The organism is Frigoribacterium sp. R86507, from assembly GCF_044597695.1.
Classification (GTDB): Bacteria; Actinomycetota; Actinomycetes; order Actinomycetales; family Microbacteriaceae; genus Frigoribacterium.
Map to the genome: position 1 here is coordinate 3296538 of NZ_CP139002.1, position 57671 is coordinate 3354208.

The following is a 57671-nucleotide window of genomic DNA, read 5'->3' on the forward strand; positions in this document are numbered from 1 at the left end:
ACCCGATGCGTTCACCCGTGCCGGGTTCGATGCGCAGGGCCGGCGGGGCCGTGGCGGTGAACCCGGGGCGACCGTGCTCCTTGCCGAGGAAGTGGTCGATCCCGTCGTGCCGTGGCCCCGAGGAGGCGCGGGTCGACTCCCCGACGGAGGCGCCGACCCCCGAGCCGGTCACGTCGCCACTCATGCGTCGTGCCGTTCGGAGTCGGTGGCGGGGGTGGACGCGACCGCGGAGTCGTCCGCGCCCTGCCCGAGGGTCGGCGCCGCGCCTCCTCGGCTGCGGTAGTAGAGGAACACGCCCGCACCGAGCACCAGCCAGATCACGCCGCCGATCTTGGCCTCGGGCGCGGCGTTGACCAGCACGTAGCCGATGATCAGGAACCCGACCACGGGCACGACGAGGTGCAGCAGCCAGTTGCGCGACTTCTTCTTCACGACGTAGTGCACGACGACCGAGACGTGCAGCAGCATGAAGCCGAAGAGGGCCCCGAAGTTGACCAGCGAGGCGATCACGTTGATCTGTCCGACGAAGAACAGCACGAGCACGGCCGAGAGCGCCGACACGACGAGGATCGCGGCCTGCGGCACCTGACGCGTGTTGATCTTCGACAGGAACGCCGGCAGCTGCTTGTCGCGGCTCATCGAGAACAGCAGGCGCGAGGTCGCGGCCTGGGCGGCCATCGCGTTGGCGATGCCGACGGCGAGCACGTTGACGACGAAGAACGCCGTCGCCCACCCGCTGTTCGACGCCTCGCGCACGAGGTCGAAGAAGGCGTTGCCGGCCTCGCCCTCGGGGAACGACTCGCGGCCGCCGGCGAGCGCGCTGGCCAGCCAGGTCTGCAGGATGAAGCAGAACGCCACGATGAACAGGGCGATGATCATGGCCTTGCCCGCTCCGCCGCGCTTGCCGGTGCTCTCTTCGGACAGGGTCGAGATGCCGTCGAAGCCGAGGAAGCTCAGCACGGCGATCGACAGGGCCGAGGCGATCAGCGGGGCCGTGACCTTGCTCGAGTCCCAGATGGGGTCGGTCGTGAACTCGGCACCGGGGATCGTGCCGCCGTTCAGCGCCGTCACGGCGATGATGACGAAGATCACGATGAAGACGACCTCGATGGCGAGGAACACCCGGTTCATCAGCTTGATCGAGCTGATGCCGAGCAGGTTCACGGCGGTGTTGATCGCGACGAAGATCAGGGCCCACATCCAGCGGGCGGTGCCCGGGAAGATGCCGATCATCGACTCGGCGGCGAAGACGTAGAGCAGCGTCGGCACGAGCAGGTAGTCGAGCAGGATGGCCCAGCCGGCGAAGAACCCGGCCACGGGGTGGATGCCCCGCCCGACGTACGAGAAGACCGATCCGGCGAGCGGGATCGACTTCGCCATCTGCGCGTAGGCGAGGGCGGTGAAGATCATCGCGACGAGGCCGACCAGGTAGACCAGCGGCACCATGCCCGACGAGGCGTTGTAGACGGTGCCGAAGATGGCCCAGGGCGCGATCGGCACCATGAAGATCAGGCCGTAGATCAACAGGTCGACGGTCGAGACCGACCGCTTGAGTTCTTGCTTGTAGCCGTACTGCTCGAGCTGCTGCTGGTTGCTCAGCTCACCGCCGGAGGCGGCCTTCGTGGGCAGGGACATGGTGTGCTCTCTCGCTCGGGTGGGGATCGGGTCGGTGCGGTGGGGGTGCGGCGGGGTGGGGATCGGGAGGCGCGGGTCGCGCCGGTTCAGGAGGCGCGGCCCGCGCCGGTCAGGAGGCGCTCGCGGCGTCGCTCACCTCGTCGTGCGCCGCCAGGAACGGTGCGACGACGGCCCGGAACTCCTCGGGCTGCTCGAGGTGTGAGCAGTGGCTGGCGCCGGCGAACACGTGCGAGCGGACGTCGGCGATGCCGTCGACGAACGGCTGCCAGGTGGCGGGCGTCGCCTCGTCGAACTCGCCCGCGACGACGAGGGTCGGCGCGGTGATCGACGGCAGCCGGTCGACGATCGTCCAGTCGCGCATCGTGCCGATGACGTGGAACTCGTTCGGCCCGTTCATCGTGTGGTAGACGGTCGGCTCGGCCTCCATCTGCTCCTCGCTGTCGACGAAGTCCTGCGGCATGGGCACCACGCGGCAGACGTGACGCTCGTAGAAGACCTGCGTGGCGGCGAGGTACTCGGGGTCGGTGGTCGTGCCGTCCGCCTCGTGGCGGGCCAGCGCCTCCTGGGTGTCGGTCGGCAGCTGGTCGCGCAGCTCGCCGGCGCCCTCCACCCAGAGCTGCATGGACGCGGGCGAGTTGCAGATCGCCAGGCTCGCCAGCCCGTCCGGTGCGGTCACGGCGATCTCGGCGCCGAGCATCCCGCCCCACGACTGGCCGAGCAGGTGGTACCGCTCGAGACCGAGGTGCGCGACGAGGGCCTCGAACTCGGCGACGAACAGGTTCGGCTGCCAGAAGTCGACCGGGGCGTCGGGCAGGTGGGTGCTGCGACCGCAGCCGAGCTGGTCGTAGTGCACGACGGTGCGGCCGGTCTCGTCGGCCAGGGCCTCGAGGTTGCGCAGGTAGTCGTGGGCCATCCCCGGGCCGCCGTGCACCACGACGAGGGGCAGCGCACCCTCGCGCGGCTCGTCGGGCGTGGTGACCCGGTACCAGGTCTCGGCGTCGTGGAAGGGGGCGGTGCCGGTGGTGATCGTGGACATGCGGGTGAGCATGCACCCGGCTAAGGTCTCGCGACAAGACCTTTCGCGATGCCTTAATCTGCTCGTAACACGACGAGACCTCGACGGCTCCGCGCACGATGGGTCGGCGAATCGGGACGGGGACGCGATGGGCCAGGACGACAGCCGAGGAGGCGCGGGCGGCGCGCGCTCGGACGTCGCGGTCGACGGCGCCCTCGGTGGCGCGCTCGGGGCCCCTCTCGCCCCCACGACCCGGGTCGACGACCTCACCGACCGCCTCGTCACGGCCATCACGATCGGCGAGTACCTGCCCGGCTCACGCCTCCCCGCGGAGCGCGACCTCGCCGCCTCGCTGCGGGTCGGCCGCATGACGGTCCGAGCAGCCCTGGCCCGCCTCGTCGAGCAGGGGTTGATCGTGACGCAGCGCGGGCGCGGTGGCGGCTCGTTCGTCCAGGCGCCGGCCCCGGGGTCGGGCACCGACGTCGTGCGCCGCACGCTCGCCGCGCGGTGGTCCGACCTGCGCGACACGAGCGAGGCGATCAGCCGCCTGCACGGCGTCGTCGCCGAGGCCGCGGCCGAGAACCGCACCGAGACCGACGTCGACCGGCTGCACGACCGACTCGAGGGCTACCGCGACGCCGCGTCGGGGCTCGCGTCGCAGAAGGCCGACGAGGCCCTGCACGTCGCGATCGCCGAAGCCGCCGGCAACGCGACGCTGCGCGGCGTGCTGTTCGACCTCGAGGCCCGGGTGAGCATCTCGGCACCGGCGCACCTCTGGGGCGGGCCGGACGGCATGCGCGAGATGGAGCTTCGCGCCCTCGCCGACCACGAGGCGCTCGTCGCCGCGATCTGTGACGGGCGGGCGGCGGACGCCGCGGCCGTCGCGCGCGAGCACGTCAAGATCGACCTCGAGCTGCTCGAGCGCGAACTCGGCCGCTCCGACGCGACCGGCTGAAGCCTGCCCTGGCGGCCGACCCGCGCCTCCTGAGCCCCCGGACCCCAGGAAGTCGCCGAGACCCCCACGCGCGCACGGGGGCCTCGGCGAGTTCCCGGGGTCTCGGCGTCACGGCGCGGCCGTGACAGGCTGGGCGGGTGAGCGACTCGACGACGAACGACACCGGCCCCACGACCGCCCCGCCCGCCTGGTGGACGACCGCGACGGTCTACCAGATCTACCCGCGCAGCTTCGCGGACTCGAACGGCGACGGGGTGGGCGACCTCGGCGGCATCCGGCAGCGACTCGGTCACCTGCACGACCTCGGGGTCGACGTGATCTGGCTGTCGCCGATCTACCGGTCGCCGCAGGCGGACAACGGCTACGACATCAGCGACTACGACGACGTCGACCCGCTCTTCGGCACGCTCGACGAGTTCGACGCCCTGACGGACGAGGTGCACGCGCTCGGCATGAAGCTGGTCATGGACCTCGTCGTCAACCACACGAGCGACGAGCACCCGTGGTTCGTCGAGGCCCGGTCGTCGCGCGACGTCCCGAAGCGCGACTGGTACCTCTGGCGCGATCCGCTGCCGTCGGGCGAGGGGGCGGACGCCGCGGGCACACCGGGCGCCGGCACCCATCCGACCGCGTGGCGCAGCGCCTTCAGCGGCCCGGCCTGGACCCTCGACGAGCGCACCGGCCAGTACTACCTGCACATGTTCGCGTCGAAGCAGCCCGACCTCAACTGGGAGAACCCCGACCTGCGCCGGGCGGTGTTCGACATGATGAACCGCTGGCTCGACCGGGGTGTCGACGGCTTCCGCATGGACGTGATCAACCACATCGCGAAGGAGCCCTCGTCGCTGGAGCCCGGTGCGTCGCACTTCGTCATGGGCGGGCAGATCCACGACCACCTGCGCGAGATGCACCGCGAGGTCTTCGCGCACCGCACCGACCGCGAGCTGATCACGGTGGGCGAGATGCCCGGCGTGACCGTCGACGACGCCCGGCTGTTCACGGCCGCCGACCGGCACGAGCTCGACATGGTGTTCCAGTTCGAGCACGTCGGCCTCGACCACGGGCCGGCCTCGAAGTTCGACAACCTCCCGTTCGACCTCGTGGCACTGAAGCGCTCGCTGTCGCGCTGGCAGGACGGTCTCGCCGATCAGGGCTGGAACAGCCTCTACCTCGGCAACCACGACCAGCCGCGGTCGGTGTCGCGCTTCGGCGACGACGGCCGGTACCGGTTCGAGTCGGCGACGTTGCTCGCCACCGTGCTGCACCTGCACCGGGGTACGCCGTACGTCTACCAGGGTGACGAGATCGGCATGACGAACGCCGGGTTCACCTCGATCGAGCAGTACCGCGACATCGAGTCGGTCAACTGGTTCGACGAGTCGGTCGCGGCGGGGGCCGACCGCGAGGCCCTGCTCGAGGCGTTGCGCTTCCGCAGCCGCGACAACGCGCGCACCCCGGTGCAGTGGTCAGGAGGCGCGGCGGCGGGCTTCAGCACCGGCACCCCGTGGATCGAGGTGGTCGCGAACCACGACACCGTGAACGTCGAGGCCGACCGTGCGGCGGGCGACCGCTCGGTGTTCGAGCACTACCGCCGCCTCATCGCGTTGCGGCACGAGTCGCCGGTGGTGGCGCTCGGGTCGTTCGAGCTGCTGGCACCGGAGGACGAGCGGCTGTACGCGTTCACCCGCACGCTCGGTGACGAGCAACTGCTCGTGCTGGCGAACTGGTCGGGCGAGCCGTACGAGCTCGACCCCGCCCTGCACCCGGCGCTGCGGCGTCGCTCGGTGCCGCAGGTCGTCATCGGCAACGTGCCCGGCGGGGCCGGGCTGACGCTCGCGCCCTGGGAGGTGCGCGTCCTGCAGGCCTGACCCGCGCCTCGCCGCCCCTCCCCTCGCCCCTCTCACGTGTGCAAATCGCGACAGCGGAGGCGCGGCGCGCCGCTCAGGTCGGAAGATGAGCGGCGCGCCGCGCTCCCCTCGTCGGGTTCGGCACGCCGCACGGGGCGCGGGCGGTCGGGTTCGGCACGCCGCACGGGGCCCGAGCCCCCGACGCGAGCACGCGTCGCACCGTCGACTGAACGTCGCACCGCCCCTGTGCACGGTGCGACGTTCATCCGACGGTGCGACGCCCACCCCCGGACCTCACACCGCGGACCCCGGTAGCGTCGGCGAGGTGAGCGATCCCGACGACGCGCCCGCGCCTCCTGACGGCCCGACCGAGCCCGACCCGACCGACCCGGCACCCGCCGACCCGAGCGACCCCGACCCCGCAACCGCCGAGCTCCCGCACGGCTGGGTGCGCATCGGCGAGCGCCGCTGGTGGTCGACGTGGGTCGGGGCGACGACGTTCTTCGTCACCTTCTCGGCGCTCCAGGGCGTCAACTTCGTCGCGGGCATTGCCGGGGCGACCGTCCGTTGGGACCTCGCGCTGCTCCTGGGCGTCGGCGTCACGGTCGGGATCTTCGCCGTCATCACGCTGATCCGCAACGCCCGCTCGCCGCAGCCCTGGGTCGACCTCGAATCCGGGCAGCTACGGGCCGGCACCCGCCGACCGATCCCTCTGGCCCAGGTCGATCGCGCCGTCCTCACGACGGCGCCCGTCGGCAACGGCGGCCGGGTGGTCGTGCTCCGGCTGACCGCCAAGGAGGCGCGGGTCGAGTTCATCCTGCGCGACCGGCAGGACGCGACCCTCGACCCGACCTCGACCGCCGTGTTGGCGGAGGCGCTGCGCCGCACCTCCGTCGCCATGCCGACCTCGATCCACGATCCGACCGGCCGGTTCGCCCGCTACAACTTCCCCGGCCACATCGGCCGCGACGACGCCGTCGCCCTCGTCGAGCACCCGCCCGCCGCCGGCGAGCCGTTGCCAGCCGCCTGGTGACCGCGGCCTGGTGACCGGTTCGTCCTCGATCACCCTCGTCCGCGACCACGTCGCACCACGGTCGTGTCGTCGAACCACGCCGGACGGTGGTTCGACGACACGACCGTGGTGCGACCTCCGGGCAGGTGGCGGCCCTCAGCGCTTCCAGTACCCCGAGAACGTGATGCGGTTCTTCGGCAGTCCCGCTGCGTGCAGGTGCCGCCGCCCTCCGGTCGCCAGCGCGGACTCGCCCACGACGTAGGCGTAGGCCCGGGGGTCGGCCGCCGACCGCGAGAGCAGTGCGGCGAGCGCCCCCTCCCCCGGCGCGGCACCCCCGGCACCGCCGAGAGCCGCGCCGTCCCCGCCGTCGACCGCCCGGCCGCCGGCCGCCCGGCCGCCGAGCTCCCGGGCATGGAGCTCCCGGGCATCGAGTTCGTCCCGCACCACCCACGTCACCTCGACGCCGTCGGGCGCGTCGAGCGGACGCACGTCGCCCCGGGTCGGCACCTCCTGGATCACCGATCCCATGGAGGCGCGGTGCAGCGACCGCACGATCCCTTCCGTCCCCGGCAGCCCGGTCTCGTCGGCGACCAGGTGGATCTCGGTCGCGTCGTCGGGGGCGTTGAACAGCACGCCCTGGTCGAGCAGGCCGAGGGCGTCGCCGGGGCGGGCGGCGCAGGCCCAGATCGCCGCGCCTCCTTCGAGTTCGCCGGACTCGCCGCGGTGCAGCACGAAGTCGATGTCGAGCTCGGCGCGAGAGAACCCGACCGCGCCGGCCGCACCTGCACCCAGACCCGCACCCGCCGAACCCGCCGGCCGGAACTCGCGCACCGTGTAGTTCGCGCAGTGCGGCCGCTCGGCCTCGGGGATCGCAAGGTACTGCGCGTACCAGAGCGACGTCGTCGCCCGCGGCAGCCGCAACGAGTCGCTGCCGGGCAGCGGCAGGAACAGCCGGAACCACTGGTCGAAGCCCATGTCGCCGAACTCGTGCAGGTCGTCGCCGACGACGGTGACGCGCTGGAAGCTCGGCGAGACGCGCTCCGAGCGCAGCACCTCGAGACGGTGCACTCGGGGGTCGGCGGGCTTGACGGGCGGGCGGCGGGTCGACATAAGGTAAGGCTAACCTAACGAACTGCGGGCCGCATCCGACGTCGCCGACCACGCCTCCGACGGGCACGCCGACGTCGAGCCACCCGCCCGACCTGTACGACCGCACGACCGCACGACCGCACGACCCGCGAAACCGCGCCCTGCCCCACCGCTCCACCACGATCCGAAGGAGACCCGTGTCCGAACAACACGCGTCCGCACTGCTCACCACCGCGACCGCCGACGAGTACGAGCGCCTCACCGGCGCCACCGTCGCCCGCGTCGCCGACCGCTTCCGCACCACGCGCCAGCCCTTCTCGGGCGAGAGTCGTGCGGACCTGCAGCACCTCGTCGACGCCGTCGACCTCGACGCGCCGGGCACCGGCACCGACGACGCCCTGCGCGAGGTCGACGAGCTCTTCACGGCGAACGCCGTCTGGTTCCACGACCCCGCCTACCAGTCGCACCTCAACTGCCCGGTCGCCCTGCCCGCGGTCGCGGCCGAGGCCGTGCTCGCCGCGGTCAACCCGTCGGTGGACACGTACGACCAGTCGGCCGTCGGCACCCTGATCGAGCGTCGACTCGTCGACTGGACCGCCGGGCGCATCGGCTTCGACCCGGCCACCCGTGACGGGATCTTCACCTCGGGCGGCACGCAGTCGAACCTGCACGCCCTGCTCCTCGCCCGAGAGCACGCCACGGCGCGCGCCCGCGACGAGGCGGAGGACGAGGAGGCGCGGTTGCGGAACGCGGCCGCCCCCGGTCACCGTCCCGTCCCGCGAGCCACGGCGTTGCACGACCTGCTCGGCCGCATGGTCGTGGTCGCCACCGCCGAGAGCCACTTCAGCGTGCAGAAGTCGGCCCGGCTGCTCGGGCTCGGCGAGGACGCCGTCGTGACCGTCCCCACCGACGACGCCGGCCGGATGCTGCCCGAGGCCCTCGCCGTCACCCTGGACGCCCTCGTGCAGGCAGGTCACCTGCCGGTCGCCGTGGTGGCGACCGCCGGCACGACCGACCGCGGCTGCCTCGACCCGCTCGCCGCGATCGCCGAGGTCTGCGACCGCACCGGCGTCTGGCTGCACGTCGACGCGGCCTACGGCGGCGGCCTGCTCGTGTCTCCGACGCGTCGGCACCTGCTCGACGGCATCGAGCACGCCCGGTCGGTCACGGTCGACTTCCACAAGACGTTCTTCCAGCCGGTGTCGTCGAGCGCGTTGATCGTGCGTGACGGGCACGACCTCGACCCGGTCGCCTGGCACGCGGACTACCTCAACCCGCTCTCCGACCCCGAACCGAACCAGGTGTCGAAGTCGCTGCAGACCACCCGCCGGTTCGACGCGCTCAAGCTCTGGGCGACGCTGCGCGCCCTCGGTCCCGACGGCGTCGGCGAGCTGTTCGACCGGGTGGTCGACCTCGCGGCCGAGGCACACGACCTGCTGCGCGACGACGACGAGTTCGTCCTGGTCGCCGAGACGCAGCTCAGCACGGCGCTGTTCCGCTGGCAGCCGGTCGGCGTCGACGACGCCACCGCCGACCGGCTCGTCCCGCTCGTCCGACGCGTGCTCTTCGAGTCCGGGAGGGCGATCGTCGCGAAGACCGTGGTCGACGGGCGCCCCTGCCTCAAGCTGACGCTGCTCAACCCCGACGCGGGTCTCGACGACGTGAGGGGCGTGCTCGAGCTGGTCCGCGCCTCCTCGTGGGCCCTGCTCGAGAGCGACGCCCCCACCCTCGTCGCCGCCGGGACGGAGGCCGCCCGATGACCGCCGCCACGGCGGCACCCGCCGCCACCGCGCACCGAACCGAACCGCACCTCCTCGACCTCGTCGGCATCGGCCTCGGCCCGTTCAACCTCGGCCTGGCCGCCCTGACCGACCCACTCGACGACGTCGACGCGGTGTTCCTCGACGAGAACGACGGCTTCGCCTGGCACCCCGGCATGATGATCGAGGGCGCGACGATCCAGGTGCCGTTCCTGGCCGACCTCGTGACGATGGCCGACCCGACCTCGCGCTTCGGCTTCCTGAACTGGCTGAAGGCCACCGGGCGGCTCTACCCGTTCTACATCCGCGAGGACTTCTCCCCGCTCCGGGCGGAGTACGACGCCTACTGCCGCTGGGTCGCGGACCAGCTCGACACCCTGCGATGGGGCCGCCGCGTCACGGGCGTCGAGGAGCAGCCCGACGGAACGTACCTCGTGACCTCGCGACGGGGCGCCGACGGGGCCGTCGAGACCTGGCACACCCGTCACGTCGTGCTGGGGGTGGGCACCGAGCCGCGCCTCCCCGAGGCGTTGCAGCACCTCGCCGGCCGGGGCGGCGCCCACGGTCCGGTCGTGCACAGCGCCGACTACCTGACGGCCCGCGACCGCCTGCGCGCCGCCGACTCGGTGACGATCGTCGGCAGCGGGCAGTCGGCGGCCGAGATCTACCGCGACCTGCTCGACACGACCCGCGTCGGCGACCGCCCGGGGCACCGGCTCGACTGGGTCACCCGCTCGCCACGGTTCTTCCCGATGGAGTACACGAAGCTCACGCTCGAGCTCACCAGCCCCGAGTACACCGACCACTTCCACTCGCTGCCGCGCGAGACCCGCGACCGGCTGGGCCGCGAGCAGCGCAGCCTCTACAAGGGCATCAGCGGAGACCTCGTCGACGACGTGTACGACACGCTCTACCGGCTGAGCGTCGACGGGCCGGTCGACTCGACCCTGCTGACCGAGACCGAGCTCGTCGACGCCCGGTGGGTCGACGCCGACGAGCAGATCGAGCTGACGGTGCGGCACGCGCAGCTCGGGACCACGGCCACCCGACGCACGGACGCGCTCGTCGTCGCGACGGGCTACGTCGCTCGGGTGCCGTCCTTCCTCGACGCGCTCGGCGACCGCGTCGACCGCGACGACCTCGGCCGCCTGGCCGTGGCGCGGGACTACTCGATCGACGGCGGCCGGGGGCGGCTGTTCGTCCAGAACGCCGAGGAGCACACCCACGGCCTCACCGCCCCCGACCTCGGCTTCGGCGCCTGGCGGAACTCGAGCATCATCGCCTCGATCACCGGCCGCGAGCCCTACCCGCTCGAGCGCCGCATCGCCTTCCAGACCTTCGGCCACCCCTCGCCCGCCCCCACACCGGCACCGACACCGATACCGACCGAGGAGGCGCGGGTCACCCGATGAGCACCACCCACGACACCGAGGCGCTCGCGCCCGCAGCCCCGTCCCACACCGACGACCGGGCGACGGGCGTCGCGTTCTCGCGCCGCGCCTCCTGCGGTCTCGTCACGATCGAGCCGTTCGCCGCCGACCCCTACGCCGTCTGCCTGCGCCGCTGGCTGGCGCACCCGGCGTCGGCCGCCTGGCAGATGGCGGGCCTGAGCACCGACGAGGTGCGCGCCTACCTGGCCGCGATCGACGCCGACCCGCACCAGCAGGCCTGGCTCGGGCGGGTCGACGGCGAACCGACGTTCTTCGTCGAGACCTACGACCCGGCCGAGGTGCTGCTCACCGAGGTGCACGACGCCGAGCCGGGCGACGTGGGCATGCACCTGCTCGTCGCCCCGCCGCGGGGCCAGCGCGTGCACGGGCTGACCAGCGCGGTGATGGCGAGCGTCGTCGACTTCGTCTTCGAGATCGAGCAGGCCCGGCGGATCGTCGTCGAGCCCGACGTGGCGAACGACCGCATCGCGGCGAAGAACGACGAGGTGGGGTTCCGGGCGCTCGGCGAGGTCGAGCTGCCCGACAAGACGGCCCGACTCTCGGTGCTGACCCGACACGACCGGGCCGCGTCGCACCTCGCCCCCGGCCCGATGGAGTGGGCGCATCGCCACCTCGTGGCCAAGGCGCTCGGCGAGTTCGCCCACGAGCGGCTGATCGCCCCGGTGGCCGACGGCACCGCTCCCGCAGCCGCAGCCGCAGCCGCAGCCGCGACCGCAGCCGACGCGTCCTGCACCGTCGACGGTCCCTGGCTGGTCGCGCTCGACCACGACGGCCACCGGGTCGACTACCGCTTCGTCGCCCGCCGACAGGCCCTCGAGCACTGGGCGATCGACGAGACGACGGTCACGCGCACGGTCGACGGCCACCCCGAGCCCCTCGACGCCCTCGCGCTGATCGTCGAGCTCGACGGCCTGCTCGGCATCCCCGAGTCGCTCCTCGCCACCTACCTCGAGGAGGTCTCGTCGACCCTGGCGAGCGCCGCCTACAAGCGTCACCGGTGCGGTCCGACCGCCGAGCAGTTGACCACCGCGGACTTCCAGACCGTCGAGGCCGCCATGACCGAGGGGCACCCGGGCTTCGTCGCGAACAACGGGCGCATCGGTCTCGGACTCGACGAGTTCCACGCCTTCGCCCCCGAGGCCGCGGCGCCCGTGCGACTGGTCTGGCTCGCGGCCCGGCGTTCGGCGACCCACCTGGCGCTCGGCGCGGGACTCGACGAGCGATCGCTGTGGCAGGCCGAGCTGGGCCCCGAGACCGTCGACCGGTTCGACGCGACCCTCGCCGCGAAGGGTCTCGACCCGGCCGCGTTCCACTACCTGCCGGTCCACCCGTGGCAGTGGCAGCACCGCGTCGCGATCTCGTTCGCTCCGGACGTCGCCCGGCGTGACCTCGTGTTGCTCGGCGAGGGCGACGACACGTACCAGGCGCAGCAGTCGATCCGCACCTTCGCGAACCGCAGCCGTCCCGACCGGCACTACGTCAAGACGGCGCTGGCGATCCAGAACATGGGCTTCGTCCGCGGTCTCTCGCCGGCCTACATGAGGCCGACGCCCGCGATCAACGACTGGGTGCACGACCTCGTGCGCACCGACGCGACCCTGCAGGAGGCGCGGTTCCGGGTCCTGAGGGAGCGCGCCTCCGTCGGCTACACCGGTGACGTCTACCACCGGACGACGGCCTCGTCGCCGCATCGCAAGATGATCGCGGCCCTCTGGCGCGAGACCCCGGTGCCGCTGGTCGGACCGGGCGAGCGGTTGGCCACCATGGCGGCGCTGCTGCACCGCGACGGGGCCGGCGACGCGCTCGCCTCGGCGCTGGTGAAGGCCTCGGGGGTCGGGGCCGAGACGTGGCTGCGGTCCTACCTGCACGCGTACCTGCGCCCGGTCGTGCACTGCCTGCGGGCGCACGACCTGGCCTTCATGCCGCACGGCGAGAACGTCATCCTCGTGCTCGAGGGCTGCGTGCCGACCGCCGCGTTCATGAAGGACATCGGCGAGGAGATCGTCGTCGTCGCCCCGCGCGCGGTGCCCGAGGCCGTCCGGCGGACCGTGCACCCGGTCGACGACCGCGAGAAGGCGTTGGCGGTCTTCACCGACGTGTTCGACGGGGTCTTCCGCCACCTCGCCGCCATCCTCGACGGCGACGGCGTGCTGCCCGCGGCCCGGTTCTGGGCGCTCGTGGCCGAGTGCGTCGACCGGCACGCCGACGAGCACCCGGACCTGCCGGGGGCCGTCGACCTGCGGGCGGCGCGCTTCGACCACTCGTGCCTCAACCGGCTGCAGCTGCGTGACACCCGGCAGATGGTCGACCTCGCGGCGCAGTCGTCGTCGCTGATCTACGCCGGGACGCTGGCGAACCCGATCGCACGATAGCGAGGCGGCGTCCCCTGGGGCGGAAGCGGTCGGGCCGCCTCCGCCCCCGGGAAAGGGGTGGTGGCCGATTCACGGTCGGCCACCACCCGGGGCCGCGTCGAGCCACGGGCCGCGCGGGGCCGCCGCCGGTCACAGGGGGAGAACCACCGGCAGCGGGTCGAGCCGCCCGACCGACGGTACCGCCGTCGAGTTGCTCTGGTTTCAAGATACTCGTCGAGCGAGGGGATGGCAACGACGGGTGGCTGGGCATTCGCTGCGCATCACCGCGTGATGCCGACGCTGCGTGACACCGGGTGATTCGAAGCTCGTACAACTCACTCGGCAAGGTATCCTGGACGTCCGTGGCGTCCTCCGCCGCGCCTCCCCGTCTTCGCTCCGTCCTCGCGTCGCCGTCCCGCCAGCAGAGAGCCCGCCATGTCCGACGTCTCGCCCCAGCCGCCCGCCGGCTCCCCTCCGCCCCTCGACGACGAGGGCCAGCTCGACGTGACCCTCGTGCTGACGGCCTACGCGTCGCTGCAACGACAGGGCGAGCGCGTCCAGAAGGTCGTCGCCGACCACTTCGGCATGGGCACCACCGACCTCCGCTGCCTGACCTTCATCGCGACCGACCACGACACGACCCCCAAGCGCGCGGCCGAGTTCCTCGAGCTGTCGACCGGGGCGACCACGAGCCTGGTCGACCGGCTCGAGAGCGGCGGGTACATCACGCGCCAGCCTCACCCCTCCGACCGACGGAGCGTGCTGCTCGAACTGGCCCCGGCCGGCCGTGAGGCGATCGACCAGATCCACGACTTCTACCGCCGGGCGTTCCGCGACGCGGTCGACCCGAACCACCTCGACTTCCTCGCGGCGGCCATGCGCGCGATCGGTGACTCGCTGACGCGCGCCGCGGCCGGAGACGACGTCGTCGCCTGAGCGACCAGCACCGGGGCGGACCAGCACCGGGTCGAACCACCGCCGGGGCTGACCACCGCCAGATCGAACCACCGATGGGGCATCGAACCCCGCATGTCGGTGGTTCGACACCACTTCGGTGGTTCGGCGTCGCCTGGATGATCCGCGCGACCCGCACCGGCGCGCGCGGCCGGTCGTAGGGTGGGCCGATGACCCCCTCGGACGTCCTCGTCGAAGCCTTCTCGCGCCTCCCGGCCATCGCCGTCCGGGCGGTCGCCGACCTCTCGGTCGACGACCTCGCCTGGCGCCCGGACGACGAGGCGAACACGATCGCCTGGCTCGTCTGGCACACCGCCCGCGGGCAGGACGTCCAGATCGCCGACCTCGCCGCGTCCGACCAGGTCTGGACGGCCGACGGCTGGGCCGAGTCGTTCGCGCTGCCGTTCTCGTCGGCCGAGATGGGCTACGGCATGTCACCGGCCGACGTGGCCGCGGTGCGGGTCGACGCCGAGCTGTTGATCGGCTACCTCGAGGCCGTCACGCTGCGGACGCGCGGCTACCTCGACGACCTCGACGGCGCCTCGTACGACGACGTGGTCGACGAGGCGTGGGACCCTCCGGTCACGGCCGGAGCCCGCCTCGTCAGCATCCTGAACGACTGCGTGCAGCACCTCGGCCAGGCCTCCTACGTGCGCGGCCTGCTCGACCGCCGCTAGCCCCGCCGCCTGCCGCCCGCCGCGCCGAAACCCCACGAAACCGCCCAGACCCCCGCGCGCGCACGGGTGTCTCGGCGACTTCCTGGGGTCTCGCGAGCGCCCGAGCACGACGAAGAACCCCGTTCCGAACGATGAAGCCCCCGAGATGCGGGGTTCGTCGTTCGGAACGGGGTTCGAGACCAGGAGGCGCGGTGCGCGACCCGGGGAGCGCTCGCTACGCCTGCACGCCCGCGAGCTCGTCGATCAGGCGATCGCCCGAGCGGGCCTCGATCATCTCGGCGTCGATCTCGGCGCGGTCGAGCAGCTCTTCCATGCGACGGCGACGCTGGCGCGTGATGAGCGTGACGACGGTGCCCTCCTTGCCGGCGCGGCCGGTGCGGCCCGAGCGGTGCATGTAGGTCTTGTACTCGTCGGGCATGTCGGCCTGGACGACGAGCTCGATGTCATCGACGTGGATGCCGCGGGCGGCGACGTCGGTCGCGACGAGCACGTTGACCTTGCCGCTGGTGAGCAGCTGCAGGTTGCGCGTGCGGCGGGCCTGGTTCAGGTCGCCGTGCAGGCTCGTCGAGCGGATGCCGGCGTCCTCGAGCTGGTCGGCGAGCTGCTCGGCGAAGGCGCGGGTGCGGGCGAAGACCAGCGTCTTGCCACCACCCGAGGCGAGCTGCTCGATGACGGCCGTCTTGTCGCGCTGCTCGATCAGCAGCACGCGGTGGTCGATCGTGGCGCTGGCCTGGTCCTCGCCGGCGACCTCGTGCACGGCCGGGTCGACCAGGAACTCGTCGACGAGCTTGGCCACGCCCTTGTCGAGGGTCGCGCTGAAGAGCAGCTTCTGGGCGCGGGCGCCGTCGGGGCGGACCGTCGCGGTCTCGCGGATGATGCGCTGCACCGGCTCCAGGAACCCGAGGTCGCACATGTGGTCGGCCTCGTCGAGCACGGTCACGACGACCTCGCTCAGGTCGAGGCGGCCCTGGTCGATGAGGTCCTCGATGCGGCCGGGGGTGCCGATCACGATGTCGACGCCGCGGTTGAGCGCACCGACCTGGCGCTGCTGGGGCACGCCGCCGTAGACCTGCGTGGTGAACAGGCCGACCGAGCGCGCGATGGGCTGCACGGTGCGGTCGATCTGCATCGCGAGCTCACGGGTCGGGGCGAGGATCAGCGCGCGGGGCTTGCGGCCCATCTTGCGGTTCTTGGCGCCGTTGTTCTCCATCAGCTTCTCGACCAGCGGGGCGCCGAAGGCGATCGTCTTGCCCGAGCCCGTGCGGCCACGGCCGAGGACGTCACGACCGGCGAGCACGTCGGGGATCGTCGCGGCCTGGATCGCGAACGGAGCCGCGGCACCCATCGTCGCCAGCTGGCGCTCGATGTTGTCGCCGAGGCCCAGGTCGCCGAAGCTCACGCCCACGACGTCGGCCGCGGTGACGACCTCTGCCTTGAGCTTCTCGAGCTTGACGTCGTCCTCGGGCGAGTAGTGCGTGGCCGCGTCGCGCTTCGGGTAGAAGTCGCTCGACCGGTCGCCGACGCGGGCCGGGCGGTCGCCACGGTCGTTGCGGTCGAAGCTGCGGGGGGCGCGGTCGTCACGAGCGGGTCGGTCGCTGCGGTCGAAGCTGCGTGCCGGGCGGGCGTCGCGGTCGAAACCCCCGGAGGCGCGGCCACCGCGCTCGGAACGGTCACCGTACGCACGCGGCGCGCGGTCGTCGCGGGCCGGTCGGTCCGAACGGTCGAAGCTGCGAGGGGCGCGGTCGTCACGCGAGCGGTCGTCGCGGGCCGGGCGGTCGCTGCGGTCGTAGCTGCGGGGGGCGCGGTCGTCACGAGCCGGACGGTCGTTCCGGTCGTACGAACGCGGCGCGCGGTCGTCGCGCGCCGGACGGTCGCCGCGGTCGTAGCTGCGGGGGGCGCGGTCGTCGCGAGCCGGGCGGTCCGAACGGTCCCACGAGCGGGGTCCGCGGTCCGAGCCACGGACGGCGTCGCGGCCACCGTCGCGGCCGTAGCCACGGGCGGCCTCACGGCCACCGTCGCGGCCGAAGCGGGGCGCGGCGTCGCGGCCACGCTCGCCGTTGCGGCTGTCGAAGTCACGGTTGCCGAAGCGGTTGCCGCCGGCCGGCTTCTCGCGGGGCTCCCAGTTGGGGCGGCGGTCCTCGGAACGCGCGGCGCCGGGGGCACGGTTGCCGCCACCGTCGCGGGTGCCGAACTCGCGGCGTCCGCGGTCTGCGCGCTCGCTGGCGTCCCAGCGCTTCTTGGGGGCCGGGGCCCCGGCCTCGTCGGCGCGGTGGCCGCGGTGCTTGGGGCTCTTCGAGCCGGCCTTGGGCGCACCACCGGTGCGGTCGGTGCGCGGGCGTGAGTTGTCGTAAGGAGACATGGAGGAGTTCTTTCCGGGCTTGTCAGAGATGACGCGAAGAAATACCCGGGCAGCCATTGACCAGGACCGTTCACAATCGTGAATTCATCCCGTCGTGACTCGACGGGAATCCGGCCCACAAGACTTACAAACCCTCGTGCTGTTCAAAGCTGTGCATGATCGGCACCCGCAGGTGCCGATGTGCTCGCGCCACAGGCGCGGTGTCTTGAGCCGACCCGCCTACGATACCCGAGCCTCCCCCGAACCGGAAGCCCCGCCTCCTCGGATCGATCGGCGGCCGAAGCCCCGCCACCCCGGCTCGATCGTCGACCGGAGCCCGCGCCACAAGGCCGCACGGCCACACGGCCACGCGGCCACGCGGCCAGACGGCAGCACGGCAACACGGCAACACGGGCAATTTCGTGCCGGACGGGCCAGCGCATCGGCCCGTCGGGCACGGACACGCCCGCGTTCCGGCACGTGTCGACGCCGAACCCACCGCCTGCCTCGCACATCGCCCGGCCGCCGCGCCGAACCCAACCTGCTGCCGCATCCCCGCGTACCGAACCCGACCTGCCTTCCGCATCCCCGCGTACCGAACCCGACACGACCGGGCCGACATGCCGCTCAGGTCTCGCCCCGGGCGGCGTGTCGACCGCCCGTTGTCGCGAATTGCACAGCCACGACCGAACCCGGCACGCCGACCGAGGTCACCCCCGGGTGGCAGCCTGCTCGGCCGCTTCCGCCGCCCGTCGGTCGGCCCGACGTTCGCCGATGCGCTCGAACAGGTAGTAGATGACGGGCAGCACCACGAGGGTCAGCAGGGTCGACGACACGAGCCCGCCGATCACGACGATGGCGAGCGGCTGCGAGATGAAGCCGCCGTGTCCGGTGACCCCGAGCGCCATCGGGGTGAGCGCGAAGATCGTGGCCGCCGCGGTCATGAGGATGGGCCGCAATCGGCGTGATGCCCCTTCGAGCAGGGCCTCGCGCACCCTCAGACCCTTCTCGCGGTACTGGTTCACCAGGTCGATCAGCACGATGGCATTGGTCACGACGATGCCGACGAGCATGAGCACGCCGATCAGCGACGCCACGCCGAGCGGCACGCCCGAGGCCAACTGCAGCAGGATCGCCCCGGTCGCGGCGAACGGGATCGACACCAGCAGCAGCAACGGCTGGATCAGGCTGCGGAACGTCGCCACCATGACGATGTAGACGATCAGGATGGCGATCAACACGGCGAGACCGAGCTGCGAGAACGCGTTGGCCTGGTCGGCCGTCGCCCCGCCGATCGTGGCGTCGGTCCCGTCGGGCAGTTCGACCGCGGCCACGGCGTCGGACACCTCGGTGCCCGCGGCCGACAGGTCGTCGCTCGAGGGCGTGATGGTCACGGTCGCCGAACGCACCGCGTCGGTCGTCGTGACCGAGGTCGGCCCGGTCGTCTGCTCGACCGTCGCGATGGAGTCGAGTCGCACGGGCCCGGTCGGGCTCGGCAGCTCGAGGGCCTTCAGCTCGTCGAGGGTCGCCGGCGGCGTCGGATCGACCGTGTACACGTCGACCGAGCTGTCGTCGATCTCGAGCGACCCCACCCGGAAGGGCTGGATCGCCTGCGACACGATGCCGCCCACGGCGACCTCGCTGTAGCCGAGCGCCGCGGCGGCGGCACGGTCGACCTGCACGCCGATGACCGGCTGGGCCGCTTGCAGGTTCGAGCTGGCCTCGGCGGTGCCGGGAAGCCCCTGCACCTTCTCGAGCACGGCGTCCGTGGCGGTCTGCAGGCTGTCGGGGTCGGGTGCCGTGACGTCGACGGTGATGTCGTTGCTCGTGCCGAACCCGCTCGACGCCGAGACCTCGATCTCGCCGGCGTCGGTGACGTCGTCGAGCTGCGACCGGACGTCGGCCTGCAGGGCGTCCTGGTCGGCGCTCTCGTCGGTGGTGATCGAGTAGGTGACCGTGCTGTCGCCCGAGCCGCCGAGGAAGCTCGCGATCGACGTGCCGCTCGAGCCGATGGTCAGCTGCACCGTCTCGATGCCGTCGACGCCCTCGAGCACCTGCTCGACCCGGTCGGCGGCGTCGGACTGCGTCTGCAGGCTCGACGCGGGCGGCAGGGTCTGCGTGACGGTGAAGGTGTTCTGCCCGCTCGCCCCGAGGAAGTTCGTCTTCATGAAGGGGATGACGGCGCCCGTGCCCACCAGGATCAGCAGAGCCACGAGGATCGTCACGACCGGACGCTTCAGTGTGGCCCGCAGCACGGGGACGTAGGCGCGACGCAGGCGGTCGAGCGGCCGGGTGTCGGACGGGTCGGAGGCGCGGGTCGTCAACGATTCGGTCGTCGCCCCCTCGACGGCGGCGGCCTCGCCTCCCGGAGCGTGCTTGTGGGCCTTCGGTGCCCGGAGGAACCAGTACGCCAGCACCGGCACGATCGTGAGTGCGACGAACAACGACGCGACGAGGGCGATGGTGACCGTCAGGGCGAACGGGCGGAACAGCTCGCCGGTGATGTTGCCGACGAACGCCAGCGGAAGGAACACCACGACGGTCGTGACCGTCGACGCGGTGATGGCACCCGCGACCTCGCGCACGCCGACCTTGATCGCCTCGAGCCGGTCGACACCGGCGGTGAGGTGCCGCTTGATGTTCTCGATGACCACGATCGAGTCGTCGACCACGCGGCCGATGGCGATCGTCAGTGCGCCCAGGGTCAGGATGTTGAGCGTGTAGTCCGCGGCCTGGAGCCCGATGAACGTGATCAGCACGCTCGTCGGGATGCTGATCGCCGTGACGATGGTCGACCGGATCGACAGCAGGAAGATCAGGATGACGATCACGGCGAACACGAGGCCGAGCAGCCCCTCTTCGGCGAGCGCGTCGATCGACTGCTGGATGAACGGCGCCTGGTCGAACACGACCGTGAGTTCGACACCGTCACCCAGGTCGGAGGCGAGGCTCGGGATGGCGTCGCGGACGGTCTGCGACACGTCGACGGTGTTGGCGTCGAGGGTCTTGGTGATGGCGACCGTGAGGGCGTCCTGTCCGTCGACGCGGCTGATCGAGGTGACGGGTGCGCCGGTCAGCTGCACGTCGGCGACGTCGCCGACGGTGGTGGCCGAGGTCCCGCCGAGCAGCGGCAGGGCGCGGATCTCGTCGACGCTGGTGATTCGCTGCCCCGCCTGGATCGACAGGGTCTTGCCGTCCTGCGTGAGGGTGCCGCCGGGGATGAGCGTGCCGTTGGCGTCGAGGGCGTCCTGGAAGGCGGCGGTCGTCAGCCCTGCGGCGGTGAGCGCCGTCTGGTCGGGCGAGATGGTGACGCGCTGGCCGGCGTCGCCGTAGATCGAGGCCTCGCGGACGCCGTCGAGCTTCTGCAGGTCGGGCACCGTGACGGTGGTCAGCCGGTCGACGAGGGCCTGCGAGTCCGCGGAGTCGTAGCCGGTGACGGCGATCTGGATGACCGGCAGGTCGTCGAGGCTGCCCGTGACGACCTGGGTGTCGACCGAGTCGGGCAGCGAGAGCCGGTTGATGGCCGACTGGATCTTCTGTTCGGCCGAGTCGAGGTCGGTGCCGTAGGTGAACTCGGCCGAGACCGTGCTCTGCGAGGTGCTCGAGGTCGCCGAGGTGCCCTCGAGGCCGGGGATGATCTGGACGGCCTGCTCGATCGGGGTCGAGACGTCCTCGTTCACGACCTCGGGCGTGGCGCCCGGGTACGAGCTGACGATCGCGATCTGCGGGAACTGAACGTTCGGTGCGAGCTCTTGCTTGAGCGAGGTGAGGGCGATGCCGCCGAAGACGGCGACGACGATGGTGACGAGGGCGATCAGCGCGCGGTTGCGCAGGCTGAAGACGGACAGCAGGTGCACGGTGCTCCGGTGGTGAGAGGGAGAGCGGAGGAGGCGCGGTGAACGACGTGCACCGCGCCTCCATTGTCACCAGCCTCTCTGGGAACTGGCGGCGCTTTCTTACATGATGTGCACGATCCCGGCCGATCACCGAGGTGTGGACGAGCCGTCGTTCTCCCCCTCAGACCACCTCGGCCAGCAGCGGCGAGGCCGGTGCCTGGACCCCGTCGACCCCGTCCCACGCCGCGCGCAGGGCCGCGAGCGCGCGGTCGGTGTCGCTGTCGGCGTACGAGAACGGCACGCGCAGGAACCGCTCGAACGCCCCGTCGATGCCGAACACCGGACCGGCGGCGAGCAGCAGCCCTTCGCGGCGGGCGGCGAGGGTGAGTTGCGAGCTGACCGGCGCCCCGAGTCCGACCCAGGTGGTGAGCCCTCCCGCCGGCGACGGCACCTGCCAGGACGGGAACGCCTCGCGGAGGCCGTGGACGACGCGGTCGCGACCTCTCCTCAGGTGGCCGGCCCGCGCCTCCAGCACGCGGTCGAAGTCGCCGAGCAACTCGGCGACCACCAACTGCTCGAGCACGGGCGTGCCCAGGTCGCCCGCCGAGCGGGCGCGCACGAGCCGATCGACGAGCGGGCGGTCGGCGCGGATCCAACCGATGCGCAGGCCGCCCCAGAGCGACTTGCCGACCGAGCCGATCGTGACGGCCCGTCCGTACGCGGCCATCGGCAGGGGCCGCTCGACGCGCGAGCCCGGACCCACCCCGTCGATCGCCATCTCGGCCATGGTCTCGTCGGCGATCACCACGGTGCCCTCGTCCGCCGCCGCCTCGAGCACCCGCACCCGCTGGTCGGCGGGCATCGTCGCGCCCGTGGGGTTGTGGAAGTCGGGCATCAGGTAGGCCACCGGCGGGCTCGTGCGCCGCAGGGTCTGCATCAGTGCCGCTTCGTCCCAGCCGTCGTCGACGGTCACGCTGACCGGCACGAGGCGGGCACCGGCCCCGCGGAGGGCCTCGAAGGCGTGCGGGTAGCCGGGCGCCTCGACGACGGCCCGGTCGCCGCGCGAGACCAGCACGCGGGCGAGCAGCGCGATCGCGTGCTGGGCCCCGAGGGTGACGACGATCTGCTCGGCGCTCGTCTCGAGCCCGCGCCGTCGGTACCGTTCGGCGATGGCCTCCCGCAGCACGGGCCGCCCGACCGGGTCGTAGCCCGGGTCGTCGAGGTAGGCCCCGAGCCGCCCCGCCGCCCGCTGGGCCGCCTCGGCGATGCCGTCGACCGCGGGCAGGGCCGCCTTCGTCAGGTCGAGCAACCCCTCGGTCGTCGTCGGGCGCGGCACCGAGGCACGGGCAGGCAGACGCACGACGCTGCCGCTGCCGCGCACGCTGTCGACGTGCCCCAAGTCGCGGAGGGCCGCATAGGCCGCGGCCACGGTCGTGCGGCTGACCCCGAGGTGAGCGCAGAGGTCACGTTCGGACGGCAGGCGCGTGCCGACCGGCAGCCGCCCGTCGAGCACGAGCAGTCGGATGCGGTCGGCGAGCGCCAGGTAGCCGGGAGCCGAGGAGGCGCGCCACGAGTCGAGCAGCACCCCGAGCGCTCGCGACGAGACGGTGGTGGCACCGTGGTCTAGGTTGGTCACGCGGCCACCCTAGGCCGATTGGACCCTTGCCACCAGGCCAGTCGGCCGATTGGATCGACCTCATGCTCCTCTCGCGTCGCCTGCTGCAGTTGTTCGTCGGCCTCACCGCCTACGGCTTCGCCATCGCCGTCATGATCCGCGCCGGCATCGGCGTCGCCCCCTGGGACGTGCTCTCGCAGGGTCTCGTCCGGCACACCGGGCTGACGTTCGGCACCGTCACGTTCGTCACGAGCTTGGTCGTGCTGCTGCTCTGGATCCCCCTGCGCCAGCGCCCCCGCTTCGGCACGATCGCCAACACGCTGATGATCGGCCCGGTCGCCGACCTCGGCCTGCGCGTCCTGCCGCAGCAGACCGAGTGGTGGGCACAGGGCCTGACCTTCGCGGGCGGCCTGCTGTTGCTCGCCGTCGCGAGCGGCCTCTACATCGGGGCCGACTTCGGGCCGGGCCCGCGTGACGGTCTCATGCTCGGCCTGCACGCCCGACTGGGCTGGCGGGTGGGCGTCGCCCGCACCGTCATCGAGCTCACGGTCCTGGCCGGGGGATGGCTGCTCGGCGGCCAGGTCGGCATCGGCACGGCCGCCGAGGCCCTGCTGATCGGCCCGCTGGTGGCGATCACGTTGCCGCTCTTCGCCCGGCGCCGGGTGGCGACCTCCGTCGTCGTCCCGGCCCGCACCTCCTCACCGGCCTGACGCCGGGTCGGTACGAATCAGTTCGGACGGACCCGCGCTGACCGGGAATAAACCGCCCGTGAGCGAAGTTGACACGCCCTCGCACGGGAGTAGAGTCGCCGCTCGTGACCAACGACACCCGGTCGCCGAAGCGTTGGCTCATCGGTGAACCCCTGCCCTCGGAGAAGCTCGAGGGGCAGCTGCTGCCGAAGCACCTCGCACTGCCGATCTTCGCCAGCGACCCGCTCAGCTCGGTGGCGTACGCGCCGCAAGAGCTGCTGATGATCCTGCTGATCGGCGGCCTCGGGTTCCTCACGCTCGCCCCGTGGGTCGCCGTCGCGGTGGTCGTCCTGCTGCTGGTCGTGGTCGCCTCGTACCGCCAGTTGATCAAGGCGTACCCGTCGGGCGGCGGCGACTACGAGGTCGCCCACAAGAACCTCGGCGAGAAGGCCGGGCTCGTGGTCGCCTCGGCGCTCCTCGTCGACTACGTCATGACGGTGGCCGTGTCGGTCGCCTCGGGCGTCGACAACATCATCTCGGCCGTGCCCGAACTGGCACCGGTGCGCGTCGAGCTCGCGATCTTCTTCGTCGTCCTGCTGGCCGCCGTCAACCTGCGCGGCGTGCGCGAGTCGAGCAAGGCCTTCGCGATCCCCACCTACCTCTTCGTGTCGAGCGTCTTCGTCATGATCGTCATCGCGTTGGTGCGCACCGCTCTCGGCGACCCGCCCGTCGCCGAGAGCGCCGAGTACACGGTGCAGGCCGACCAGCTCACGCAGGCCGCCTTCGTGCTGTTGCTGCTCCGGGCGTTCTCGAGCGGCTGCTCGGCCCTGACCGGCGTCGAGGCCATCGCGAACGGCGTGCCCGCGTTCCAGCGCCCCAAGGTGCAGAACGCCCAGAAGACCCTCGTGCTGATGGGCAGCATCGCGATCGTCCTGTTCGCCGGCCTCGTCGCCGTCGCCCTGATCGCGAAGGTGCACTACGCCGAGGACGCCTGCGACCTGCAAGGGTTCGTCGACTGTGCCACCACGCCGCAACGCAGCCTCATCGCGCAGATCGCGAGCGCGGTGTTCGGCGGGGCGCTGTTCGGCATCCCGTTCTACGTGATCCAGGCCTGCACGGCGGCGGTGCTGCTGCTGGCGGCGAACACGGCATTCAACGGCTTCCCGCTGCTCGGGTCGATCCTGGCCCGCGACCAGTACGCCCCCAAGGCGCTCAACACGCGCGGCGACCGACTGATCTACTCGAACGGCGTGATCGTGCTGGCCCTCGTGGCGTGCGCCATCCTGCTCGTGTACCAGGCCAGCGTCACGGGACTCATCCAGCTCTACATCATCGGCGTCTTCGTGTCGTTCACTCTCGGGCAGACCGGCATGGTCGTGCACTGGACCCGCATGCTGCGCGAGGGCTGCGCCGACCGGGGCGCCGTGTACCGGGCCCGCGGCATCAACGCGTTCGGCGCCCTGCTGACCGCGTCGGTGCTCGTCGTCGTGACGGTGACCAAGTTCACGCACGGCGCCTGGCTGGTGTTCGTCATCATGCCGATCCTGTTCGTGCTGATGCTCGGCGTGAACCGCTACTACCGCGACGTGCTGGTCGAGGTCGAACCCGACGCCACGACGCAGTTCGGCTCGCACGGCGACCACGCGATCGTGCTGGTGGGCACCATGCAGAAGCCCGTGCTCAAGGCACTCGACTACGCCATCGCCGCGCGACACGAGTCGCTCGAGGCGATCCACGTGGGCATCGACGACGAGGCCACGGCACTGCTGCAGCGCCAGTGGGCCGAGCAGGACATCGAGGTGCCGCTGCGCATCGTCGCCTCGCCGTACCGCGACATCAGCATGCCGCTGATCAAGTACATCAAGGCCCACCGCGAAGAGCACGGCAGCGAGGTCGTCACGGTCTACACGCCGATCTACATCGTCGGCCACTGGTGGGAGGCCGCCCTGCACAACCACAAGAGCCGCCGCATCCGCCAGAAGCTCATGCTCGTGCACGGTGTCACGATCTCGCTCGTGCCCTGGCTGCTCGATTCGTCCGAGGTGCTCTACGGGCGTCGTTCGCGGCCGATCCCGGGCCAGGACCGTCGTGGCGAGCCGATCCGCCCGCGCCCGGTGCCGCGCCGCGTGCTCGAACCGGCCGGTCGCCGATCGGGTGCCGCCGGAGGCGCTCTGGGCGCCGACGCGGGCCCCGACGGCCGCGCCGGAGCAGCGGTCGAAGGAGGCGCGGTGCAACGAGGCCTGGACGTCCAGCCCGCACAGAACGGCTCGGCCGGCTCGAAGCCCGGACCGAAGCAGACCCCGCGCGCACCGGGTTCGGCCACGGGCAACCGCGGAGGCGGCGCCGCCGCCCGCAAGGCCCGCTCGGCCGCCCGCAACTCGACCGGCGCCGCCCCCCGCAAGAAGAAGTAGCGGGCCGCTCCAGCCCAGGCCGCGACAGCGCCGGACGGTCGACTTACAGATCATTCGTTATGCCATGATGTGGGTCGTGACTGCCTCCGAGATCGACGATCGAATCCTCTCCCCCGTCAAACGCGCCTACGGTTGCGGCCTGGTCACCGTCCTGCTGGGTGCGGGCGCCTCGATCACGTCAGGGCTCCCGAACTGGGAAGAATTCGCCACGTCGCTCCTCCTCCACAGCAAAGCCGTCTCCTCGCGACCACTGGCGGAACACATGGTCTCGCGACAAGATGCCCTCCTCGTCGCCGAGGCCGCGAAGGCCGCATCCGATGACTGGCCTGCGACACTCGGCTCGGCCCTCTACCCCTCGAACGTCGAGGCGGGGTATTCACCCCTCCATCTCGCCGCAGCCAACCTTCGGCTCACCCCGGGCGCCGCGCGCATCAAGCTCGCGACGCTGAACTTCGACGTGCTCCTCGAGGACGCCCTGACCGATGACGAGCCGGACCGCAACGTGACGTCGATCTTCGACAGCGCCCTGACCGACCCGAACGAGCTCGAGGTACACCACCTCCACGGAGTCGTGCTCGAGGACGGATGCTTCGACGTCGTCTTGACGCTCACCGACTACACGGGCATCCTCGGGACGCCTGCGACGTGGCAGCTCGACTACCTCCGGCACTCCGTCGACAACGGAGCGCTCGTGATCGCCGGGACGTCGTATCGGGATCCTGACCTCAGACAGTGGCTGCACCTCGCCCTTCGTTCACGGTCGACATCTCACCCGGCGGTCGTTCTCCTGGCGCGCGAGGCATTCGAGCTCGACAAGCCCTCCTGGTCCGACGTGAGAGAAGCCCTCACCCGTCAGTGGCGATCGATCGGGCTCGTCCCCGTGCTTCTCCATGACCACGTCGATGCCGCTCAGGTCATTCGCGAACTCCCGTACCTCGAGATGGACTCCTACGTGTCGCCGAGGGACCGTTCCGCCCGCCTTTGGGCGCACCATGAAGAATCGTTCCCAGTCCGGCAGGAGGAAGACAGTCGGGCACTCATGCAAGACGTTGACACGGTGCGTTCGCGTCTGGGAGCCTCCGACGCGAACGTGACACTCTGGCTGGCTGATGGGCAAGGACAACTGGTTCAGTACGCTTCCCACGACCGCCTCTTCCACGACGTCAGCGGCCTACGCCGCGTTCCAGTCGGCCACGACAGCGCATGGATCGCCGCACAAGCGCTGGGCAGAGAGCAGCCGATGGCCGATGACCTCTCGGGAACAGAACACACCACGGGACGGTGGCGCGCCGTCGTAGCCGCGCCGGTGACCGTCACGCCGGACGACATGCCGTACTTCGCTTCCGGGGCTCTCAGCATCGGGCTGCCCAGAGCAATCAACGACTACGAGCCGTCGGCGTGGGCCGCAGTCGTGGGGGAGCTCACCGAGAAATGGGGTGCCGTCCTCAGCGAACGCTTCCGTACCGCGACGACGGACATGGCCCAAGGCCTCTCCGACGACTACGATCATCCATCAAGCAGATCGGAAGCGTCATGACAAACGAATCGAACAGATCTCTGCAGAGTCTCGGAAACGGTGTCTACCGGTTAAACACGAGAAGCCGAAGCGCTCTCACGGGCCGCTACGTCATCAGGCAGCAAGCGGTCGAGGGCTCGCGCTCGAACGGGCGCCAGGTGATCCGCACGGCGGACGGACGCCTGATCGTCAGGAGCCAGGCTCAGCCATCGGAAGACAAGACAGGGCTCTGACGAACTCCTGACCGGCGGGGCCTCCCGAGGCGCGCCGGACGGTCAGCGCCGGACGGTCAGCGCCAGATCGTGTGCGGCCGCAACAGCCGGTGCCGCGGCTCGCTGTCGTCGAGCAGCAGCGACAGCACGGCACCCGCGACCTCCACGAGCGGCTGCTCGACGCTCGACAGCCCGAGCGCCGAGGCGACCGGGGTGTCGTCGTAGCCCACGACCGGCACCGACGAGCCGAGCACGACCGACGCCCCGAGGGCGAGGGTGTCGCTGGCGCACACGACGGCGTCCACCGTGACTCCCGCGTCGAGCGCCGCGCGCACGGCGGCCGACGCGAGCGGCACCGAGTCCTCGACAGCCAGGTCGAGCGCGTCGATCGAGGCCGGGTCGAGCGCGCCCCGCGCCCCGAGGGCGTCACGCCACCCGCGTCTCCTGTCGTCCCCGGCGCCCGACCCCTCGGGCCAGCCGAGGAAGGCCACGTGGGTCGCGCCGCGCCCCAGCAGGTCCTCGGTCGCCGAGGCCACGCCGGCCCGGCCGTCGACGTCGACCCAGCGGTGCTGCGGGTCGCCCATGTCGTCGAGCCCCCAGGGCCGGCCGAAGGTGACGAAGTCGGCACCGGCGTCGATGAGCCATTCGGTGCGCGGGTCGTCGAAGAAGGTCGAGGTGAGCACGAAGCCGTCGACGTCGGCGCCGTCGAGCAGGCGGCGGAACTGCGCGATCTCGTCGTCAGGCCCGGCCGCGGTGTACAGCAGGATGCGGTGGTCGCGGGCGTCGGCCTGCTCGGTGACGGCGTGCAGGAAGCGGTCGAGCACCGCGCCCGAGATGCCGTTCTGCACGGGGTCGAGCCGGATGCCGATGGTCGAGCTCTTCCGCGTGCGCAGGCGACGCGCCGACGCATGCGGTCGGTAGCCCAGGTCGGCGATGGCCTTCTCGACCCGGCCCCGCGTGTCGGGGCGCACGATGTCGGGCGCGTTGAGCACGTTCGAGACGGTCTGCCGAGACACGCCGGCGACCGAGGCGACGTCGCTGACGGTCGGGAGGCGCGGTGCCGGTACCCGAGTCATCTTGCCCTCCGCCCCGGCCCCGGTCGGCGGCCTCCGGTCACGTTACCCCAGGGCTCGGGCGCCCCACGGCGGCTCCCAGCGCTCCGGTCTTGACACCCGCCGGGCGGCCTGCTTACTCTGACCTCACGGATTTGATCGATCAAATCAATCGTTCCCCGGTTCGCTCGGCACCACCCCGACCCGACCACAGCACCCGCACCATCGCAACGACGCGACGAGAGGCCCACCATGCGACGACGCACGACCCGCCTGGCGGCAGCAGCCGCCCTCACGACCATCACCGCCCTGGGCCTCACGGCCTGCGGTTCCGGTTTCAGCGAGGGGTCGGGTGCCGCGAGCGACGGCGCCCTCACCAGCAGCGACGACTCGCTGACCGTGCTGATCGGCTCGAGCGGCGACGCCGAGACGAAGGCCGTCACCGACGCCGTCGCGAGCTGGTCCGGCGACTCGGGCACCGGCGCCGAGGTCAGCGTGGCCTCCGACCTGCCGCAGCAGCTCAGCCAAGGCTTCGCCTCGGGCAAGCCGGCCGACGTGTTCTACGTCTCCACTGACACCCTCGCCGGTTTTGCGAAGAACGGCAGCCTGCTGGCCTACGGCGACCAGCTCGCGAACAAGGGCGACTTCTTCCCGACGCTGGTCGACAGCTTCACGCTCGACGACCAGTTCTACTGCGCTCCCAAGGACTTCTCGACCCTCGGCCTGATCATCAACACCGACTTGTGGGCCGCGGCCGGCCTGACCGACGCCGACGTCCCGACCGACTGGGACTCGCTGAAGGCGGTCGCCGCGAAGCTCACGACGGCCGACCACGTGGGTCTGGCCTTCAGCCCCGAGTACGCCCGGGTGGGCGCGTTCATGGCGCAGGCCGGCGGCGCGGTGACCAACGCCGACGGCACCGAGGCGACGCTCGACTCGTCCGAGAACGTCGAGGCGCTGACCTACGTGAAAGACCTTCTGACCAGCGGCGACGCCGCGTTCTCGAGCGACCTCGGCGCGGGCTGGGGCGGCGAGGCCTTCGGCACGGGCAAGGCGGCCATGACCATCGAGGGCAACTGGATCACCGGCGCACTCACCAACGACTACCCCGATGTGTCGTACCAGGTGGCCGAGTTGCCCGCCGGCCCCGGCGGCCAGGGCACGCTGCAGTTCACGAACTGCTGGGGCATCGCCGCCGACAGCCCCAACCAGCAGGCCGCCGTCGACCTCGTCGAGCAGCTGACGAGCACCGACCAGCAGCTCGCCTTCGCCGACGCGTTCGGCGTCATGCCCTCGATCCAGTCGGCCGCCGACACCTGGAAGTCCGACAACCCCGACCAGGCCGCGTTCCTCGACTCGGTCGAGTTCGCCCAGGGCACGCCCACGCAGGACGGCTCGGCTGCCGTGATCAGCGACTTCAACTCGCAGCTCTCCGGCCTGAAGGACGGCGACCCGAAGACGATCCTCGAGTCCGCGCAGAAGAACTTCGAAGCGATCCTCCAGTAGCCCTCGGGGCACCGCGCCTCCCACGGCGCGGTGCCTCGCGCTCCCGAACCGAGACAGCGCACGAAAGGCAGTCCCCATGACCGCGATCTCGACCAAGGCCCCCCGCCGGCGCAGCGCCGTCTCGCGCGGCGAGGGCCTCTCGGGCTGGCTGTTCGTCTCACCCGTGCTGATCGTCCTCGGCCTCTTCCTGGCCGTGCCCGTGCTGATGGCCCTCTGGGTCAGCGTCTCGGACTGGACCGGCCGCGGCTCCCCCTTCGCGGCCGGCGTCGGCTTCGTCGGGGCGCAGAACTACCGGGACCTGCTCGGCGGCGGCGGCCTGGCCGAGCGCGACTTCGGCCTCAGCCTGCGCAACAACGCCTGGTACGTGGTCCTCGTCGTGCCGATCCAGACCGCGGTGGCGCTGCTGCTCGCCGTGCTGGTCAATCGCCAGGTGCTCCGCGGCCGCGGGTTCTTCCGCACCGCGTTCTACTTCCCGTCGGTGACCAGCTCGGTCGCGATCACCGTCCTGTGGCTGTTCCTGTTCTCGCAGAGCGGCGCCGTGAACAAGTTGCTCTCGTTCGTCGGCATCACCGGGCCCGCGTGGTTCAACGACGCCAGCGGCGTGCTGCACAACCTGCTCGCCGTCGTCGGCGTCACGCAGCCCCCGGCCCTGCTGGCCGACCACACCGCCCTCGGCGTCAGCTGGTGGGACTGGCTGGCCGGGCCGTCGGTCGCGATGTCCGCGTTCATCCTGATGGCCGTCTTCACGACCAGCGGCACGTTCATGCTGCTCTTCCTGGCGGCCCTGCAGAACCTCGGCGGCGACGTCCAAGAGGCCGCGATGATGGACGGCGCGAGCGGCTGGCAACGCTTCTGGCGCATCACGCTGCCGCAGCTGCGACCGACGCTCTTCACCGTGCTCACCCTCGGCCTCATCGGCACCTGGCAGGTCTTCGACCAGATCTACACGGGCACCCAGGGCGGCCCGCAGAAGACCACCCTGACCCCCGCCTACCTCTCGTACACCTCGGCGTTCGGCGAGCAGGAGTGGGGCCGCGGCGCGGCCATCGCCTTCGTGCTGTTCGTCATCATCGTCGCGTTGACGATCCTGCAGCGCATCGTGCTGCGTGAACGGGCCGTGTCGAAGAGACGCACCCGGCTCTACACGACAGGAGTCGAGCGATGACCACAACCGCACCGATCGCCGACCGGGCGAACCCCTCCTCGCCGGTCGCGCCTCCCCCGGCCTCGCCGCGACCCGCCGGCCGAGAGCCCCGCAGCACGCGACGCATCGCCGGCACCTCGGTGCTCTATGCCGTGCTGATCGTCATCGCGGCGATCTACATCCTGCCGTTCCTGATCAACGTGGCGACGTCGTTCAAGACCGACCCCGAGGCGGCTTCCGACCCCCTGTCGCTCATCCCGATCACCCCGACGGTCGCCGCCTACCGGCAGCTGTTCCTCAACAGCGACTTCCCCACCTGGTTCCAGAACTCGGCGATCGTGACGATCGTGGTGACGCTCGGGCGGGTCTTCTTCAACTCGCTGGCCGGCTACGCCCTGGCGCGGCTGCAGTTCCGGGGGCGCAACGTCATCTTCGTGCTGCTGATCGGCGTGATGGCGGTCCCGACGGTCGTGCTGCTCATCCCGAAGTTCCTGGTGATCAACCAGCTCGGCATGTACGACTCGTACTCGGGCATGATCGTGCCGCTGCTGACCGACGCCGCCGGGGTCTTCATCATGAAGAACTTCTTCGAGTCGATCCCCCGCAGCGTCGAAGAACAAGCCCGCATCGACGGCGCCGGCACCTTCCGGGTCTTCTGGTCGATCGTCCTGCCGATGGCCCGGCCCGCGCTCGTGACGATCATCATCCTGTCGTTCCAGGGGTCGTGGAACGAACTCTCGCACTTCATCGTGTCGACGCAGTCGCCCGAGCTGACCACCCTGACCAAGGGCGTCGCGAGCCTTGCCTCGGGGCAGCTGAGCCAGGGGTCGCAGTACCCGATCAAGCTCGCGGCCGCCGCGGTGATGACCGTCCCGGTCGCGATCGTCTTCTTCGTGTTCCAGCGCCGCATCATGAACGCCAGCGCCGGGGCCGTCAAAGAGTGACCCGCACCGCGACCCCCACCCCGTCGCACTGCCACCCGTCGCACCCCACGCCCGCCACCCGGAGCCCCAGGAGCCCCCGATGACCCAGACCTCCCCCCTCGACTCCGACCACGCCGAGCGGTCGACCCCGACCCCCGGCCTCCAGCCCTTCCTCGCCGCCGAGACGGTCGTCCTGCGGGCCCCGGGCCAGGCCTGGTCGGCCGCCGACGGCTCGATGGGGGCGGCGACGATCCACGGCGTCTACCTCGGCGACGTGCGCTTCGTCGCCGGGCACGGCATCACGGTCGACGGCCTCGTGCCCGAGCACGTCGCCACCGTGCCCCTCGGCGCCTCGGCCGTCCGGTTCGAGTCGCTGTTGCGCGGCCTCGACGACGCCGGAGCCGACCCCGACGTCCGCCTGAGCTCGCTCCGCGACGTCACGACGACGGGCGTCCACGAACGCCACACGGTCACCTCCCGGCTGGGCCGCGAGCTCACGGTCACCGTCGCGGCCACCCTCCGGCCGGACGCCTCCGCCATGGACCACGTCAAGGCCGGCCTCGCGGGTGAGCCCGTGCGTGACGTGACGCTCGCGGTCGACGGCACCCGAGCCTCCTGGCAGGCCGAAGGCGTGCTCGTCGACCTCGAGACCCGAGGAGGCGCGGTGCGCGCGACGCCCGCCGGCCTCGTCGTCGAGTGGGTCGCCGTCGTGCCCGCCCGGGGCTCCGTGACGGTCGGACTCGACCTCGTCGCGACCGCCCCCGACGCCGTGGTCCGGGGCGTGCGGACGTCGTCGCACTGGGCCGACCTCGACCCGGCACCGCGCGACGACCGGCTCGCCCGCTGGGTCGACCGGGCCCGCGACGACCTGGCGGCCCTGCGCCTGACCACGACGACGGCACCCGACGACGTCTTCTACGCCGCCGGGGCACCCTGGTTCTTCACGCTCTTCGGTCGTGACTCGCTGTGGGCCGCCCGTTTCACCCTGCCCCTCGACCTCACGGTCGCGGCCGGCACGCTGCGGGTGCTGGCCGGCCTGCAGGGCACGCGGCACGTGCCCGAGACGGCCGAGCAACCCGGCAAGATCATGCACGAGCTGCGCCAGCAGACGTTGACGATCCCCGGTGAGGACGTCAGCCTGCCCCCGCTCTACTACGGCACCGTCGACGCGACGGCACTCTGGGTCTGTCTGCTGCACGACGCGTGGCGCTGGGGCCTGCCGGCCGCCGAGGTCGAGGCGCTGCTGCCGCACCTCGAGGCGGCCCTGGCCTGGATGCGCGACTCGGGCGACAGCGACGGCGACCTGCTGCTCGAGTACGTCGACGAGACCGGGCACGGCCTGGCGAACCAGGGCTGGAAGGACTCCGGCGACAGCGTCCAGTGGCGCGACGGCACCCTCGCCGAGGGGCCGATCGCGCTCTGCGAGGTGCAGGCCTACGCCTACGAGGCGGCCGTGCACGGGGCCGACCTGCTCGACGCCTTCGGTCGGGCGGGCGGCGACGCGTGGCGCGACTGGGCGGGGCGCCTACGCGATCGGTTCCGCGCCTCCTTCTGGGTCGACGACGCCGCGGGCACCTACCCGGCAATCGCCCTCGACGCGGCCAAGCGGCCGGTCGACACGGTCACGAGCAACCTCGGGCACCTGCTCGGCACCGGCCTGCTCGACCCCGACGAGGAGGCGCTGGTCGCCCGCCGCCTCGTCTCACCCGAGCTGTCCAGCGGCTTCGGCCTGCGCACGATGTCGACGGACAGCGCCGGGTACTGGCCGCTGAGCTACCACGGGGGCAGCGTCTGGACGCACGACACGGCGATCGCGGTGCAGGGACTCGCCCGGGCCGGGTTCGCCGACGAGGCCGCCGTGCTCGCCGAGGGCCTGCTCTCGGCGGCGCCGGCCTTCGGCTACCGGATGCCCGAGCTGCACTCCGGCGACCCGGCCCGCGAGGTGCCGTCCCCCGTGCCGTACCCCGCCTCGTGCCGCCCCCAGGCCTGGTCCGCCGCCGCCGCCGTGGCCGTCTGGTCCGCCACCCACGACGTCCGTCCGCCCCATCGCGCCTGACCCGCCGCCCTGTCCACCCCTGCCCGCCGCCGCCCGCTCCGCCCGACGCCCGGCACCCCGTCGCCTCCCCACCTGTGCACTTCGCGACAACGGAGGGGCGGCACCCGCCCCGGCACGCGGTCGGCGTGTCGCCCGCCGAGTGTCGGGTTCGGCACCACCCGACGCCCCCTCGTCGGTCGGGTTCGGCACGGTCGACCTCAGCCGCCGTCGTACCGACCCGCATGCGCACCCGTCTCTGTAGCCGCACGTGCGCACGGCTCCAGGGCTCACCCGCGGCGTGCGGCGTCGCTCTCCGAGAGCCGGGCCACGACCTGCCGAGCGATCCCCCGCCCGGCCCGGTTCGCCCCGATGGTCGACGCCTGCGGCCCGTACCCCGCGAAGAACAAGCGCGGGTGGAGGGTGGACGCGCCGCCCTCGACGCTCACGCCCCCGTCGGCCGACCGCAGCCCGAGTGGTGCCAGGTGGCGCAGCTCGGGGCGGAACCCGGTCGCCCAGACGATGGCGTCCGCGTGGGCGAAGGTGCCGTCCGCCCAGCGCACCCCGTCCGGCTCGACCGACGCGAACATCGGCCGCTCGACCAGCACGCCGCGCTCGATGCCCGACACGAAGCGCCGGGTGCGCGGGACGCCCGTGCCGCTGACGATGCTGGGCAGCGCCTGCCCCGCCCGGGCCGCGCGGTCCTGGGCAGCAACCGCAGCGACGGCCGACTCGACGTCGAGCTCGCCCTGGTCGAGCCAGTCCACCGGTCGGCGCGTCACCCACGTCGTCGACGCCGCGACGCCGTCGAGCTCGAGCACGAACCCGATCGCGCTCGTGCCCCCGCCGACCACGACGACGTCGAGCCCCTCGAGCTCGGACGCCGCCCGGTAGTCCGACGTGTGCAGCTGACGCCCGCGGAAGGTGTCGCGCCCCGGGTACCACGGCACGAACGGAGCGCCCCAGGTGCCGGTCGCGTTCACGACCACCTCGGCCCGCAGCGACCCCGAAGCCGGCCCCAAGCCGGCCTCCGACCCCGTCGCCGAGGCGGCCTCCGAGCCGACACCCGAGGAGGCGCGCCCCGCCCACCGCACCGAGAAGCCGTCCCCCAGCCCGGTCACCCCGGCCACCTCGACCGGACGTCGCACGTCGAGCCCGAGTGCGGCCTCGTAGCGGGCGTACTGTTCGGCGACGACGTCACGCGCCGGGGCCGACCGGTCGGCCGAGTCGAAGCCGAGACCGAGCCCGGCCATGCCCGGCAGGTCGTGCACGCGGTGCGCGGCACCCAGCCGCAGGCTCTCCCAGCGGTGCTGCCACGCGCCTCCGGTGCCGGGCCCCCGGTCGAGCACGACGAGGTCGCGTCCCACCTCGAGCCCGAGCCGTCGCAGGTACCACGAGACCGACAACCCGGCCTGGCCCGCACCGATCACGAGGACCCGCGTCCGCTCGCCTTCGCCCCCAGGAGTCATCCCGACCATCATGCCCGTCCGAGGCGGCAGCCGGGGCTAGGGGTACATGATAAGATCGGTCCAGTTTTTCAACAGCATCCTGTCGGCAGTTCCCGGGTCGTCCGACACCGTTTCCGGGCCGAGTTCAGAGGGGGTCACGCATGGGGCGCGGCCGTCAAAAAGCCAAGCACACCAAGGTCGCCAGAGAGCTGAAGTACTTCAGCCCTGACACCAACTACGGTGCACTCGAAAAAGAGTTGGCGACGAAGAACGACTCCGGCGACGAATACGTCGACAAATGGGCCGACGACTTCGACGACGAATACGACACCGGGCACGACCAGAACAAGAGCGCCTGAGGCCGGTCGGCTGATGACCTCGTCACCCTCGTCTCCCTCGTCCCTCGTGTGGGAGCAGGTCGTCGTCGACTCGAGCGACCCGGTACGGCTCGCTCGCTGGTGGGCGGACGCCCTCGGCTGGGTGGTCGTCTCGTCCGACGACGACGAACCCGAGATCCGTCCGACGCCCGACACGCTGCCGGGGCTGCTCTTCGTGAGCGTCCCCGAAGCCAAGACGGTCAAGAACCGTCTGCACCTCGACTTCCGCCCGACCCCGGTCGACGGTCAGAGCCGTGAGGCGACGCAGGCCGACGAGGTCGCGCGACTCGAGTCGCTCGGGGCCGTCCGCGCACGCGTCGGCCAAGACGACTCCGACGTGTCGTGGGTCGTGCTCGCCGACCCCGAGGGCAACGAGTTCTGCGTCCTCTGATTCCGCACGACGCACTCCACACGACGACGGCCCCTCGATCTCGAGGGGCCGTCGTCGTGTGTCACGGACCGATCGCCCGAGCGGGCGGCCGGTCGACGGTGCGACCGTGACCGCCCGTCAGGAGGCGCGGGTCAGCCGCCTACGAGCGTCGCGACCGCGGGCAACAGCCCCACGACCAGCAGCAGGATCATGCCGCCGGCCGTGAGAGCTGCGACCTTGCGCCCACCGGTGACGGGCGACGCGGTCGACCGCGGCGGCGCCGGCTCGGCGGGGACACGGCTGACCCGGGCGCTGCGCGGGGCGGCGACCGCCGTGCGAGAGACGGAGGGGAGGGGGATGCGGGTGGTGCTCATGGGTCGACTCCTTCGTCGTCCGGTCTGACGTCGTCGTCAGCGCGCCCGGCACGGGCGTGCGTTCATGGTACGTCCGACGCCGGGGCGACGCCACGCGGCGTGAACGGTGATCAGCCCGCGTAGGCCCCGACGAGCCGCACCGCGCCTCCGTCGACTCCCTTGGCTCCCTGTTCGAACCCGGCGAGATCGCGCTGCCCGGTCGAGACGGTGCCGACGGGCCAGGTCGCGATGCCGTCGGCCTCGAGGGCCGAGGTGACCGCGTCGGCCTGCGACGCGGCGACGACGGCGATCATCCCGATGCCGAGGTTCCAGGTGCCCTCGCTCGATTCGAGGGTCGAGCCGGCCAGGTCGCTCAGCACCCGGAAGACGGGCAGCGGCGACCAGGTCGAACGGTCGACCTCGGTCCACGACCCGCGGGGAAGCACGCGGGCGAGGTTGGCCGCGATGCCGCCCCCGGTGACGTGGCTGAGCGAGTGGATCGCGCCGTCGAGCGCAGGGTCGTCGAGGACGCGCAGCAGGGGTGACGTGTAGAGCCGCGTCGGTTCGAGCAGCGCCTCGCCGACGGTGCCCGAGAACTCGGGCAGGGTGTCGTCGTAGCCGAGGTCGCGCGACGCGAGGATGTGGCGGACGAGCGAGAAGCCGTTCGAGTGCACGCCCGACGAGGCGAGGGCGAGCACGACGTCACCGTCGTCGACGAGGTGCGGGCCGAGCTGGCGCCCCGACTCGACCGCACCGACCGCGGCACCCGCCACGTCGTAGTCGTCGGGCCCGAGCAGGCCGGGGTGCTCGGCCGTCTCTCCGCCGACGAGGGCGGTGCCCGTCTCGCTGCAGGCGCGGGCGATGCCCTCGACGATCGAGGCGATGCGGGCCGGCACCACGCGGCCGCAGGCGATGTAGTCGGTCATGATCAGCGGCCGGGCACCGACGACGACGATGTCGTCGACGACCATGCCCACCAGGTCTTGCCCGATCGTGTCGTGCTTGTCGAGCGCCTGCGCGATCGCGACCTTCGTGCCGACGCCGTCCGTCGACGTGGCGAGCAACGGCTTGTCGAAGTCCTTGAGGAACGACACGTCGAACAGCCCGGCGAACCCGCCCACGCCGCCGACGACCCCGGGGCCGTGCGTGGCGCTGACGGCCGCCTTCATCAGCTCGACCGCCCGGTCGCCGGCGGCCGTGTCGACCCCCGCTGCGGCGTAGGAGGCGCTGGTCGAGTGGGCAGAGGAGGTCGCCATTCGTTCATCCGTTCGGTGTCGCTCTAGACTGTCGCGGTAACCCCAACTCTACGGTCTGGAGCCAGATCCGCATGTGCGGCATCGTCGGTCTCGTCGCGCACGAGCCAGCAAATCAACTCGTCTACGATTCGCTCCTCCTCTTGCAGCACCGCGGGCAGGACAGCACCGGCATCGCCACCGCCGAGGGCGGCATCTTCCACGTGCACAAGACCAAGGGGCAGGTTCGCGAGGGCTTCCGCACCCGCGACATGCGTGCCCTGCTGGGCAACATGGGCCTCGGCCACGTGCGCTACGCCACCAAGGGCGCGGCCAGCAACGAGCAAGAGGCGCAGCCGTTCTACGTGAACGCGCCCTACGGCATCGTGCTGATCCACAACGGCAACCTGACGAACACGCGCGAGCTCACCAGCGAGCTCTTCCACGTCGATCGCCGTCATCTCAACACCAACAGCGACACCGAGCTGCTGGTCAACGTGCTCGCGCACGAACTGCAAGAGCAGGTCAACGGCAGCGAGCTCGATCCCGAGCAGATCTTCGCGGCGGTCACCCGCGTGCACGACCGGGTGCAGGGCTCGTACGCGGCGATCGCCATGATCGCCGGCCACGGGCTGCTGGCCTTCCGTGACCCGTTCGGCATCCGCCCGCTGGTGCTCGGTCGCCGTCTCGCCGCCGACGGCGTCCGCGAAGAATGGATCACCGCCTCCGAGTCGCTCGTGCTCGAGTCCGGCGGTTACGAGATCGTCCGTGACGTCGCGCCCGGCGAGGCCGTCTTCATCTCGCTCGACGGGCAGATGGTGTCGAAGCAGTGCCACGCCAGCCCGCGCCTCATCCCCTGTTCGTTCGAGTACGTCTACCTGGCCCGCCCCGACTCGATCATGAACGGCATCTCGGTCTACGACGCCCGCCTGCGCCTCGGCAACCGGCTGGCCGACACGATCGCCGCGCACTCGCCGATCGGCGACATCGACGTCGTCATGCCGATCCCCGACTCGTCACGCCCCGCGGCCATGCAGGTCGCCCAGAAGCTCGGCATCGAGTACCGCGAGGGCTTCTACAAGAACCGCTACGTCGGCCGCACGTTCATCATGCCGGGGCAGGCCGAACGCAAGCGGTCGGTGCGCCAGAAGCTCAACGCGATGTCGAGCGAGTTCAAGGGCAAGAACATCCTGATCGTCGACGACTCGATCGTCCGCGGCACGACCTCGCGCGAGATCGTCGAGATGGCCCGGGCCGCCGGCGCGAACAAGGTGACGTTCACCTCGGCCGCTCCCCCGGTGCGCTTCCCTCACGTGTACGGCATCAACATGCCGTCCCGGCACGAGCTGGTCGCCCACGACCGGAAGATCCCCGAGATCGCGCGCGAGCTGGGTGCCGACCACCTCATCTACCAAGAGGTCGCCGACATGCAGGCCGCCATCACCGAGGGCAGCGACGTCACCGAGCTCGAGATGAGCTGCTTCACGGGCGAATACGTCACCGGGACGGTCAGCCCCGAGTACCTCGCCTGGGTCGAGGCCAACCAGCTCAGCTGAGCCGGCGCGTCCGTCGGCACCCGCGCCTCCTGCGTTCTCCGCCGCCGGTACGCCCGTCGCCACCCGCACCTCGCCCCCGCTTCCACCCCCTGGGGGAGGCGCGGTGTCGGCGGGCGTCCCTAGGCTGGGGGCCATGAGCGACGTCGGCATGCCCCGCCCCGAACCGACCGCGACGCCTCCGGCGTCCGCACTGCAGATCACCGGCCTGCGCAAGGCCTTCGGCGACAAGGTCGCCGTCGACGGCATCGACCTGACCGTGCCGACGGGCTCGTTCTTCGGCCTCGTCGGCCCGAACGGCGCCGGCAAGACGACCGCGCTCTCGATGGCGACCGGGCTGCTGCGTCCCGACGCGGGCCGCATCGAGGTGCTCGGCGTCGACGTCTGGTCCGATCCGACGCACGCCAAGTCGCTCGTGGGCGTGCTGAGCGACGGCATCTCGCTCTTCGACCGCCTCACCGGCGAGCAGCTCGTCACGTACCACGGCCTGCTCAACGGCATGAGCCGCGAGACGACGGCGCAGCGGGTCGGCGATCTGCTCGACCTGCTCGACCTGCGCTCGGCCGGCGGCACGCTCGTCGTCGACTACTCCGCGGGCATGACCAAGAAGGTGGCCCTCGCCTGCGCGCTGGTCCATGCGCCGCGCCTCCTCGTCCTCGACGAGCCGTTCGAGTCGGTCGACCCGATCTCGGCCGCGAACATCCGCGACATCCTGCACGGTTACACACAGAACGGCGGCACGGTCATCGTGTCGAGCCACTCGATGGACCTCGTCCAGCGTATGTGCGACCACGTCGCCGTCATCGCGGCGGGGCGCGTGCTCGCGGCCGGCACGACCGACGACGTGCGGGCCGGCTCCACCCTCGAAGACCGCTTCGTCGAACTCGTCGGCGGTCGCCAGCACAACGAGGGGCCGTCGTGGTTGCGCACCTCCTGAGTCTGCGCTGGCGGGTGCTGCTGAACGGCTTCAAGCGCAGCACCTGGCAGATCGTCGCAGCGGTCATCGGCGGGCTCTACGGTCTCGGCGTGCTCGCCGCGGTCGTCGCGGGCCTCGTCGCCCTCTCGTTCGCGCCCGAGCGCTGGGCCTGGACGGCCGGCGTGCTCGGCGGCTCGCTCGCGGTCGTCGGCTGGGTCGTCGTGCCGTTCGTCGCCCGGGGCTACGACCAGACCCTCAGCGTCTCGAAGCTGCGTCAGTTCCCCTTGCCCGCCGACCGCCTCCTCGTCGCGCTGTTCGTCGCGGGGCTGCTGGGCATCCCGGGCATCATCACGCTCGTCGCCGCCCTCGCGACGACCTTCAGCTGGCTGCAGCACCCGCTGTCCGCCGTCCTCGCCCCGTTCTGCGGGCTGCTCGGTGTCTTCGTCTGCGTCGCGGCGTCCCGCGCGGTCGAGACCGCCACCAGTGCGCTGGGCGCCAAGCGTCGCTACCGCGAGCTGATGAGCGTCGCGATCTTCGTGCCCCTCATCCTGGCCGGGCCCCTGATCGGCCTGGTCGGCCAGGGCCTCAGCTCGCTCGGCGACGACCTGCCCCCCGTCGCCCACGCGCTGTCGTGGAGCCCGGTCGGCGCCGCCTGGTCGATCCCCGGCGACGTCGCCCTCGGCCGGCCGGGCGAGGCAGCCCTCAAGGCCCTCATCGCCGTGGCCACCCTGGGTGTACTCCTGCTGCTCTGGCGACGGGGCCTGGCGACGGCGCTCGTGGCGCCCCCGGCCGTCACGGCCACTGCGGCGTCCAAGGGCCTCGGACTCTTCGCGCGCTTCCCCGCGACGCCGACCGGCGCGGTCGCCGCCCGCACGGCCGTGTACTGGCTGCGCGACCCGCGGTACGGCGGGTCGCTGATCGTCGTCCCGCTGATGCCGGTCCTGGCGATCTTCCTGTCGTTCTCCCTCGACACGTCCTGGCCGCTGTACGCCATCGGCCCGGCCGTGGCCGCCCTGCTCGCCATCACGCTGGCCGCCGACGTCTCGTACGACGGCACGGCCTTCGCCGCCCACCTGTCGACCGGGCTGGCGGGTTCGGCCGATCGCGCCGGCCGCGTCCTGACGCTCGGGCTGTTCGCGGTGCCCTCGGTCGTGCTCGCCACGCTCGTCCCCCTGGCGGTGGTCGGGCGGCTCGACGTCGCCCCCGCGCTGCTCGGTGTCGGCCTGGGCCTCCTGCTCACGGGGTTCGGGGTCTCGAGCGTGGCTTCTGCGCTCTACCTCATGCCCGTCCCGGCGGCGGGCGAGAGCCCGTTCAAGTCGCCTCCCGGGGCCAACGTCACCTCGACCCTGGGGCTCTACGCCTCGTGGGCGATCGTCTTCGTGCTGGCACTGCCCGAGCTCGTGCTCGGCGTCGTGGCGCTGGTGCAGGGGTCGGTGCTGCTGGGGCTGCTGACGCTCGTCGTGGGCGTCGCCCTCGGGACCGTCCTGATGGTGGTCGGCATCCGACGTGGCGGACGCCTGCTCGATGCCCGGGGTCCCGAGCTGCTCACCCGGTTGCGGCGGGCTCGCGGCGCCTGACCCGGGCCGTCGGCCCGGACGTGCTCCCGACGTCGGTCGGGGTCGGTCCTCCGACGTGGGCCGAGGTCACGGTCGGTCGGCCGGACGACGTCAGGCGCGGTCGGAGTCGCCGTCGGTCACCTGGCGGGGCGCGGCGTCGGCCTCGTCGACCGGTACCTCGAGGCGTTCGCGTTCGACCTGGACGCGCTTCGCGCCGCGGCTGGTGACGCGCTCGGCGATGATGGCGACGATGCAGCCGACGGCCCCGCCGATCGTGAGCCCCCAGAGCGAGATGTACCCGTAGGTCTGCGCCACGCCCTCGCCCGAGTCGAACGGGAAGAGCGAGGTGACGATCAACGACACGACGACCCCGAGCGCCGCGCCCATGATCAAGAAGACGGGCACCTTGGGCGCTCGGCGCACGGTGACCTCGTCACGTTCGACGATCGACTCGGCGGCGCGTTCGACCGTGGGCTCGACGACGGGCTCGGGTCGCTGCTGGTCGTCGGGTGCGTTCGTCACCCGCCCATCATCCCAGAGGAGGCCGACGAGCGCCGACGCCCGTCTCGACGTCGAGCATGGCCCACCGAGGAGGCGCGGGTCAGCCCCGCTGCCAGGCGATCGGCACGTAGCCGGTCAGGTCCGCCCTGCTGCCGGAGGCCGACACGAGCGCCCCGGCCCGCGCCTCCTGCCAGCTGAGATCGCCGGTGGCGAGTCGCACGAAGGTGGCGGCGTCGGTCTCGACGACGTTCGGCGGGGTGCCCCGGGTGTGGCTGAGGCCCTCGCGGAACTGCACGGCCCCGAACGGTGGCACGCGGACCTCGACCGTGGCCCCGGGTTCGCCGTCGGCGAGCACCTGCAGCAACCAGCGGACGGCCATGGCGGTCACCGGCCGCGGCGCGGTCTCGTCGGCGGCGAGCGCCGCCCGCACCTCGCCCACGGCGGTCGATCCCGCCGCGTCGTCGATCCGTGCCCTGGCCATGCGCCCACGCTACCCGCGGGCCGCTTCCCCGCACCGCACCTCCAAGGCTCCGCCTCGGACTCGGCACCGCGGCACACCCTCGGTAGGCTGTGGCGCGTGCGAATCCTCGTCCTCGGTTCCGGTGCTCGCGAGCACGCCATCATCACCGCCCTGCTGCGCGAAGACGCGGGCCACGAGATCGTCGCGGCCCCCGGCAACGCGGGCATCGCCGACCAGGTCGACATCGTGCACCTCGACCCGTCGAACGGTGCCGTCGTCACCGAGTACGCACTCGAGAACGACGTCGAGCTGGTCGTCGTCGGCCCCGAGGCCCCGCTGGTCGCCGGTGTCGCCGACGCCCTCCGCACTCGGGGCATCCCGGTCTTCGGCCCCGGCAAGAAGGCCGCGGCGCTCGAGGGCAGCAAGACCTTCGCGAAGCGCATCATGGACGAAGCCGGCGTGCCCACCGGGCGGGCCACGCGCGTGGGCACCCTCGACGAGGCCGTCGCGGTGCTCGACGACTTCGGCTCCCCCTACGTCGTCAAGGCCGACGGGTTGGCGGCAGGCAAGGGCGTCCTCGTCTCGGACGACCGCGACGCGGCGGTCGAGCACACCACCTACTGGTTGCAGCACGGGCCCGTCCTCGTCGAGGAGTTCCTCGAGGGGCCCGAGGTCTCGCTGTTCTTCCTCAGCGACGGCCACACGGTCGTGCCGCTCAGTCCCGCGCAGGACTACAAGCGCCTGCTCGACGGCGACGCCGGCCCCAACACCGGCGGAATGGGCGCCTACTCGCCGCTGCCCTGGCTGGGCGACCGCTTCGGCAGCGAGAAGGACTTCGTCGACGAGGTGCTCGACACCATCGCCACCCCGACGGTGCGTCAGCTCGAGTCCGAGGGGACGCCGTTCATCGGCCTCCTCTACGCCGGTCTCATCCTCACCGAGAAGGGCGTGCGCGTCATCGAGTTCAACGCCCGCTTCGGCGACCCCGAGACGCAGGTCGTCCTGCCCCGTCTGATCACGCCGCTCAGCGGACTGCTGCTCGCCGCGGCGACCGGGTCGCTCGGCAACCACGAGTCGCCGCGCTTCTCGTCCGACGTCGCCGTGACGGTGGTCCTCGCCAGCGAGGGCTATCCCGAGGGCGCCGTCAGCGGTCGCCCGCTGCACGGACTCGACGACGCGACCGCCGTCGCCGGCGTGCACGTCGCCCACGCCGCGACCGCCCGTCTCGACGACCAGCTCATCGCCACCGGCGGGCGCGTGCTCAGCGTGGTGGCCGAGGGGTCCGACTTCACCGAGGCCCGGGGTCGGGCCTACGAGGCCCTCGCGCGCATCGAGCTCGAGGGCGGCCAGTACCGCCACGACATCGCCGAACGGGTCGCCCGATGACCGCCCCCGAGGGCACCACGGCCCAGGCCGACGCGACCGCAGGAGGCGCGGCTCGCCAGGCCACGCCCGTCATGCCGGGCACCCCTCGCCACCTCGACGGCTGGACGCCCGTGTACTCGGGCAAGGTCCGCGACCTCTACGTCCCCGCACCGGTCGCCGGCTCGGTCGGCGACGCCGCCACCCTCGCCGACACCGAGCACGTTCTCGTCGTCGCGAGCGACCGCGTCAGCGCCTTCGACCAGGTGCTCGAGCCCGGCATCCCGGGCAAGGGTGCCCTGCTCACGCAGCTCAGCCTCTGGTGGTTCGCGCAGCTCGCCACCGTGCCGAACCACCTCGTCGATCCGACCACCGCCTCCGTCTCGTTGCCCGCGCAGGTCCGTGACCGCGCGATGCTCGTGAAACCGCTCGACATGTTCCCCGTCGAGTGCGTCGTCCGCGGGTACCTGGTCGGCAGCGGCTGGGCCGAGTACCGCGAGCACGGCACCGTCTGCGGCATCCCGCTGCCCGAGGGACTGTCGAACGGCGACCGGCTGCGCGAACCGATCTACACCCCGGCGTACAAGGCGCCCCTCGGCGAGCACGACGAGAACATCTCGTTCGAGCGCACCGTCGAGCTCGTCGGCGCCGAGACCGCGGCGGCCCTGCGCGACCGGTCGCTCGAGATCTACCGTCTGGCGTCCGACGTGGCCGAGGCCCGCGGGGTCATCCTCGCCGACACGAAGTTCGAGTTCGGCGCCGACCGCGCCACGGGCGAGATCACCCTGGGCGACGAGGTCCTCACGAGCGACAGCAGCCGCTTCTGGGACGCCGAGGTCTACGCCTCGGGCAACCGCACCCAGAGCTTCGACAAGCAGATCGTCCGCGACTGGCTCTCCGCGCACTGGGACGGCACAGGCGAAGCGCCTGCGCTGCCCGACGACATCGTCGCCCGCACGGCCGCCCGTTACCGCGAGCTGATCGAGCGCCTCACCGCCCGCTGACCCGGGCCCCGCGCCCGGCCCAGGGCTTCGCACCGCGTTTCGTGCACGGCACCGCATCGAGATCCGGTGCAGTGAACGAAACACGGTGCACAGTCGGTCGGGAATGCCCGACGTGGCCGGCCGGTTCGATTCGGTGACGTGTCACCGACCGGGTGGCCACCCCGACCGACCAGACCGAGGGCACCCATGACCGACACCTCCGAGACCGACGCGACCCGCGCCTCCTCGTCCTCCGCAGCCGACTCGTCGGCGACGGGACAGCGGGCATCGGGTGCACGCACCGCCGACCTGCTCGCCGCCGACACCGGCATGGGAGCCGTCACCCTCCGGGTCGCCGACCTCGACGCGATGACCGCGTACTACCGCGACGCCGTCACCTTGACGGTGCTGACCGCCGAGCCCGCCGTGGGCCGCGTGGTCCTCGGCCGAGGAGCGACGCCGATCGTCATCCTCGAGCACGCACCCGAGCTGAGGCACGCGGGCCCGCGAGAGGCCGGCCTGTTCCACACGGCGATCCTCTTCGAGACCGAGGCCGACCTCGCCGCCGCCGTCTACGGCGTCGCGACCCGTCACCCCGGCACGTTCACGGGCAGCGCCGACCACCTCGTCAGCAAGGCCTTCTACTTCACCGACCCCGAGGGCAACGGCATCGAGCTCTACTGGGACCGTCAGCGCTCCGAGTGGTCCTGGACGCACGGCCAGGTCGACATGGCGACCCTCGCCCTCGACCCGAACGCGTTCGTGCAGCAGAACGTCACCGAGGAGGCGCTGGCCGGCTCGGCATCCCGTCCCGCCACGGTCGGCCACGTGCACCTGAGCGTGGGCGACGTCGAGTCGGCCCACCGGTTCTACGTCGAACAGCTCGGCTTCGAGACGACGACGCGTTTCGGGCCGCAGGCCCTGTTCGTCAGCGCGGGCGGCTACCACCACCACATGGCGATGAACACCTGGAACAGCGCCGGGGCCGGGCGTCGCCAGCTGGGGCTGGGCCTCGGCCTCGTTCGCATCGAGGTGCCGACGTCCGACGACCTGGGCGCCCTCGGCGAGCGCCTCGACCACCACGGCGTCGCGACCCGCGACGACGGGCGGGTGCTGGGGTTCGACGATCCCTGGTCGAACCAGATCCAGGTGACCGTCCGACCGAGCTGACCACCGGCACCGCTAACGTCGAGGCATGCCTGCAGCCGAGTCCCCCACCTTCTCCACGACCCGCGAGGGCGATCTCACGCTCGACGACCACGAGGCGATCGCGGCGACGCTCGCCCGGGCGTTCCCGAGCTACGACCACTGGTACGCCGGGGCTCGCAGCTGGGCGGGCATGCAGCCCGAGCTGAGGGTCGTCGCGCGTCAGGGCGACGTCGTGGTGGCGCACGCCGGCCTGCGTCGCCAGTTCGTCACCGTCGGCGACGCCGACCTGCTCGTCACCGCGGTCGGCATGGTCGCCGTCTCGCCGACCGTCCAGGGTACCGGCCTCGGCGGCGAACTGCTCCGTCGGATCGACGCGGCGCTGACGTCGCTCGACAGCGGCTTCGGCGTGCTCGAGACCGGCGACGACGTGCAGGGCTTCTACCGTCGCGGCGGCTGGCTGCCGCTCGACGGCCTCACGGCGCACTACACGGCGTTCAGCGCCGACGGCGCCGGCGTCCTCGTCACCCAGGACCACGGCTGGCTGCTCCGCGAGGGCACGCGCACCCTCGCCGACTGGCCCCAGGGCGAGCTGCACTGGAACGGTCAGATGGTCTGACCCGGGCGGCACCCGAGACCGCTCGAACCCCGGAACGCCGAGGAGGCGCGGTGACCGACGAACGGTCACCGCGCCTCCTGCGGTCTGTCGCGACTTGCGGCTACGCCGGGACGCCGACCTCGGCCGGGTCCTCGTTCGAGCCGGGAGCCTCGGGCTCGACGCCCTTGCGGACGCGCAGGCCCAGGGTGGGGTCGACGTTGGTCCAGTACTCGTAGACGCGCTCGCGCAGGGCGGGCTGGGTGACCTTCGAGACGTGGCCCACGATGTTCTGCACCAGGCGGTCGCGCTCCTCGTCGTTCAGCACCTCGCGGACGAGCGTGCCGGCCTGGCCGAAGTCGTCGTCCTCGGGGTGCAGCGTCACGGACGAGCGGACGAGCTCGCCGTCGCTCTCCCAGCCGCCGGTGTCACCCGCGGCCTGAGGGTCCGCCGCCGGGCCGCCCACCGAGTTCGGTGCGTAGACCGGCGCCGTCGCCTCGCTGAAGTGGTACCGCGCGGCGCCGTCCTTCGAGTACGAGTGCACCTCGGTCTTGGGCGTGTTCACCGGCAGCTGCTGGTGGTTGACGCCGATGCGGTAGCGGTGGGCGTCCGCGTAGCTGAAGATGCGCGCGAGCAGCATCTTGTCGGGGCTGGTCGCGATGCCGGGGACGAAGTTCGACGGAGCGAACGCGGCCTGCTCGATCTGCGCGAAGTAGTTCTCGGGGTTGCGGTTCAGCGTCATGGTGCCGACCTCGATGAGCGGGTAGTCCGCGTGCGGCCACACCTTCGTCAGGTCGAACGGGTTGAAGCGGTACGTGGCCGCCTCGTCGTAGGGCATGACCTGCACCGACAACGTCCAGGTCGGGAAGTCGCCGCGGTCGATCGCCTCGGAGAGGTCGCGGATGTGGAAGTCGGCGTCCTCGCCCGCGATGCGGTCGGCGTCGTCCTGCGTGAGGATCTTGTTGCCCTGGTTCGTCTTGAAGTGGTACTTCACCCAGAAGCGCTCGCCTTCGGCGTTGATCCACTGGTACGTGTGCGAGCCGAAGCCGTCCATGTTGCGCCACGAGGCGGGGAGGCCTCGGTCGCCCATCAGCCAGGTGACCTGGTGCGCCGACTCGGGTGACAGCGTCCAGAAGTCCCACTGCATGTCGTGGTCGCGCAGGTGCGAGCCGGGCAGGCGCTTCTGCGAGTGGATGAAGTCGGGGAACTTGATGCCGTCACGGATGAAGAAGACGGGCGTGTTGTTGCCCACGAGGTCGTAGTTGCCCTCGCTCGTGTAGAACTTGAGCGCGAAGCCGCGGGGGTCGCGCCACGTGTCGGGGCTGCCCTGCTCGCCGGCGACGGTCGAGAAACGGGCCAGCATCTCGGTCTCGACACCGGGCTGGAACAGCGCGGCGCGCGTGTAGCGCGAGACGTCGGCCGTCGTGACGAACGTGCCGAAGGCTCCGCCGCCCTTGGCGTGGACGATGCGCTCGGGCACCTTCTCACGGTTGAAGTTGGCCAGCTTCTCGACCAGCTTGTGGTCGTGCAGGACGATCGGGCCGTCGGCGCCGACCGACTGCGAGAACTCGTCGCTGGCGGCGGGGGCGCCGTTGTCGGTGGTGGTGATCTTCTTGGCGTCGGTCATGTGTCCTCTTTCGTTCGTGGTTCGTCGTCGTGTGAGATCAGGGGGGAGGGTCAGGCCACGGGGACGGCCGCGTCGGTCGCGTCCGCGCGGTCGGACGAGGAGGCGGGGCTCGGCTCGTCGCCCTCCGCACCGTCGGCCTCGGCCGCTCGACAAGCCGGGCACAGACCCCAGAAGGTCACCTCGGCGGTCTGCACGAGGTAGCCCGAGTCGTGTGAGGGGGTCAGGCAGGGGGCGTGGCCGACGACGCAGTCGACGTCGGCGACCGAGCCGCACACCCCGCAGACCACGTGGTGGTGGTTGTCGCCCGTCCGCAACTCGTACAGCGCCGCCGAGCCCGCGGGCTCGATGCGACGCACCAACCCGGCACCGGTCAACGCGTTGAGCACGCCGTACACCGCCTGGACCGACGTGCCGGGCAGTTCGAGGGCCACCCGGGCGAAGACCTGCTCGGCGGCCGCGTGTGGCGACGGCTCGAGGGCGCGCAACACGGCGAGCCGGGGCTCGGTCACGCGCAGCCCGGCGGAGCGCAGGGCCTCGCGGGGATCGTCGGTCAGATCGGTCATGGATCAAGTGAACCACTCTTTTGATCCGATCAAAACAATCCGGGCCGGCTCGGAGGCTGTTCCCGGGTTCGGACGCGCCCTGTGCACAACCGCGACGGGGGCCCGTCGGGTCGCTAGCGTCATCGTCATGAGCGCCGCCGCCACGCCCCCGTCGTCAGCCACCCCTGCCGTCCCCCCGGGGCGCGACCTCGTGGTCGACCTCGCCCGCGTCTTCTGCGTCCTGCTGGTCGTGGCGATCCACGTGATGATGGTCGGCGTCGCCGTCGACGCGACGGGTGCCGTCGTGGCGAACCGCCCCCTGCAAGAGCAGTCCTGGTTCCCCCTCTCGACCTGGGTCGGGCAGATCATGCCGCTCTTCTTCGTGGTCGGCGGCTTCGCCAGCGCCACGGCCTGGGCCGGCGCTCGTCGCCGCGGCGACGACGCCGGCGACTTCGTCCGGGGCCGTCTGCTGCGGCTCGCCCGGCCGGCGAGCGCGGTCTTCGCCGTCCTCGCGATAGCCCTCGCCGTGGCGACCCTGCTCGGCGCCGATCCCGACCTGCTCGACGTCGTGGCGACCGGGGTGGGCTCGCCGTTCTGGTTCCTCGCCGCCTACGGCATCACCCAGGTGCTCGTGCCGGTCATGGCGCGGTTGCACGCCACCCGCCCCTGGGCGACCCTGTTCGTCCTGGCGGCGGCCGCCGTCCTGGTCGATGCCGTGCGGTACGGCACCGGCGTCACGGCCATCGGCCTCCTCAACCTCGCCTTCGTGTGGCTGTTCGTGCAGCAGCTCGGCTTCGCGTACGCCGACGGGCTGTTCCGTCGGACGCCTCGGGTCGTCCTGCTCGTCGTCGCCGTCGCGGCCTACGCCGCCCTGGTCCCGCTGACCACGGCCGGGCCGTGGTCCGACGACATGCTGAGCAACCTCAACCCGCCGACGGTGCCGCTCATGGCGCTCGGGGTGGCCCAGATCTGCGTGCTCTCGCTCGTGCACCCCGCCCTGTCCCGCCTGATGTCCACGTCGCCGGCCCGCGCCGTCGTGTTCGCGATCGGCAGCCGAGGCATGACCATCTACCTCTGGCACCTCCCGCTGCTGATCGCCCTGCTCGGGTTCCTGTTGGCCGTGGGCGGGCCGCTCCCCGAGCCCTCGACGGCCACCTGGTGGTGGACGCGCCTCCCGATCTGGGCCCTCGTCATCGGGCTGGCCTGCCTCGTGTCCCTGGCCACGGCGCGGTTCGAGCTGCCACCGCGAGCGCTCCCCGAGGGCCGACGCCGCGCCTCCTGGTGGCTGATCGGGGCGGCGGCGGTGCTCGCGATCGGGCCGCCGTTCGACGTCATGCAAGAGGGGCTCGACCTGCGCAACGCGGTCGCGGGGGCGATCTGCCTGCCCCTGGCGATCTGGCTGCTCGGACGGTCACGCCCCTCCGTCGACGCCGAAGTCGTCCGCCGGACGGCCCGGGCCGACGCCGTCGGGCCGGCGGACGCGGCCCGACAGGGGTAGACGCCCGGCCGACGGGGGGTTCGGCCGGGCGTCCGGCGGTCTCGGGGCGGATCAGGAACCCCTCGACCGGAAGCGGAACAGTAGGCCCGATCACGAGGCCTGTGTTCTGTCCGCCGAGATCACTGTGCGGCGCGAACCCATGATCCGGCTGACAAGAGCCTCGCATTCCCCTGACGATCCCTGCGACGGCCCGTCCACCCCGGCCGACGGTTCCACCAGGAGGCGCGCGCGGCTGCCGTAGACTCGTCGCGTCCACCCGTTGACGCCTCTGCAGGAGTAAACCAGTGCCCACAATCGTCGTCGAGGTCATGCCCAAGGCTGAACTGCTCGACCCCCAGGGCAAGGCCGTCGCCGGTGCCCTCTCCCGTCTCGGCAAGGGGGCGTTCACCGACGTCCGCATCGGCAAGCGCTTCGAGGTCACGGTCGAGGGCGAAGTGACCGACGCCGTGCTCGCCGAGGTCCGCGAGCTCGCCGACGACATGTTCTCGAACTCGGTCATCGAAGACGTCGTCTCGATCACCGTCGCCGACGCTCCCGCCACGCTCTGATGCGCGTCGGCGTCGTCACCTTCCCCGGCTCCCTCGACGACCGCGACGCGCAGCGCGCGGTCCGACTCGCGGGCGGCGAGCCCGTCGCCCTCTGGCACGGCGACCACGACCTGAAGGGCGTCGAGGCGATCATCCTGCCCGGCGGCTTCAGCTACGGCGACTACCTGCGCGCCGGCGCGATCGCGTCCTTCTCGCCGATCATGGCCGACGTGGTCGACGCCGCTAACGCGGGCATGCCCGTCCTCGGCATCTGCAATGGCTTCCAGATGCTCGCCGAGGCCCGACTGATCCCGGGTGCCCACACCCGCAACGCGCACCAGCAGTTCATCCGGCGAGACCAGCGCCTCGTCGTCGAGAACGCCCGCACCGACTGGACGAACGGCTTCACCGAGGGGCAAGAGATCACCATCCCCCTCAAGAACGCCGACGGCCGCTTCATCGCCGACGCCGAGACCATCAAGCGCATCGAGGGCGAGGGGCAGGTGGCCTTCCGCTACGTCGGCGTCAACCCGAACGGGTCGATGGACGACATCGCCGGCGTCACCAACGCGCGCGGCAACGTCGTCGGTCTCATGCCGCACCCCGAGCACGCCGTCGAAGAGGGCTTCGGCCCCGACACCCCCGCCGCGATGTCGAGCGGGGTCGACGGCCTGACCTTCTTCACGTCCGTTCTCGAGAGGGCCCTCGCCAAGTGACCGACCAGACCGACCGCGCCCCGCACGACGCCGAGATGATCGACGTCCGTCCCGAGGGCCACGTCCCCGACACCGTGGCGAACGCCGCGGCGACGCCCGACCGAGAGCAGCCCTACGGCGCCCTGGGGCTCAAGGCCGACGAGTACGCGAAGATCCGCGAGATCCTCGGTCGTCGCCCGACCAGCGGCGAGCTCGCCATGTACTCGGTCATGTGGAGCGAGCACTGCTCGTACAAGTCGAGCAAGATCTACCTCCGCCAGTTCGGCCAGAAGGTCTCCCCCGCCATGAAGAAGAACCTCATGGTCGGCATGGGCGAGAACGCCGGCGTGGTCGACGTGGGGGGCGGGTGGGCCGTCACCTTCAAGGTCGAGTCGCACAACCACCCCAGCTACATCGAACCGTTCCAGGGCGCCGCCACCGGTGTGGGCGGCATCGTCCGCGACATCATCTCGATGGGAGCCCGTCCCGTCGCGGTCATGGACCAGCTGCGCTTCGGCGACATCGACGCGCCCGACACGGCCCGCGTGGTGGACGGCGTCGTCGGCGGCATCAGCTTCTACGCCAACTGCCTCGGTCTGCCCAACATCGGCGGCGAGACCTACTTCGACGCGGTGTACCAGGGCAACCCCCTGGTCAACGCGTTGGCCGTGGGCGTCCTGCGCCACGAAGACCTGCACCTGGCCAACGCCCGGGGTGTCGGCAACAAGGTGGTCCTCTTCGGTGCCCGCACCGGTGGTGACGGCATCGGCGGCGCCTCCATCCTCGCCTCCGACACGTTCTCGTCCGGTGGGCCCACCAAGCGTCCCGCCGTCCAGGTCGGCGACCCCTTCGCCGAGAAGGTGCTCATCGAGTGCTGCCTCGAGCTGTTCCGCGACGAGCTGGTCGAGGGCATCCAAGACCTCGGCGCCGCCGGCATCAGCTGTGCGACGTCCGAGCTCGCCTCGAACGGCGACGGTGGCATGTTCATCGAACTCGACAACGTCCTCCTCCGCGACCCGTCGCTCACCGCCGAAGAGATCCTGATGAGCGAGAGCCAGGAGCGCATGATGGCCGTCGTGCGTCCCGAGAAGCTCGACGCGTTCCTCGCCGTCGTGGCGAAGTGGGACGTCGAGACCAGCGTGCTCGGCGAGGTCACCGACACCGGCCGTCTCGTCATCAACTGGCACGGCGAAGAGATCGTCAACGTCGAGCCCCGCACGGTCGCCGTCGACGGCCCGGTGTACGAGCGCCCCGTCGCCTACCCGAGCTGGATCGACGCACTCCAGGCCGACAGCGCGTCGTCGCTGCCCCGCCCCACGGGCAACGCGGTTCTGCGCGAGCAGTTCCTCGAGCTGCTCGGCTCGCCCAACCTGGCCGACAAGAGCTGGGTCACGAACCAGTACGACACCTACGTGTTGGGCAACACCGCCCTCAGCTTCCCCGACGACGGCGGCATGATCCGCGTCGACGAAGAGACCGGTCTCGGCTTCGCGATCGCGACCGACGCCAACGGGCGCTACTGCCAGCTCGATCCCAAGCAGGGTGCGCGTCTCGCACTGGCCGAGGCGTACCGCAACGTCGCCGTGACCGGTGCCGTGCCCGCCGCGGTCACCGACTGCCTGAACTTCGGCAGCCCCGAAGATCCCGAGGTCATGTGGCAGTTCTCACAGGCCGTCGAGGGTCTGGCCGACGGTTGCCTCGAGCTCGAGATCCCGGTGACCGGTGGCAACGTGTCGTTCTACAACCAGACCGGCACGAGTCCGATCCACCCCACTCCCGTGGTGGGTGTCCTCGGAGTGATCGACGACGTCGCCAAACGCATCCCGTCCGGCTGGCAGGACGAGGGCGACAACATCTACCTGCTCGGCACGACGGCGCTCGAACTGGACGGGTCGGCCTGGGCCGGCGTCGTGCACGACCACCTCGGCGGCCGCCCGCCGGCGGTCGACCTCGCGGCCGAGGCCCAGCTCGCGCAGCTCCTGCACGCCGGTGGTGACCAGTCGCTGATCGCGGCGGCCCACGACCTCAGCGACGGCGGCCTGGCGCAGGCGCTGGCCGAGGCCGTGCTGCGCTTCGGCGTCGGCGCCCGTGTCTGGCTGGGCGAGGTGCTCGAGCGTGACGGCATCGACGTCGCGACGGCGCTCTTCAGCGAGTCGACCGGTCGCGTGATCGTCTCGGTGCCGCGCGAGGACGACGTCCGCTTCCGTGGCCTCTGCGAGGGCCGCGGCTACCCAGTGGCCCGCATCGGCGTGACCGACGGCGAGTCCGGGTCGCTCGAGGTGCAGGACGTCTTCACGGTGTCGATCGACGAGCTGCGCACCACCCACCGCGGCACACTGCCGGCCCGTTTCGGAGCCACGATCGGCGAGTAGCTCCTCTACCTCCCCGAATCGGGCGAGTCCGTCGGAACCTGTCGTCATCAGACGCCCGGTTCCACCGGACTCGCCCGTTCTGGCCTTCGGGTCGCTTCTCCTTCCGGAGCGACATGCGGCCCCTCAGGGCCGAGCGGAGCCGACCCGGGTTCCCCTGCGGCGAACCGGATGAGACAGCGCAGGACGCTGGAGGCGCGTGTCGCTCTCAGCGCGGCCTGCCCCCCGCCCCGTGGTCGCGATGGCCATCCCCACAGCTACGCCCGATGTGGATTGAAGGGCACGACCAACGAAGCTCCCGGACCGAAGGTCAGCCGATCCCCCGTTCGGCGAAGCCGACCACCCGCCGAAGGCGGGGCCGACGAACACGAACAGCCACGCCCCCGGACCAAAGGCCAGCCGATCCCCCGTTCGGCGAAGCCGAACACCCCGCCGGAGGCGGGCAGACGAACACGAACAGCAATGCCCCCGGACCGAAGGTCAGGGGGCATTCATTGCTGGGGTACCTGGACTCGAACCAAGAACAACTGAACCAGAATCAGTCGTGTTGCCAATTACACCATACCCCAATGATGACAACCGTCAGGTCTACATCACTGTCGGCCCATCATCTGGACCGACGTCTACTGTACAGCATCCGCCAGGTGTTCGAGGCCACCGATCAGGTCACGGTTGATGACGGCGGCCACGCGGGCGCCGTCACCAGCGGCGACGATCAGTTGCTGAGGCCCGGGCGCCGTGCTCTCACCGGCCGCGTACAGCCCGGGCACCGAGGTTCGTCCGTGCCCGTCGACGACGAGCAACCCGTCGTCGTCCAGGTCGGCTCCCGTCGCGGAGACGTAGTCCAACGCGGCGGACCACTCCGGGCGCACGAAGCCGCCGGCCCGAGGGACGACCGTGCCGTCCTCGAGCACGACCCCGCGCATGCCGTCGCGATCGCCGTCGATGCTCGTGACCCGGCGACGATCCACCGTGATGCCGCGGGCTGCCAGCGCAGCCTCGTCCGCCGAGGTCACGACGTCCGAGCCATGCGTGAACACGATGAGGTCGTCGGTCCACTGCGAGAGCAACAGCGCACGGTCGACGAGGTCGGAGTGCTCACCGATCAGGGCGAGCGACTGGTCACGCTTGTCGTATCCGTCACACTCGATGCAGCTGTGGATGTACGTGCCGTAGAACGCCCGGAGTTGGGCGATCTCGGGCAGGGTCTCGCTCAACCCCGTCGTCACCAGCACGGCCCCCGCCACCGCGGACGACTGCTGCCCTCGGAACTCGCACGAGATCTCGAACCCTCCGTCGACCGGAACGACGTTCGTCGCCAGCGTCTGTCGGTGTTCGGCCCCCTCGTAGCCCAGGAACTCGTCGCGTCCGAGCTTGCGCAGCTCGAGCGGCGAGATGCCGTCCCGCGTAAGGTACCCGTGCGAGAGCAACGTGGCGGAGTTGCGCGGCCGGTTGCTGTCGATCAGCAGGACTCGTCGTCGAGCGCGGACGAGGTTGAGCGCGGCGCTCAACCCCGCGGGACCTCCCCCGATGACCGCGACGTCGTAGCGCTCGGTCATGAGCGGTCGGCGAGGGCGGCGAGTCGGGCCAGGGTCGACTCGCGCCCGAGGATCTCCATGGACTCGAACAGCGGCGGACTCACCCGACGACCGGACAGCGCCACGCGCAGCGGCCCGTAGGCCACACGGGGCTTGAGGCCCAGGTCGTCGACGAGCGCCGTCTTGAGGGCGGCCTGGATCGGCTCGTGCGTCCAGTCCGACACGCCCTCGAGGGCAGCCAAGGAGGCGCGCAGCACTTCGCCGGACCGCTCACCCAGCGAGGAGAGCGCGTCGTCTTCGTGGACGAGGTCGTCGTCGGCGACGAACAGGAACCCGAGCATGCCCCGAGCCTCGGACAGGAGGGTCATGCGCTCCTGGACGAGAGGTGCAGCCTGCACCAGCACGGCACGCTCGGAGTCCGTCGGGGGCACGCTGACGATGCCGTCCAGGTAGGGCAGCAGGCGCTCCGTGAAGTCCTCGACCGGGAGCAGACGGATGTGGTCGCCGTTGATCGACTCAGCCTTCTTCACGTCGAACCGTGCCGGGTTCGGATTCACGTCGACGACGTCGAACGCCGTGACCATCTCGTCGATCGAGAACACGTCCCGATCGTGCGTCAAGGACCACCCCAGGAGGGCGAGGTAGTTGACGAGGCCTTCGGGGATGAACCCCCGGTCGCGGTGGTGGAACAGGTTCGACTCGGGGTCGCGCTTCGAGAGCTTCTTGTTGCCGTCACCCATCACGTAGGGCAGGTGGCCGAACCGAGGGACGAAGGTCGTGATGCCGAGCTCGACCAGCGCTTCGTAGAGCGCGATCTGCCGTGGCGTCGAGGAGAGGAGGTCTTCGCCTCGCAGGACGTGGGTGATGCCCATCAGGGCGTCGTCCAGCGGGTTGACGAAAGTGTAGAGAGGCACGCCGTTCGGGCGGACGACGACGAAGTCGCTGAAGGACCCCGCCGGGAAGGTGATCTGACCCCGCACGAGATCGTCGAAGCTGAGGTCGCGGTCGGGAACGCGCAGTCGGAGCGCCGGCTGCCGCCCTTCAGCCCGGAAAGCGGCCCGCTGCTCGTCGGTGAGCTCGCGCTCGAAGTTGTCGTAGCCCTGCTTGGGGTCTCGGCCGTTCGCGATGTTACGCGCCTCGATCTCTTCGCCCGTGGCGAAGCTCTCGTAGAGCAGGCCGCGCTCGAGGAGTTGATCGATGACTCCGCGATAGATGTCGTGGCGCTGCGACTGTCGGTAGGGACCGTGAGGCCCGCCGGCGTCGACGCCCTCGTCCCAGTCGATCTTGAGCCAGCGCAGTCCGTCGAGGATCTGCTCGTAGCTCTCTTCGCTGTCTCGGGCAGCGTCGGTGTCTTCGATGCGGAACACGAGCTTGCCACCCGTGTGCCGGGCATAGGCCCAGTTGAAGAGGGCGGTACGGATGAGGCCGACATGCGGCGTTCCGGTGGGCGAGGGGCAGAACCGCACGCGCACATCGGCGCCAGTGGCGGTGGAGAAGGGAGCAGACATCGGTGTCGATCTTACCGGGGTCTACCAGCTGATCAGCGTTAAACGCGGAAAGGCCCCTTCCGAGGAAGGGGCCTTTCTGGTGTTGCATGTGCTCTTCGCACTAAAAGGAGTCCGGCGGTGTCCTACTCTCCCACAAGGTCCCCCTTGCAGTACCATCGGCGCTGAGAGTCTTAGCTTCCGGGTTCGGAATGTGACCGGGCGTTTCCCTCTCGCTATGGCCGCCGAAACATTTACCACACACCATTACTGGTGGTGAAGTCTGTTTTTAGACCATGCACCCGCCCCGGAGGACGGATGAGTGTTCTGTTGAGTTGTTCCCGACCGTATTTCGGGAACCACATAGTGGACGCAAGCAGCTTTCCCCCACCTCTACAGGGAGGGAGTGTTGTCAAGTTATCGGCTTATTAGTACCGGTCAGCTCCATGGGTCGTTAGTCCCCACTTCCACATCCGGCCTATCAACCCAGTAGTCTAGCTGGGAGCCTCTCACCCCTAA

At 71.3% G+C, this 57671-nt stretch carries 45 protein-coding genes, 1 tRNA gene and 2 rRNA genes (2 of these 48 cut by a window edge); 28 read left to right on the forward strand and 20 right to left on the reverse strand.

Features of this window, described 5'->3' with window-relative positions; genetic code table 11:
* The 3 genes from SJY14_RS15610 to SJY14_RS15620 form a co-directional block, all read right to left on the reverse strand.
* Positions 1–184, reverse strand: partial view of an acetamidase/formamidase family protein gene (locus tag SJY14_RS15610; RefSeq protein ID WP_083396271.1) — the beginning only. It extends 821 nt beyond the left edge of the window; only the first 184 of its 1005 coding nucleotides appear in the window; the start codon lies at positions 182–184; its stop codon lies beyond the left edge, outside the window.
* A complete protein-coding gene (locus SJY14_RS15615; protein WP_055978072.1) occupies positions 181–1635 on the reverse strand; it encodes an APC family permease in 1455 nt (484 codons plus the stop codon). The genes SJY14_RS15610 and SJY14_RS15615 overlap by 4 nt, the downstream gene beginning before the upstream one ends.
* 109 nt (positions 1636–1744) lie before the next feature.
* Complete coding sequence (locus SJY14_RS15620; protein WP_255364213.1) at positions 1745–2671, reverse strand: proline iminopeptidase-family hydrolase; 927 nt, start codon at positions 2669–2671, stop codon at positions 1745–1747.
* A 127-nt stretch (positions 2672–2798) separates the two neighbouring features.
* Between SJY14_RS15620 and SJY14_RS15625 the strand changes: the two genes are divergently transcribed.
* From SJY14_RS15625 to SJY14_RS15635, 3 genes are all read left to right on the forward strand, one after another.
* Complete coding sequence (locus SJY14_RS15625) at positions 2799–3605, forward strand: FadR/GntR family transcriptional regulator (protein ID WP_071255651.1); 807 nt, start codon at positions 2799–2801, stop codon at positions 3603–3605.
* A 137-nt stretch (positions 3606–3742) separates the two neighbouring features.
* The gene (locus SJY14_RS15630; RefSeq protein ID WP_396599381.1) at positions 3743–5473 is read left to right on the forward strand and encodes an alpha-glucosidase; all 1731 of its coding nucleotides are present in this window, start codon (positions 3743–3745) and stop codon (positions 5471–5473) included.
* A 304-nt stretch (positions 5474–5777) separates the two neighbouring features.
* Positions 5778–6485 carry a hypothetical protein gene (locus SJY14_RS15635; protein ID WP_396599382.1) on the forward strand — a complete coding sequence of 236 codons (708 nt, stop codon included), beginning with the start codon at positions 5778–5780 and terminating at the stop codon, positions 6483–6485.
* Between the two features lie 135 nt (positions 6486–6620).
* Here SJY14_RS15635 and SJY14_RS15640 read toward each other — a convergent pair whose 3' ends face one another.
* Positions 6621–7574 (reverse strand): siderophore-interacting protein, encoded by a 954-nt coding sequence (locus SJY14_RS15640; protein ID WP_396599383.1) that lies wholly within the window; start codon positions 7572–7574, stop codon positions 6621–6623.
* A 176-nt stretch (positions 7575–7750) separates the two neighbouring features.
* On the opposite strand from SJY14_RS15640, the gene SJY14_RS15645 reads away from it, so the two are divergent.
* From SJY14_RS15645 to SJY14_RS15665, 5 genes are all read left to right on the forward strand, one after another.
* Positions 7751–9313: a pyridoxal phosphate-dependent decarboxylase family protein gene (locus SJY14_RS15645; RefSeq protein WP_396599384.1), complete on the forward strand. Its 1563-nt coding sequence runs from the start codon at positions 7751–7753 to the stop codon at positions 9311–9313.
* Positions 9310–10725, forward strand: a complete 1416-nt coding sequence (locus SJY14_RS15650) for a lysine N(6)-hydroxylase/L-ornithine N(5)-oxygenase family protein (RefSeq protein WP_396599385.1) — start codon at positions 9310–9312, stop codon at positions 10723–10725. Before SJY14_RS15645 ends, SJY14_RS15650 begins: the two co-directional genes overlap by 4 nt.
* Positions 10722–13136, forward strand: coding sequence for a GNAT family N-acetyltransferase (locus tag SJY14_RS15655; RefSeq protein WP_396599386.1), 2415 nt, complete (start codon positions 10722–10724; stop codon positions 13134–13136). Before SJY14_RS15650 ends, SJY14_RS15655 begins: the two co-directional genes overlap by 4 nt.
* A gap of 414 nt (positions 13137–13550) precedes the next feature.
* Positions 13551–14051 carry a MarR family winged helix-turn-helix transcriptional regulator gene (locus SJY14_RS15660; RefSeq protein ID WP_055978086.1) on the forward strand — a complete coding sequence of 167 codons (501 nt, stop codon included), beginning with the start codon at positions 13551–13553 and terminating at the stop codon, positions 14049–14051.
* 188 nt (positions 14052–14239) lie between these two features.
* Complete coding sequence (locus SJY14_RS15665; protein WP_071255642.1) at positions 14240–14746, forward strand: DinB family protein; 507 nt, start codon at positions 14240–14242, stop codon at positions 14744–14746.
* A gap of 214 nt (positions 14747–14960) precedes the next feature.
* Here SJY14_RS15665 and SJY14_RS15670 read toward each other — a convergent pair whose 3' ends face one another.
* The 3 genes from SJY14_RS15670 to SJY14_RS15680 form a co-directional block, all read right to left on the reverse strand.
* Entirely contained in the window at positions 14961–17105 is a 2145-nt protein-coding gene (locus tag SJY14_RS15670) for a DEAD/DEAH box helicase (RefSeq protein WP_396599387.1), read from the reverse strand.
* Between the two features lie 689 nt (positions 17106–17794).
* The gene (locus SJY14_RS15675; protein WP_396599388.1) at positions 17795–20941 is read right to left on the reverse strand and encodes an efflux RND transporter permease subunit; all 3147 of its coding nucleotides are present in this window, start codon (positions 20939–20941) and stop codon (positions 17795–17797) included.
* Positions 20942–21101: 160 nt separating this feature from the next.
* Complete coding sequence (locus SJY14_RS15680) at positions 21102–22556, reverse strand: PLP-dependent aminotransferase family protein (RefSeq protein WP_396599389.1); 1455 nt, start codon at positions 22554–22556, stop codon at positions 21102–21104.
* Between the two features lie 62 nt (positions 22557–22618).
* Between SJY14_RS15680 and SJY14_RS15685 the strand changes: the two genes are divergently transcribed.
* The 3 genes from SJY14_RS15685 (at position 22619) to SJY14_RS15695 (ending at position 27172) form a co-directional block, all read left to right on the forward strand.
* Positions 22619–23245, forward strand: coding sequence for a YitT family protein (locus SJY14_RS15685; RefSeq protein WP_396599390.1), 627 nt, complete (start codon positions 22619–22621; stop codon positions 23243–23245).
* Positions 23246–23349: 104 nt separating this feature from the next.
* Positions 23350–25635 carry an APC family permease gene (locus tag SJY14_RS15690; RefSeq protein ID WP_396599391.1) on the forward strand — a complete coding sequence of 762 codons (2286 nt, stop codon included), beginning with the start codon at positions 23350–23352 and terminating at the stop codon, positions 25633–25635.
* 76 nt (positions 25636–25711) lie between these two features.
* Entirely contained in the window at positions 25712–27172 is a 1461-nt protein-coding gene (locus SJY14_RS15695) for an SIR2 family protein (RefSeq protein ID WP_396599392.1), read from the forward strand.
* Positions 27173–27440: 268 nt separating this feature from the next.
* Here SJY14_RS15695 and SJY14_RS15700 read toward each other — a convergent pair whose 3' ends face one another.
* Positions 27441–28439 carry a LacI family DNA-binding transcriptional regulator gene (locus SJY14_RS15700; protein WP_396599393.1) on the reverse strand — a complete coding sequence of 333 codons (999 nt, stop codon included), beginning with the start codon at positions 28437–28439 and terminating at the stop codon, positions 27441–27443.
* A gap of 228 nt (positions 28440–28667) precedes the next feature.
* Between SJY14_RS15700 and SJY14_RS15705 the strand changes: the two genes are divergently transcribed.
* The 4 genes from SJY14_RS15705 (at position 28668) to SJY14_RS15720 (ending at position 34044) form a co-directional block, all read left to right on the forward strand.
* Positions 28668–29921 carry an extracellular solute-binding protein gene (locus tag SJY14_RS15705; protein WP_396599394.1) on the forward strand — a complete coding sequence of 418 codons (1254 nt, stop codon included), beginning with the start codon at positions 28668–28670 and terminating at the stop codon, positions 29919–29921.
* Positions 29922–29997: 76 nt separating this feature from the next.
* On the forward strand, positions 29998–31086 hold the full coding sequence (locus SJY14_RS15710; protein WP_396599395.1) for a carbohydrate ABC transporter permease: 1089 nt from the start codon (positions 29998–30000) through the stop codon (positions 31084–31086).
* The gene (locus SJY14_RS15715) at positions 31083–32009 is read left to right on the forward strand and encodes a carbohydrate ABC transporter permease (protein WP_396599396.1); all 927 of its coding nucleotides are present in this window, start codon (positions 31083–31085) and stop codon (positions 32007–32009) included. Before SJY14_RS15710 ends, SJY14_RS15715 begins: the two co-directional genes overlap by 4 nt.
* Positions 32010–32088: 79 nt before the next feature.
* Positions 32089–34044: a glycogen debranching N-terminal domain-containing protein gene (locus tag SJY14_RS15720; protein ID WP_396599397.1), complete on the forward strand. Its 1956-nt coding sequence runs from the start codon at positions 32089–32091 to the stop codon at positions 34042–34044.
* 266 nt (positions 34045–34310) lie between these two features.
* On the opposite strand, the gene SJY14_RS15725 is transcribed toward SJY14_RS15720, so the two are convergent.
* Positions 34311–35489 carry an NAD(P)-binding domain-containing protein gene (locus SJY14_RS15725; protein WP_396599398.1) on the reverse strand — a complete coding sequence of 393 codons (1179 nt, stop codon included), beginning with the start codon at positions 35487–35489 and terminating at the stop codon, positions 34311–34313.
* A 140-nt stretch (positions 35490–35629) separates the two neighbouring features.
* On the opposite strand from SJY14_RS15725, the gene SJY14_RS15730 reads away from it, so the two are divergent.
* Together SJY14_RS15730 and SJY14_RS15735 are read left to right on the forward strand one after the other, a co-directional pair.
* Complete coding sequence (locus SJY14_RS15730) at positions 35630–35827, forward strand: DUF3073 domain-containing protein (protein WP_054147370.1); 198 nt, start codon at positions 35630–35632, stop codon at positions 35825–35827.
* A 13-nt stretch (positions 35828–35840) separates the two neighbouring features.
* On the forward strand, positions 35841–36236 hold the full coding sequence (locus tag SJY14_RS15735; protein WP_396599399.1) for a VOC family protein: 396 nt from the start codon (positions 35841–35843) through the stop codon (positions 36234–36236).
* A gap of 131 nt (positions 36237–36367) precedes the next feature.
* Here SJY14_RS15735 and SJY14_RS15740 read toward each other — a convergent pair whose 3' ends face one another.
* On the reverse strand, positions 36368–36589 hold the full coding sequence (locus SJY14_RS15740; protein WP_071255982.1) for a hypothetical protein: 222 nt from the start codon (positions 36587–36589) through the stop codon (positions 36368–36370).
* 110 nt (positions 36590–36699) lie between these two features.
* Entirely contained in the window at positions 36700–37824 is a 1125-nt protein-coding gene (gene purM / locus SJY14_RS15745; RefSeq protein WP_396599400.1) for a phosphoribosylformylglycinamidine cyclo-ligase, read from the reverse strand.
* Between the two features lie 71 nt (positions 37825–37895).
* Here purM and purF point away from each other — a divergent pair, with 71 nt between their 5' ends.
* The 3 genes from purF (at position 37896) to SJY14_RS15760 (ending at position 41846) form a co-directional block, all read left to right on the forward strand.
* Positions 37896–39356, forward strand: a complete 1461-nt coding sequence (gene purF, locus SJY14_RS15750; RefSeq protein ID WP_396599401.1) for an amidophosphoribosyltransferase — start codon at positions 37896–37898, stop codon at positions 39354–39356.
* A gap of 133 nt (positions 39357–39489) precedes the next feature.
* Positions 39490–40290, forward strand: a complete 801-nt coding sequence (locus SJY14_RS15755; RefSeq protein WP_255364234.1) for an ABC transporter ATP-binding protein — start codon at positions 39490–39492, stop codon at positions 40288–40290.
* Complete coding sequence (locus tag SJY14_RS15760; RefSeq protein ID WP_396599402.1) at positions 40272–41846, forward strand: transporter; 1575 nt, start codon at positions 40272–40274, stop codon at positions 41844–41846. The genes SJY14_RS15755 and SJY14_RS15760 overlap by 19 nt, the downstream gene beginning before the upstream one ends.
* A 90-nt stretch (positions 41847–41936) precedes the next feature.
* Here SJY14_RS15760 and SJY14_RS15765 read toward each other — a convergent pair whose 3' ends face one another.
* A complete protein-coding gene (locus tag SJY14_RS15765; protein ID WP_071255988.1) occupies positions 41937–42347 on the reverse strand; it encodes a hypothetical protein in 411 nt (136 codons plus the stop codon).
* Between the two features lie 79 nt (positions 42348–42426).
* Positions 42427–42807, reverse strand: a complete 381-nt coding sequence (locus tag SJY14_RS15770; RefSeq protein WP_071255990.1) for a sterol carrier family protein — start codon at positions 42805–42807, stop codon at positions 42427–42429.
* Between the two features lie 96 nt (positions 42808–42903).
* Between SJY14_RS15770 and purD the strand changes: the two genes are divergently transcribed.
* The 4 genes from purD (at position 42904) to SJY14_RS15790 (ending at position 46896) form a co-directional block, all read left to right on the forward strand.
* Positions 42904–44172 (forward strand): phosphoribosylamine--glycine ligase, encoded by a 1269-nt coding sequence (gene purD / locus SJY14_RS15775; RefSeq protein WP_396599403.1) that lies wholly within the window; start codon positions 42904–42906, stop codon positions 44170–44172.
* 71 nt (positions 44173–44243) lie between these two features.
* Positions 44244–45152, forward strand: coding sequence for a phosphoribosylaminoimidazolesuccinocarboxamide synthase (locus SJY14_RS15780; protein WP_396600285.1), 909 nt, complete (start codon positions 44244–44246; stop codon positions 45150–45152).
* Between the two features lie 309 nt (positions 45153–45461).
* Positions 45462–46301 (forward strand): VOC family protein, encoded by an 840-nt coding sequence (locus SJY14_RS15785; protein ID WP_071256004.1) that lies wholly within the window; start codon positions 45462–45464, stop codon positions 46299–46301.
* A 25-nt stretch (positions 46302–46326) separates the two neighbouring features.
* On the forward strand, positions 46327–46896 hold the full coding sequence (locus tag SJY14_RS15790; protein WP_396599404.1) for a GNAT family N-acetyltransferase: 570 nt from the start codon (positions 46327–46329) through the stop codon (positions 46894–46896).
* 100 nt (positions 46897–46996) lie between these two features.
* Here SJY14_RS15790 and SJY14_RS15795 read toward each other — a convergent pair whose 3' ends face one another.
* Together SJY14_RS15795 and SJY14_RS15800 are read right to left on the reverse strand one after the other, a co-directional pair.
* Positions 46997–48499 carry a catalase gene (locus SJY14_RS15795; RefSeq protein ID WP_054144898.1) on the reverse strand — a complete coding sequence of 501 codons (1503 nt, stop codon included), beginning with the start codon at positions 48497–48499 and terminating at the stop codon, positions 46997–46999.
* A gap of 50 nt (positions 48500–48549) precedes the next feature.
* A complete protein-coding gene (locus tag SJY14_RS15800; RefSeq protein WP_396599405.1) occupies positions 48550–49062 on the reverse strand; it encodes a Fur family transcriptional regulator in 513 nt (170 codons plus the stop codon).
* Positions 49063–49189: 127 nt separating this feature from the next.
* Here SJY14_RS15800 and SJY14_RS15805 point away from each other — a divergent pair, with 127 nt between their 5' ends.
* The 4 genes from SJY14_RS15805 to purL all read left to right on the forward strand — a co-directional run bounded on the left by SJY14_RS15805 (position 49190) and on the right by purL (position 54133).
* On the forward strand, positions 49190–50539 hold the full coding sequence (locus tag SJY14_RS15805; RefSeq protein WP_396599406.1) for an acyltransferase: 1350 nt from the start codon (positions 49190–49192) through the stop codon (positions 50537–50539).
* A 284-nt stretch (positions 50540–50823) separates the two neighbouring features.
* On the forward strand, positions 50824–51087 hold the full coding sequence (gene purS / locus SJY14_RS15810) for a phosphoribosylformylglycinamidine synthase subunit PurS (protein WP_396599407.1): 264 nt from the start codon (positions 50824–50826) through the stop codon (positions 51085–51087).
* Positions 51087–51782, forward strand: a complete 696-nt coding sequence (gene purQ, locus SJY14_RS15815) for a phosphoribosylformylglycinamidine synthase subunit PurQ (protein ID WP_054144901.1) — start codon at positions 51087–51089, stop codon at positions 51780–51782. The genes purS and purQ overlap by 1 nt, the downstream gene beginning before the upstream one ends.
* 35 nt (positions 51783–51817) lie before the next feature.
* Positions 51818–54133 (forward strand): phosphoribosylformylglycinamidine synthase subunit PurL, encoded by a 2316-nt coding sequence (purL, locus tag SJY14_RS15820; RefSeq protein WP_396600286.1) that lies wholly within the window; start codon positions 51818–51820, stop codon positions 54131–54133.
* Between the two features lie 494 nt (positions 54134–54627).
* Here purL and SJY14_RS15825 read toward each other — a convergent pair.
* The 5 genes from SJY14_RS15825 to SJY14_RS15845 form a co-directional block, all read right to left on the reverse strand.
* Positions 54628–54699 (reverse strand) — tRNA-Gln (locus SJY14_RS15825).
* Positions 54700–54753: 54 nt separating this feature from the next.
* Complete coding sequence (locus tag SJY14_RS15830) at positions 54754–55689, reverse strand: NAD(P)/FAD-dependent oxidoreductase (RefSeq protein WP_396599408.1); 936 nt, start codon at positions 55687–55689, stop codon at positions 54754–54756.
* Positions 55686–57176, reverse strand: a complete 1491-nt coding sequence (gene gltX, locus SJY14_RS15835; protein WP_396599409.1) for a glutamate--tRNA ligase — start codon at positions 57174–57176, stop codon at positions 55686–55688. The genes SJY14_RS15830 and gltX overlap by 4 nt, the downstream gene beginning before the upstream one ends.
* A 109-nt stretch (positions 57177–57285) precedes the next feature.
* Positions 57286–57402: ribosomal RNA gene (gene rrf, locus SJY14_RS15840) — 5S ribosomal RNA — on the reverse strand.
* Between the two features lie 158 nt (positions 57403–57560).
* Positions 57561–57671 (reverse strand): 23S ribosomal RNA (locus SJY14_RS15845) (it continues 3012 nt past the right edge of the window).

Bases quoted from the DNA above. Each gene is read 5' to 3' on its own strand.
- SJY14_RS15615 (WP_055978072.1), bottom strand. From the start codon at position 1,635: ATGTCCCTGCCCACGAAGGCCGCCTCCGGCGGTGAGCTGAGCAACCAG.
- SJY14_RS15620 (WP_255364213.1), bottom strand. From the start codon at position 2,671: ATGTCCACGATCACCACCGGCACCGCCCCCTTCCACGACGCCGAGACC.
- SJY14_RS15625 (WP_071255651.1), top strand. From the start codon at position 2,799: ATGGGCCAGGACGACAGCCGAGGAGGCGCGGGCGGCGCGCGCTCGGAC.
- SJY14_RS15640 (WP_396599383.1), bottom strand. From the start codon at position 7,574: ATGTCGACCCGCCGCCCGCCCGTCAAGCCCGCCGACCCCCGAGTGCAC.
- SJY14_RS15650 (WP_396599385.1), top strand. From the start codon at position 9,310: ATGACCGCCGCCACGGCGGCACCCGCCGCCACCGCGCACCGAACCGAA.
- SJY14_RS15655 (WP_396599386.1), top strand. From the start codon at position 10,722: ATGAGCACCACCCACGACACCGAGGCGCTCGCGCCCGCAGCCCCGTCC.
- SJY14_RS15660 (WP_055978086.1), top strand. From the start codon at position 13,551: ATGTCCGACGTCTCGCCCCAGCCGCCCGCCGGCTCCCCTCCGCCCCTC.
- SJY14_RS15665 (WP_071255642.1), top strand. From the start codon at position 14,240: ATGACCCCCTCGGACGTCCTCGTCGAAGCCTTCTCGCGCCTCCCGGCC.
- SJY14_RS15670 (WP_396599387.1), bottom strand. From the start codon at position 17,105: ATGTCTCCTTACGACAACTCACGCCCGCGCACCGACCGCACCGGTGGT.
- SJY14_RS15685 (WP_396599390.1), top strand. From the start codon at position 22,619: ATGCTCCTCTCGCGTCGCCTGCTGCAGTTGTTCGTCGGCCTCACCGCC.
- SJY14_RS15700 (WP_396599393.1), bottom strand. From the start codon at position 28,439: ATGACTCGGGTACCGGCACCGCGCCTCCCGACCGTCAGCGACGTCGCC.
- SJY14_RS15705 (WP_396599394.1), top strand. From the start codon at position 28,668: ATGCGACGACGCACGACCCGCCTGGCGGCAGCAGCCGCCCTCACGACC.
- SJY14_RS15710 (WP_396599395.1), top strand. From the start codon at position 29,998: ATGACCGCGATCTCGACCAAGGCCCCCCGCCGGCGCAGCGCCGTCTCG.
- SJY14_RS15715 (WP_396599396.1), top strand. From the start codon at position 31,083: ATGACCACAACCGCACCGATCGCCGACCGGGCGAACCCCTCCTCGCCG.
- SJY14_RS15720 (WP_396599397.1), top strand. From the start codon at position 32,089: ATGACCCAGACCTCCCCCCTCGACTCCGACCACGCCGAGCGGTCGACC.
- SJY14_RS15725 (WP_396599398.1), bottom strand. From the start codon at position 35,489: ATGACTCCTGGGGGCGAAGGCGAGCGGACGCGGGTCCTCGTGATCGGT.
- SJY14_RS15730 (WP_054147370.1), top strand. From the start codon at position 35,630: ATGGGGCGCGGCCGTCAAAAAGCCAAGCACACCAAGGTCGCCAGAGAG.
- SJY14_RS15735 (WP_396599399.1), top strand. From the start codon at position 35,841: ATGACCTCGTCACCCTCGTCTCCCTCGTCCCTCGTGTGGGAGCAGGTC.
- SJY14_RS15740 (WP_071255982.1), bottom strand. From the start codon at position 36,589: ATGAGCACCACCCGCATCCCCCTCCCCTCCGTCTCTCGCACGGCGGTC.
- purM (WP_396599400.1), bottom strand. From the start codon at position 37,824: ATGGCGACCTCCTCTGCCCACTCGACCAGCGCCTCCTACGCCGCAGCG.
- purF (WP_396599401.1), top strand. From the start codon at position 37,896: ATGTGCGGCATCGTCGGTCTCGTCGCGCACGAGCCAGCAAATCAACTC.
- SJY14_RS15755 (WP_255364234.1), top strand. From the start codon at position 39,490: ATGAGCGACGTCGGCATGCCCCGCCCCGAACCGACCGCGACGCCTCCG.
- SJY14_RS15770 (WP_071255990.1), bottom strand. From the start codon at position 42,807: ATGGCCAGGGCACGGATCGACGACGCGGCGGGATCGACCGCCGTGGGC.
- SJY14_RS15780 (WP_396600285.1), top strand. From the start codon at position 44,244: ATGCCGGGCACCCCTCGCCACCTCGACGGCTGGACGCCCGTGTACTCG.
- SJY14_RS15785 (WP_071256004.1), top strand. From the start codon at position 45,462: ATGGGAGCCGTCACCCTCCGGGTCGCCGACCTCGACGCGATGACCGCG.
- SJY14_RS15790 (WP_396599404.1), top strand. From the start codon at position 46,327: ATGCCTGCAGCCGAGTCCCCCACCTTCTCCACGACCCGCGAGGGCGAT.
- SJY14_RS15795 (WP_054144898.1), bottom strand. From the start codon at position 48,499: ATGACCGACGCCAAGAAGATCACCACCACCGACAACGGCGCCCCCGCC.
- SJY14_RS15800 (WP_396599405.1), bottom strand. From the start codon at position 49,062: ATGACCGATCTGACCGACGATCCCCGCGAGGCCCTGCGCTCCGCCGGG.
- SJY14_RS15805 (WP_396599406.1), top strand. From the start codon at position 49,190: ATGAGCGCCGCCGCCACGCCCCCGTCGTCAGCCACCCCTGCCGTCCCC.
- purQ (WP_054144901.1), top strand. From the start codon at position 51,087: ATGCGCGTCGGCGTCGTCACCTTCCCCGGCTCCCTCGACGACCGCGAC.
- purL (WP_396600286.1), top strand. From the start codon at position 51,818: ATGATCGACGTCCGTCCCGAGGGCCACGTCCCCGACACCGTGGCGAAC.
- SJY14_RS15830 (WP_396599408.1), bottom strand. From the start codon at position 55,689: ATGACCGAGCGCTACGACGTCGCGGTCATCGGGGGAGGTCCCGCGGGG.
- gltX (WP_396599409.1), bottom strand. From the start codon at position 57,176: ATGTCTGCTCCCTTCTCCACCGCCACTGGCGCCGATGTGCGCGTGCGG.